At 64.9% G+C, this 56,880-nt stretch carries 52 protein-coding genes and 1 other RNA gene (1 of these 53 only partly in view); 29 read left to right on the forward strand and 24 right to left on the reverse strand.

Translation table 11 applies throughout. The features are described from left to right. The 7 genes from HV796_RS30015 to HV796_RS30045 all read left to right on the forward strand — a co-directional run. Positions 1–516: DUF934 domain-containing protein (locus HV796_RS30015; protein WP_175230935.1), on the forward strand; the 516-nt coding region annotated here is incomplete at its 5' end. After that, positions 513–1,253 (forward strand): phosphoadenylyl-sulfate reductase, encoded by a 741-nt coding sequence (locus tag HV796_RS30020; protein ID WP_175230938.1) that lies wholly within the window; start codon positions 513–515, stop codon positions 1,251–1,253. The genes HV796_RS30015 and HV796_RS30020, both read left to right, overlap by 4 nt. 101 nt (positions 1,254–1,354) lie before the next feature. Then, a complete protein-coding gene (cysD, locus tag HV796_RS30025; protein ID WP_175230941.1) occupies positions 1,355–2,317 on the forward strand; it encodes a sulfate adenylyltransferase subunit CysD in 963 nt (320 codons plus the stop codon). Between the two features lie 21 nt (positions 2,318–2,338). After that, a complete protein-coding gene (locus HV796_RS30030; protein WP_175230943.1) occupies positions 2,339–3,652 on the forward strand; it encodes a sulfate adenylyltransferase subunit 1 in 1,314 nt (437 codons plus the stop codon). A 61-nt stretch (positions 3,653–3,713) separates the two neighbouring features. Further along, positions 3,714–4,502 (forward strand): uroporphyrinogen-III C-methyltransferase, encoded by a 789-nt coding sequence (cobA, locus tag HV796_RS30035; RefSeq protein ID WP_175231087.1) that lies wholly within the window; start codon positions 3,714–3,716, stop codon positions 4,500–4,502. A 104-nt stretch (positions 4,503–4,606) separates the two neighbouring features. Further along, positions 4,607–6,373, forward strand: a complete 1,767-nt coding sequence (locus tag HV796_RS30040) for a flavin-containing monooxygenase (RefSeq protein WP_175230947.1) — start codon at positions 4,607–4,609, stop codon at positions 6,371–6,373. Positions 6,374–6,552: 179 nt separating this feature from the next. Then, complete coding sequence (locus HV796_RS30045; RefSeq protein ID WP_175230950.1) at positions 6,553–7,677, forward strand: aminotransferase class I/II-fold pyridoxal phosphate-dependent enzyme; 1,125 nt, start codon at positions 6,553–6,555, stop codon at positions 7,675–7,677. A 22-nt stretch (positions 7,678–7,699) separates the two neighbouring features. On the opposite strand, the gene HV796_RS30050 is transcribed toward HV796_RS30045, so the two are convergent. From HV796_RS30050 to lptF, 3 genes are read right to left on the reverse strand one after another with little or no spacing between them, the layout of a single operon-like run. Then, on the reverse strand, positions 7,700–8,092 hold the full coding sequence (locus HV796_RS30050; RefSeq protein WP_175230954.1) for a sirohydrochlorin chelatase: 393 nt from the start codon (positions 8,090–8,092) through the stop codon (positions 7,700–7,702). A 33-nt stretch (positions 8,093–8,125) separates the two neighbouring features. Further along, the gene (gene lptG / locus HV796_RS30055) at positions 8,126–9,274 is read right to left on the reverse strand and encodes an LPS export ABC transporter permease LptG (protein WP_175230957.1); all 1,149 of its coding nucleotides are present in this window, start codon (positions 9,272–9,274) and stop codon (positions 8,126–8,128) included. Positions 9,275–9,277: 3 nt separating this feature from the next. Beyond that, positions 9,278–10,402, reverse strand: coding sequence for an LPS export ABC transporter permease LptF (lptF, locus tag HV796_RS30060; protein ID WP_175230960.1), 1,125 nt, complete (start codon positions 10,400–10,402; stop codon positions 9,278–9,280). A 134-nt stretch (positions 10,403–10,536) separates the two neighbouring features. On the opposite strand from lptF, the gene HV796_RS30065 reads away from it, so the two are divergent. From HV796_RS30065 to HV796_RS30075, 3 genes are all read left to right on the forward strand, one after another. Further along, on the forward strand, positions 10,537–12,048 hold the full coding sequence (locus HV796_RS30065; protein ID WP_175230963.1) for a leucyl aminopeptidase: 1,512 nt from the start codon (positions 10,537–10,539) through the stop codon (positions 12,046–12,048). 82 nt (positions 12,049–12,130) lie between these two features. Next, complete coding sequence (locus HV796_RS30070; RefSeq protein WP_175230966.1) at positions 12,131–12,547, forward strand: DNA polymerase III subunit chi; 417 nt, start codon at positions 12,131–12,133, stop codon at positions 12,545–12,547. A gap of 120 nt (positions 12,548–12,667) precedes the next feature. Then, a complete protein-coding gene (locus HV796_RS30075) occupies positions 12,668–13,117 on the forward strand; it encodes a DUF2486 family protein (RefSeq protein WP_175230969.1) in 450 nt (149 codons plus the stop codon). 48 nt (positions 13,118–13,165) lie between these two features. On the opposite strand, the gene HV796_RS30080 is transcribed toward HV796_RS30075, so the two are convergent. Together HV796_RS30080 and ilvD are read right to left on the reverse strand one after the other, a co-directional pair. Continuing rightward, positions 13,166–13,501 (reverse strand): c-type cytochrome, encoded by a 336-nt coding sequence (locus tag HV796_RS30080; protein WP_175230972.1) that lies wholly within the window; start codon positions 13,499–13,501, stop codon positions 13,166–13,168. 241 nt (positions 13,502–13,742) lie between these two features. Beyond that, complete coding sequence (gene ilvD / locus HV796_RS30085) at positions 13,743–15,416, reverse strand: dihydroxy-acid dehydratase (RefSeq protein ID WP_175230975.1); 1,674 nt, start codon at positions 15,414–15,416, stop codon at positions 13,743–13,745. A gap of 183 nt (positions 15,417–15,599) precedes the next feature. On the opposite strand from ilvD, the gene HV796_RS30090 reads away from it, so the two are divergent. Then, positions 15,600–16,601, forward strand: coding sequence for a LysR family transcriptional regulator (locus HV796_RS30090; RefSeq protein ID WP_175231090.1), 1,002 nt, complete (start codon positions 15,600–15,602; stop codon positions 16,599–16,601). 105 nt (positions 16,602–16,706) lie between these two features. After that, on the forward strand, positions 16,707–17,621 hold the full coding sequence (gene lgt, locus HV796_RS30095; RefSeq protein WP_175230980.1) for a prolipoprotein diacylglyceryl transferase: 915 nt from the start codon (positions 16,707–16,709) through the stop codon (positions 17,619–17,621). A gap of 114 nt (positions 17,622–17,735) precedes the next feature. On the opposite strand, the gene HV796_RS30100 is transcribed toward lgt, so the two are convergent. The 5 genes from HV796_RS30100 to HV796_RS30120 form a co-directional block, all read right to left on the reverse strand. Continuing rightward, positions 17,736–18,470 carry an SIMPL domain-containing protein gene (locus HV796_RS30100; protein ID WP_175230983.1) on the reverse strand — a complete coding sequence of 245 codons (735 nt, stop codon included), beginning with the start codon at positions 18,468–18,470 and terminating at the stop codon, positions 17,736–17,738. Between the two features lie 213 nt (positions 18,471–18,683). Next, complete coding sequence (locus HV796_RS30105) at positions 18,684–19,154, reverse strand: EVE domain-containing protein (RefSeq protein WP_175230986.1); 471 nt, start codon at positions 19,152–19,154, stop codon at positions 18,684–18,686. Positions 19,155–19,290: 136 nt separating this feature from the next. Further along, a non-coding RNA gene (ssrS, locus tag HV796_RS30110) (6S RNA) lies at positions 19,291–19,472 on the reverse strand. A 94-nt stretch (positions 19,473–19,566) separates the two neighbouring features. After that, the gene (locus tag HV796_RS30115) at positions 19,567–19,881 is read right to left on the reverse strand and encodes a cell division protein ZapA (protein ID WP_175230989.1); all 315 of its coding nucleotides are present in this window, start codon (positions 19,879–19,881) and stop codon (positions 19,567–19,569) included. After that, the gene (locus tag HV796_RS30120) at positions 19,878–20,243 is read right to left on the reverse strand and encodes an ATPase (RefSeq protein ID WP_175230992.1); all 366 of its coding nucleotides are present in this window, start codon (positions 20,241–20,243) and stop codon (positions 19,878–19,880) included. The genes HV796_RS30115 and HV796_RS30120 overlap by 4 nt, the downstream gene beginning before the upstream one ends. An 864-nt stretch (positions 20,244–21,107) precedes the next feature. On the opposite strand from HV796_RS30120, the gene HV796_RS30125 reads away from it, so the two are divergent. From HV796_RS30125 to HV796_RS30145, 5 genes are all read left to right on the forward strand, one after another. Then, entirely contained in the window at positions 21,108–22,112 is a 1,005-nt protein-coding gene (locus tag HV796_RS30125; protein ID WP_175231092.1) for a FecCD family ABC transporter permease, read from the forward strand. Then, positions 22,112–22,987, forward strand: coding sequence for an ABC transporter ATP-binding protein (locus HV796_RS30130; RefSeq protein ID WP_175230995.1), 876 nt, complete (start codon positions 22,112–22,114; stop codon positions 22,985–22,987). Before HV796_RS30125 ends, HV796_RS30130 begins: the two co-directional genes overlap by 1 nt. A gap of 22 nt (positions 22,988–23,009) precedes the next feature. Next, on the forward strand, positions 23,010–24,062 hold the full coding sequence (gene cobT / locus HV796_RS30135) for a nicotinate-nucleotide--dimethylbenzimidazole phosphoribosyltransferase (protein ID WP_175230998.1): 1,053 nt from the start codon (positions 23,010–23,012) through the stop codon (positions 24,060–24,062). 69 nt (positions 24,063–24,131) lie between these two features. Beyond that, positions 24,132–24,902, forward strand: coding sequence for an adenosylcobinamide-GDP ribazoletransferase (locus HV796_RS30140; protein ID WP_175231000.1), 771 nt, complete (start codon positions 24,132–24,134; stop codon positions 24,900–24,902). Further along, a complete protein-coding gene (locus HV796_RS30145; protein ID WP_175231003.1) occupies positions 24,887–25,477 on the forward strand; it encodes a histidine phosphatase family protein in 591 nt (196 codons plus the stop codon). Before HV796_RS30140 ends, HV796_RS30145 begins: the two co-directional genes overlap by 16 nt. Positions 25,478–25,534: 57 nt before the next feature. Here HV796_RS30145 and HV796_RS30150 read toward each other — a convergent pair whose 3' ends face one another. From HV796_RS30150 to cobU, 4 genes are read right to left on the reverse strand one after another with little or no spacing between them, the layout of a single operon-like run. Next, positions 25,535–26,491 carry a cobalamin-binding protein gene (locus tag HV796_RS30150; protein WP_175231006.1) on the reverse strand — a complete coding sequence of 319 codons (957 nt, stop codon included), beginning with the start codon at positions 26,489–26,491 and terminating at the stop codon, positions 25,535–25,537. A gap of 4 nt (positions 26,492–26,495) precedes the next feature. Continuing rightward, positions 26,496–27,551: a threonine-phosphate decarboxylase CobD gene (cobD, locus tag HV796_RS30155; RefSeq protein ID WP_175231008.1), complete on the reverse strand. Its 1,056-nt coding sequence runs from the start codon at positions 27,549–27,551 to the stop codon at positions 26,496–26,498. Between the two features lie 47 nt (positions 27,552–27,598). After that, the gene (gene cbiB, locus HV796_RS30160) at positions 27,599–28,534 is read right to left on the reverse strand and encodes an adenosylcobinamide-phosphate synthase CbiB (RefSeq protein ID WP_175231011.1); all 936 of its coding nucleotides are present in this window, start codon (positions 28,532–28,534) and stop codon (positions 27,599–27,601) included. Between the two features lie 2 nt (positions 28,535–28,536). Then, positions 28,537–29,112 carry a bifunctional adenosylcobinamide kinase/adenosylcobinamide-phosphate guanylyltransferase gene (cobU, locus tag HV796_RS30165; RefSeq protein ID WP_175231014.1) on the reverse strand — a complete coding sequence of 192 codons (576 nt, stop codon included), beginning with the start codon at positions 29,110–29,112 and terminating at the stop codon, positions 28,537–28,539. 208 nt (positions 29,113–29,320) lie between these two features. Between cobU and HV796_RS30170 the strand changes: the two genes are divergently transcribed. Both HV796_RS30170 and HV796_RS30175 read left to right on the forward strand, forming a co-directional pair. Continuing rightward, entirely contained in the window at positions 29,321–30,802 is a 1,482-nt protein-coding gene (locus HV796_RS30170; protein WP_175231017.1) for a cobyric acid synthase, read from the forward strand. A gap of 182 nt (positions 30,803–30,984) precedes the next feature. Continuing rightward, on the forward strand, positions 30,985–31,419 hold the full coding sequence (locus HV796_RS30175) for a DoxX family protein (protein ID WP_175231020.1): 435 nt from the start codon (positions 30,985–30,987) through the stop codon (positions 31,417–31,419). Positions 31,420–31,437: 18 nt separating this feature from the next. On the opposite strand, the gene HV796_RS30180 is transcribed toward HV796_RS30175, so the two are convergent. Further along, on the reverse strand, positions 31,438–31,857 hold the full coding sequence (locus tag HV796_RS30180; RefSeq protein ID WP_175231023.1) for a PaaI family thioesterase: 420 nt from the start codon (positions 31,855–31,857) through the stop codon (positions 31,438–31,440). A 189-nt stretch (positions 31,858–32,046) separates the two neighbouring features. Between HV796_RS30180 and HV796_RS30185 the strand changes: the two genes are divergently transcribed. Further along, positions 32,047–32,676, forward strand: a complete 630-nt coding sequence (locus HV796_RS30185) for a ParA family protein (protein ID WP_175231027.1) — start codon at positions 32,047–32,049, stop codon at positions 32,674–32,676. An 80-nt stretch (positions 32,677–32,756) separates the two neighbouring features. Here the strand turns inward: HV796_RS30185 and panD are convergent, their stop codons facing one another. The 4 genes from panD to HV796_RS30205 form a co-directional block, all read right to left on the reverse strand. After that, complete coding sequence (gene panD, locus HV796_RS30190; protein ID WP_175231030.1) at positions 32,757–33,143, reverse strand: aspartate 1-decarboxylase; 387 nt, start codon at positions 33,141–33,143, stop codon at positions 32,757–32,759. 38 nt (positions 33,144–33,181) lie between these two features. Then, a complete protein-coding gene (gene panC / locus HV796_RS30195) occupies positions 33,182–34,015 on the reverse strand; it encodes a pantoate--beta-alanine ligase (protein WP_175231033.1) in 834 nt (277 codons plus the stop codon). A gap of 220 nt (positions 34,016–34,235) precedes the next feature. Then, on the reverse strand, positions 34,236–35,141 hold the full coding sequence (locus HV796_RS30200) for a segregation and condensation protein A (protein WP_175231095.1): 906 nt from the start codon (positions 35,139–35,141) through the stop codon (positions 34,236–34,238). 32 nt (positions 35,142–35,173) lie between these two features. Next, positions 35,174–35,359: a DUF3460 family protein gene (locus HV796_RS30205; RefSeq protein ID WP_175231036.1), complete on the reverse strand. Its 186-nt coding sequence runs from the start codon at positions 35,357–35,359 to the stop codon at positions 35,174–35,176. A gap of 246 nt (positions 35,360–35,605) precedes the next feature. On the opposite strand from HV796_RS30205, the gene HV796_RS30210 reads away from it, so the two are divergent. After that, the gene (locus HV796_RS30210; RefSeq protein WP_377692193.1) at positions 35,606–37,465 is read left to right on the forward strand and encodes an autotransporter assembly complex protein TamA; all 1,860 of its coding nucleotides are present in this window, start codon (positions 35,606–35,608) and stop codon (positions 37,463–37,465) included. A gap of 29 nt (positions 37,466–37,494) precedes the next feature. After that, positions 37,495–41,907, forward strand: a complete 4,413-nt coding sequence (locus tag HV796_RS30215) for a translocation/assembly module TamB domain-containing protein (RefSeq protein WP_175231039.1) — start codon at positions 37,495–37,497, stop codon at positions 41,905–41,907. 81 nt (positions 41,908–41,988) lie between these two features. Here the strand turns inward: HV796_RS30215 and metG are convergent, their stop codons facing one another. Then, positions 41,989–44,145: a methionine--tRNA ligase gene (gene metG, locus HV796_RS30220; protein ID WP_175231042.1), complete on the reverse strand. Its 2,157-nt coding sequence runs from the start codon at positions 44,143–44,145 to the stop codon at positions 41,989–41,991. Positions 44,146–44,607: 462 nt separating this feature from the next. Here metG and HV796_RS30225 point away from each other — a divergent pair, with 462 nt between their 5' ends. Next, complete coding sequence (locus HV796_RS30225) at positions 44,608–45,381, forward strand: hypothetical protein (protein ID WP_175231045.1); 774 nt, start codon at positions 44,608–44,610, stop codon at positions 45,379–45,381. A gap of 381 nt (positions 45,382–45,762) precedes the next feature. Here the strand turns inward: HV796_RS30225 and HV796_RS30230 are convergent, their stop codons facing one another. Beyond that, a complete protein-coding gene (locus HV796_RS30230; RefSeq protein ID WP_175231049.1) occupies positions 45,763–46,419 on the reverse strand; it encodes a YiaD family glycine zipper/OmpA-like lipoprotein in 657 nt (218 codons plus the stop codon). 304 nt (positions 46,420–46,723) lie between these two features. Between HV796_RS30230 and apbC the strand changes: the two genes are divergently transcribed. From apbC to HV796_RS30255, 5 genes are all read left to right on the forward strand, one after another. Next, positions 46,724–47,812 (forward strand): iron-sulfur cluster carrier protein ApbC, encoded by a 1,089-nt coding sequence (apbC, locus tag HV796_RS30235; RefSeq protein ID WP_175231052.1) that lies wholly within the window; start codon positions 46,724–46,726, stop codon positions 47,810–47,812. Between the two features lie 178 nt (positions 47,813–47,990). Continuing rightward, the gene (locus tag HV796_RS30240) at positions 47,991–48,536 is read left to right on the forward strand and encodes a superoxide dismutase family protein (RefSeq protein ID WP_175231055.1); all 546 of its coding nucleotides are present in this window, start codon (positions 47,991–47,993) and stop codon (positions 48,534–48,536) included. 258 nt (positions 48,537–48,794) lie between these two features. Beyond that, complete coding sequence (gene dcd, locus HV796_RS30245) at positions 48,795–49,364, forward strand: dCTP deaminase (RefSeq protein WP_175231058.1); 570 nt, start codon at positions 48,795–48,797, stop codon at positions 49,362–49,364. 78 nt (positions 49,365–49,442) lie between these two features. Then, the gene (locus HV796_RS30250) at positions 49,443–51,725 is read left to right on the forward strand and encodes an arginine/lysine/ornithine decarboxylase (RefSeq protein WP_175231061.1); all 2,283 of its coding nucleotides are present in this window, start codon (positions 49,443–49,445) and stop codon (positions 51,723–51,725) included. Positions 51,726–51,758: 33 nt separating this feature from the next. Next, complete coding sequence (locus HV796_RS30255) at positions 51,759–52,460, forward strand: lysozyme inhibitor LprI family protein (protein ID WP_377692198.1); 702 nt, start codon at positions 51,759–51,761, stop codon at positions 52,458–52,460. Positions 52,461–52,548: 88 nt separating this feature from the next. On the opposite strand, the gene argH is transcribed toward HV796_RS30255, so the two are convergent. After that, a complete protein-coding gene (gene argH, locus HV796_RS30260; RefSeq protein ID WP_175231066.1) occupies positions 52,549–53,955 on the reverse strand; it encodes an argininosuccinate lyase in 1,407 nt (468 codons plus the stop codon). Positions 53,956–54,104: 149 nt separating this feature from the next. Further along, positions 54,105–54,929 (reverse strand): helix-turn-helix transcriptional regulator, encoded by an 825-nt coding sequence (locus HV796_RS30265; RefSeq protein WP_175231070.1) that lies wholly within the window; start codon positions 54,927–54,929, stop codon positions 54,105–54,107. Between the two features lie 170 nt (positions 54,930–55,099). On the opposite strand from HV796_RS30265, the gene HV796_RS30270 reads away from it, so the two are divergent. Continuing rightward, entirely contained in the window at positions 55,100–55,852 is a 753-nt protein-coding gene (locus HV796_RS30270) for a class I SAM-dependent methyltransferase (RefSeq protein ID WP_175231073.1), read from the forward strand. Positions 55,853–55,985: 133 nt separating this feature from the next. Here the strand turns inward: HV796_RS30270 and ppc are convergent, their stop codons facing one another. Then, on the reverse strand, positions 55,986–56,880 hold the 3' end of the coding sequence (gene ppc / locus HV796_RS30275; RefSeq protein ID WP_175231075.1) for a phosphoenolpyruvate carboxylase. Its footprint extends 2,372 nt past the window's final position; 895 of the gene's 3,267 nt are visible here — the last part of the coding sequence; its start codon lies off the right edge, out of view; the stop codon is at positions 55,986–55,988.

Raw genomic sequence — 56,880 nt, forward strand, 5'->3', positions numbered from 1 at the left:
ATCGTCAACGATGACTGGACGGTCGTGCGCGCGGCGGAAGACGGCACGCTGCCGGCGGTGGACGCGTTGCCGGCCGGCAAGGTGCTGGTGCCGCTCGCGTTGTGGCAAAGCTCGCGCGACGCGCTGACGGTCGCGCGTGGCGCTGCCGGGATCGGCGTGTGGCTCGCGCCGGATAGCGAACCGGCCGAAATCGCCGGCGATTTCGACAAGCTCGCGCTAATCGCAGTCGATTTCCCGGTGTTCCGTGACGGCCGCGGCTACAGCATTGCGCGTCTGCTGCGTGAACGTTATGGCTACCAGGGCGAGATTCGCGCGATCGGCGATGTGCTGCGCGATCAGTTGCGCTTCTACGAGCGCTGCGGGTTCAACGCGTACGCGCTGCGCGCCGACAAGGACATTGACGACGCGCTGAAGGCGTTTACCGAGTTTACGGTGCAGTACCAGGGCGCGTTCGACGATCCGCGTCCGCTGTTCCGTCGCCGCGCAGCAGCGGCCGCGCAAAAGGTCTCGGCATGAGCGACCTGCAAAACGTGGCGCCGGAGCTGGCTGCGAAGATCGAGCGGCTCGATGCGCTGCTCGATTCGATCGCGGCACGTCATGCGGACGTCAAGTTTGCGAGCAGCCTTGCCGCGGAAGACATGCTGCTCACGCACGCGATTCTGTCGCGCGGCGTGAAGATCGGCGTCTTCACGCTGAATACGGGCCGCCTGCACGCGGAAACGCTCGGCATGCTCGATCGTGTGCGCGAACGCTACGGCTATGACATCGAACAGTTCCACCCGCAGCCGGCCGCGGTCGACGAATACGCCGCCGCGCACGGTCTGAACGCGTTCTACGAAAGCATCGACCTGCGCAAGCGCTGCTGCGAAATCCGCAAGGTCGAACCGCTGAACCGCGCACTCGCCGGCGTCAGTGCATGGGTGACGGGCCAGCGCCGCGAGCAGTCGGTGACGCGTGCGGAATTGCACGAGGAAGAGCACGACGCCGCGCGCGATATCGCCAAGTTCAATCCGCTCGCCGATTGGACGGAAGCCGACGTGTGGGCGTACCTCGACGCTTTCGACGTGCCGGTTAATCCACTGCACGCACGCGGCTACCCGAGCATCGGCTGCGAGCCCTGTACGCGCGCGATCCGGCCGGGCGAAGACAGCCGGGCTGGTCGCTGGTGGTGGGAGTCGCGCGATACGAAGGAATGTGGGCTGCACATCACCACCATTCCGATTGCGGTGAGTCCGGAAAGCGCATCTGCGTGATCACCCGCAAGCAGACCGCCCGTAAGCCCCAGCGCCAAGTCTTATCGATACCGCGAGCCGGTTGCACCGCTCGCCAGACGAATCAACGAAGGACCCGAACTATGAGCACGACGCTCGAACCGACTGTCACCGCCCCGCTCACGAATCCGGGCAACCGGATGGACCATCTCGACTGGCTCGAAGCCGAGTCGATCCACATCCTGCGTGAGCTCGTCGCCGAATGCAGCAAGCCCGCGCTGCTGTTCTCGGGCGGCAAGGACTCGGTGGTGGTGCTGCATCTCGCGCTGAAGGCGTTCGGCCTTGGCGCGAACCGCCGGACCTTGCTGCCGTTTCCGCTGGTGCATATCGACACAGGCCACAACTACGACGAAGTGATCGACTTCCGCGATCGCCGCGCGCAGGAAATCGGCGCGGAACTGGTGGTCGGCCATGTCGAAGATTCGATCAAACGCGGTACCGTGCGGCTGCGCCGCGAGACCGATTCGCGCAACGCGGCGCAGGCGGTCACGCTGCTCGAGACGATCGAGCAATACGGCTATACCGCGATGATCGGCGGCGCGCGCCGCGACGAAGAGAAGGCACGCGCGAAAGAGCGGATCTTCTCGTTTCGCGATGAGTTCGGCCAGTGGGACCCGAAGGCGCAGCGCCCTGAACTATGGAGCCTGTATAACGCGCGCCTGCATCAGGGTGAACACCTGCGTGTGTTCCCGATCTCGAACTGGACCGAACTCGACGTGTGGCAATACATCGCGCGCGAACAGCTCGAACTGCCGTCGATCTACTATGCGCACCGCCGCGAAATCGTGCGCCGCAACGGTCTGCTGGTGCCGGTTACGCCGCTTACGCCGATGCGCGAAGACGAAACCAGCGAACAGGCGCTGGTGCGTTTCCGCACGGTCGGCGACATCAGCTGCACGTGCCCGGTCGCGAGTGACGCGGATACCCTCGAGAAGATCATCGCCGAAACGGCGGTGACCGAGATCACCGAACGCGGCGCGACACGGATGGACGACCAGACGTCCGAGGCCGCGATGGAACAGCGCAAGAAGCAGGGTTATTTCTGAAGCACACGAGGTAAGACAGTCATGAGCATTCATCAACCGCAAGACCTCGGCGTGCTGCGTTTCATCACGGCGGGCAGTGTCGACGATGGCAAGAGCACGCTGATCGGCCGCCTGCTGTACGACAGCAAGGCGGTGCTGTCGGACCAGCTGTCCGCGCTGTCGCGTGCGAAGAACAAGCGCACGGTCGGCGATGAGATCGACCTGTCGCTGTTGACGGACGGTCTCGAAGCCGAACGCGAGCAGGGCATCACGATCGACGTCGCGTATCGTTACTTCGCGACGGCCAAGCGCAAGTTCATCATCGCCGATACGCCGGGACACGAGCAGTACACGCGCAATATGGTGACCGGCGCGTCGACCGCGCATGCGGCGATCATTCTGGTCGATGCGACGCGTGTCACGCTCGAAAACGGTATTGCGCAATTGCTGCCGCAAACGAAGCGCCATAGCGCGATCGTGAAGCTGCTCGGTCTGCAGCATGTGATCGTCGCGATCAACAAGATGGATTTGGTCGACTTTAGCGAAACCCGTTTCAACGAGATTCGTGACGCGTATGTCGAACTGGCGCGCCAGTTGGGTTTGACCCATGTGCGCTTTGTGCCGGTGTCGGCGCTCAAGGGCGACAACATCGTGACCGCCAGCGAGCGGATGCCGTGGTACGCCGGCGAGCCGCTGCTCGATGTGCTCGAAGCGTTGCCGGTTGCGACCGCGAGCCATGACACGCTGCGCTTCCCGGTGCAGTGGGTCGCGCGCCAGGACGGCAGCCAGGCCGACGACTTCCGCGGTTATATGGGCCGTGTCGAGTCCGGCGAGGTGAAGGTGGGCGACGCGATCGTCGTGCTGCCGGGCAATCGCGAAGCGAGCATCGCGGAAATCATTGCGCCGGTGCCGGGCGGCACCGCGCAAGTGGACCGCGCATTCGCCGGGCAGACCGTGACGATTCGCCTGGAGCAGGATGTCGATGTGTCGCGCGGCGACACATTCGTGCACGCCGGCGATACGCTGCAGCCGGCGAAAAAGCTCGAAGCGGACCTGTGCTGGTTCGACGAAACGCCGTTGTCGACGCAGCGCAAGTATCTGCTGAAGCAGACCACCAACACGGTGTTTGCGCGCGTCGGCGCGATCCAGCAGGTGCTCGACGTGCATACGCTGTCGCACGCGACCGACCGGCTGGACTTGACGATGAACGACATCGGCCGCGTGTCGCTGACCCTGCAAAAGCCGCTTGTCTGCGACGAGTATGATACGCATCCAGGCACTGGCGCATTCGTGCTGATCGACGAAGCGACGCATCACACGGTCGCCGCAGGCATGATTCGTGCGGTTTCCGCCTGACGGGCGCGAGCCGATGTCTATCGCGGTTTTCATGCAGGCCGGACCAACGGAGCGGGAGCAAATGGGTAAGGTGTATCTGATCGGTGCAGGGCCTGGTGCGGCGGACCTCATTACGGTGCGCGGCGCGCGTCTGCTGGGCATCGCCGATGTCGTGCTGCACGATGCGCTGATCGAGCCGGAGATGCTCGAGCACGCGCCGCGTGCGCGCAAGATCGCGGTCGGCAAGCGTTGTGGGCAGCGCTCGACCGCGCAGCACTTTATCAACAAGCAGATTGTCGATGCGGCACGCGAGCACGACGTCGTGGTGCGTCTGAAGGGCGGCGATCCGATGTTGTTCGGCCGCGCCGATGAAGAGATGCGCGCACTCGAGGCGGCCGGCATCGAATATGAAGTCGTGCCGGGTATCACCGCGGCGCTGGCGGGCGCGTCCGCCCTGCAGCGCTCGCTGACGCTGCGTGGCGTGGCGCGCAGCGTTGCGCTCGCGACGCATAGCCGCGCGGCCGACACCGAAGCGATTCGCGAGCAGGTCAATGCCGATTCGCTGGTGTTCTACATGGGACGCGACAGCGCACCTGAAATCGCGCAACAGCTGATCGATGCGGGGCGCGCGTCGTCCACGCCGGTGGCGATCGTCGAAGCTTGCAGCACGCCGCGCGAGCGGACGCTGACGCTGACGCTCGAAGAGCTTGCGGCCGGCGATGCGCAACCCTGGCTGGACCCGGCGCAGCCGAGCCTGCTGATGATCGGCGATGCGTTTGCAGAACGGCAGCGCGCGGAGCAGGTGGTCGACGAAGTTGACGCTACGGCTGAAGTGGCCCGGGACGAAAAAGGAATACGCAGAGTGGCGTAGGTTTCACTAATCGGATCGGCCGATTGCGGGACAATGAAGGCGCGAGCAATCGCGCCTTTTTTATTGCCGATGCTCGCGCACGATGCGCACGGAGATCCAATCGAATGACCCAACAGGCCCCCGAGGCCACGACGCTGGCTGCGTGGCTCGATGCATTCTCGCGCGCGATGAATGGCGCGAACACCGATGAAGTCGTCGCGCTGTTCGGCGCTACCTGTTTCTGGCGCGACCTGGTCGCGTTCACGTGGGACATCCGCACGATGGAAGGGCGCGATGCGATTCGCGCGATGCTCGATGCGACCCTTGCGTCGATCCGGCCACGCGGCTGGGCCGTTGCCGAACCTGTGCGGCAGGGCGCGACCGATGGGTTCATTTCATTCGAGACCGAACGCGGCCGCTGCGATGGCTATGTGCGTCTCGATGCGCACGGCCGGTGTCTGACGCTGCTGACGGCGCTGCGGGAGTTCAAGGGCTTTGAGGAACCGCTACGCAGCCGGCGTGCGACAGGTCATGAACCACGAGACCCGGGCCTTCGAATCCACGAGCAGCCGATGGCGCAAACGGCCGAAGCCGGTGCAGCGAAACAGCCCTACGTGCTGATCGTCGGTGGCGGACACTGCGGATTGAGTCTCGCCGCGCGGCTCAAATTGCTTGGCGTGCCGGCGCTGATCGTCGACCGCCATGCGCGTACGGGGGATAGCTGGCGTGCGCGATATGCGTCGCTGCATCTGCATGACCCGGTGTGGTCGAATCATCTGCCTTACCTGAATTTTCCGGACCATTGGCCCGTGTTCCCGGCGAAGGATCAGGTCGGCGACTGGCTGGCGTCGTATGCGCAGATCATGGAACTCGACATCTGGCATCACACCGCGTGCGTCGGCGCGCAATACGACGCGGCGAACGGCCGATGGCAGGCGCGTGTCGTGCAAGGCGGCCGTGAAACGACGCTGCGGGCGCAGCATCTCGTGTTGGCGACCGGCTTGAACGGCGAGCCTGATATTCCTGCGCTTCCCGGTGCGGAATCGTTCGCGGGTACGCAGCGTCACTCGAGTGCGCATCCGGGTGGCGCAGGGTTCAACGGTCGCAAGGTGGTCGTATTCGGTTCGAACAACTCCGCACACGATATTTGCGAAGACCTGTTTGATCATGGCGCCGATGTGACGATGGTCCAGCGCTCGTCGACGCACGTGATTCGCCAGGCGCGCGTGCTCGACATGATGCGCTCGCTGTATTCGGAAGAGGCGGTGGCCCGCGGACTCGATGTCGAACAGGCCGACCTGCAGCGCGCGGCATTGCCGATGCGTATGCTTCCGGTCGTGTTCCGGCCGATCATGGAAAAGATCGCCCGCGAGGACGACGCGTTCTATCAGCGGCTTGCGGCGGTGGGTTTCCGGCTGGACTTCGGCGACGATGGGGCGGGCATTGTCGGGAAATATTTGCGCAAAGGGTCGGGCTACTACATCGATACGGGTGCGTCGGAGCTGGTTGCAAATGGAAGCATCAAGCTGAAGTCCGGCGTTCAGCCGATACGTATCGAGCGTTCGTGCGTCGTGCTGAGCGACGGCTCGCGTGTCGATGCGGATGACATCATCTATGCGACCGGATATCGACCGATAAACGAGGTCATTGCAAAGCTCATTTCGCCTGACGTTGCGGCATCGGTCGGACGCGTATACGGGTACGGCTCGGGGCTCGATGGTGATCCGGGCCCGTGGAACGGCGAGCTGCGCAATATGTGGAAACCGACGCGGCAACCGGGGCTGTGGTTTCACGGCGGCAATTTCCAGATGGCGCGGTTTTATTCGAAGTTTCTCGCGCTGCAATTGAAGGCGCGGTACGAGGGATTGCAGGTTGAGGTATTTCAGCCGTAGGAGATCCGGCGCGGTTCAGGACGGGGTCGTCGATGCAGCCGTGAACTCTGCGTCAATATAAATTCCCGCATTAGCATCATTGAAGCGACGTTAGTAAAATTAGCTTCTCTTATCCGGCGAACGACATCAAACTGCACGATTTTAATCGTCCAGCTGATCCCCTTCGAAGCGAGGCCGCCATGACGCTTACTCCCTTTAAACTCGAACGTTACTTCGCGCAGCACGAGTTCACCGCTCAATATCTTTTGTGCAGTTCGGACCCCGAGTCGATGTCGGTGAGCGAATTGCTGGCCTATGAGCCGGGCTCGTCTGAAGGACTGGTACAAACATGGCTCGGCTACACCGAATACCCTGGCGCTCCGGCACTGCGCAACGAACTCGCGAAGCAGCTCTACACCGCGACGCACGCCGACCAGATCATTGTCCATACGGGCGCGCAGGAAGCGATCTACTCGTTCATGAACGCGATGTTCGCACCCGGCGACCATGTGATCGTGCATATGCCGGGCTATCAATCGCACTATTCGATCGCGCAAGATCGCGGGCTCGCGGTGACGCGATGGATGGCGCGCGAATCGTCGGGCTGGTCACTCGATGTCGACGAACTGGCCAATCTGATCCGCCCGGAAACCAAGGCGCTGGTGGTCTGCTTCCCGCACAACCCGACGGGCTATCTGCCAAGCGCCGACGAGTTCAACGCGATCGTCGAATTCGCGCGGCGCAACGGCTTGCTGCTTTTCAGCGACGAAGTGTATCGCGGCCTCGAACTCGATCCCGCACACCGGCTGCCTGCCGCATGTGACGTGTATGAACGGGCGGTGTCGCTGGGCGCGTTGGCGAAGTCGCACGGTCTCGCGGGATTGCGCATCGGCTGGATTGCGACGCGCGATCGCGAAGTGCTGCAGCGCATGAGTGTCTTCAAGGACTATCTGACAATCAGCAACAGCGCGCCGAGCGAATATCTCGCGACAATCGCGATCCGCCATACCGACGCATTGACCCGTCGGGCCACTGACATCACGCGCGCAAACCTGCAGTTACTGGATGCGTTTTTTGCACGGCATGACGGGACTTTCGAATGGCGCAGGCCGTCCGCTGGAACCATCGCGTTCCCGCGTTTGAAGAACCTGTCGGCGTATACATTCTGCGAAAGATTGATCGGGCAAACCGGCGTATTGCTACTGCCGAGCACGTTGCTCGACTACGGCGATGCGAACTTCCGGATCGGTTTTGGCCGCAAGAACATGTCGCAGATTCTGCCGATTTTTGAAGACTACCTCGTCAACCTGCGCGGCAACCGCTAAAAGAGCACGAAGCGAGTCGAAGCTAAATCTGTCGCAGACAATATCGCGCGATCGCTTCGATCACCGCGTCGTCTTCGCCGACGGGCGGCGCACAGCGAATCTCGACGTCGGGATGGGCAGCCCGGCAGCGGTCGACGATTACCGGCAGGTCCTGCCGGATGTGTCCGCCCTGGCCGAAGAACACCGGCACGATGGTGACGGCGCCACAGCCGTTCGCCACTTGCTGCGCGACGGCAGTGGGCAAATCCGGTTCCATCAGTTCGAGAAACGCGAGCGAAACGGGGTCACTGCGAAGACTGCGCAACATATTGGCGAGCCTTTCGAACGGCTCCGCCCAGCGCGCGTCGCGTGCGCCATGCGCAAACAGAACAATGCCTGCTGCCGCATGCGCCCATTTCACCGAATCAGTTGCCATCACACATTCCCCCGGCTGGCCGTTGCGCCGCCGCTAATGCCGGTCAACCCACTTCAGGCCAACCAGCCCCAGCACCAGGTACACCAGCCCCGGCGTCGCGGCGGTCAACGGCGCGGGCCAGGTGTTCAGGTTGCCGATGTGCGAGAACAGCGTGTTGAACAGCTGGAAGCTCATCCCGAGCATAATCCCGCCGAACACCTTCATGCCGACCACGCCCGCGCGCGTATGCAGATACGCGAACGGCAGCGATAGCACCAGCATCACGAACACCGCAAACGGATACAGCAGCTTACGCCACAGCGCGATCTCATAGCGCTGCGTGTCCTGATGGTTTTCGGTCAAGTGCTGGATATAGCGAAACAGATTGAACATCGACATTCTGTCTGGCGACACCAGCAGCACCGACAGAATCTGCGGTGTCAGTTCCGAACGCAGCGAGTACTCGGGCAGCGTGATCTGCTTCGCGCGATAGACCGGGTTCAGCGCATCCGTCGGCGTGACGCCGGGCGGCACCACATCGATCAGTTGCGTATCGGTGACGTCGGTCAACTTCCAGTGTCCCGGCGGCTGATACACGCCTGACTTCGCGATTCGCACATTCGACAGCCGGAACTTCGAGTCGAACTCGTAAATGCGCACATTGCTGATCGTCGCGTCGGGCCTCAGCTCGCCGACGTTGACAAAGCGCGTGACCTGCTCGCCGTCGGCGCGCGCGGTCAGCGTGTCTTTCACCCACACGCCCGATTCGAAGTTGCTCGACACCGCCGAGCCGAGCGCTTCGAGCCGCACGCGTTCGGACAACTGGTCCGTATACGGTCCGACCACTTCGCCGATCAGATAGGTCAACAGCACGAGCGGGATGCCGATCTTCAGCAGCGAACGCAGCGCCTGATTGGTCGCGAGACCGGATACGCGGAAAATCGTGTATTCGGAGTTCGCGGCCATCTGCGCGAAGACGTAGATCGCGCTGATCAGCGCCGCGACCGGAATGATTTCGTAGAAGCGCGACGGCGTTTGCAATGCAACGCGCAGCACCGCAAAGCTGAAGTTGTAGTGGCCGCGGCCAACGGAATTGAGTTCGTTGATCAGGTCGAAGAAGAAAAACAGGCCGGAAAACGCGAACAGAATGAAGATGAACGACAGATAGACCTGACGTGCGAAATACCGCTCATAGATCCGCATCGGTCAGACTCCTTGCGACTGCGATGATGAACCGCTCGCCGACCCGCGGCTAAACATCGCACGTGAGAATAGCGGACGGTTGCGTACGCGCAGCCAGAAAATAAACACGACGATGAGCGCAACCACGATATGCAATCCGACCAGTCCGACCGGGAACGACATTTTTCCTTGCTGGATCCATGACTGAACGACATTCAGCACGTTCGAATAGGTCAGATAGATCAGCACCGCCATCACGAGGTTGATCGTGCGGCTACGGCGCGGGTTCTGGTAGGCGAGCGGAATGGCGAGCAGCATCAGGTTGATCGCGATCAGCGGCAGCCCGACGCGCCATGCGAACTCGGCGAGGTTGTCGCGGGTCGGGTTGCGCAGCAGGTCGAGCGTCGGCGTGCCGGTGGTGGTGGGGGTGCTAACCACCGGCTGGCTCTGGATCTTGATGCCATAGCGCTCGAACTCCATGATGCGGAAATCCGGGTGGCCGGGTTCACCGTCATATCGCCGGCCGTTTTCGAGCACGACGAAGCGATCGCCATTCTTCTGCGTTTCGGTATGACCGAACTTCGAGACGACCACATTGACCTTGCCGTTCTCGGTGCTCGTCACGAACACGTTCTCGACGTGCGACTGGTCCGGCGACATCCTCTCGATGAAGAACACGCGATGGCTGACCGCCGATTCGCGGAACTGGCCCGGCGCGAGCAGCGACACCTCGTCGCGCTGCTGGAAGCGCGCGCGGATCAGCTTGTTCTGCGCATTCGACCACGGCCAGCCGACAAACACGAAGAACATGATCAGGATGATGATCGGCGTCGAGAACACGGCGATCGGCTTGATGAACTGCGTGAGGCTCACGCCCGACGACAGCCACACGACCATTTCGGAGTCGCGGTACCAGCGCGTGAGCACGAACAGGATCGACACGAACAGGGTCGCGACCAGCATGATCGCGAGGTAACCGATCACGGTCAGCCCGATCAGCACCAGCACATCGCGCGGATCGATCTCGCCGGACGCGGCGAAACCGACGATGCGGATCATCATCGTGGTCAGCACGAGCGTCAGCAGGACCATGAACACGGCACCAGCCGTGTATGCCAGTTCGCGCTGGAGGGAGCGTTCAAAGATCATTGTTGATGAAGGGAGGGCATGCTCTACGGGGCGCCGTATGCGTAGTACGCACCTCCGAAGCGACGGCCACGGGAAAAATAGCGGATAATTGCGGCTTTCATCCTAAGCCCAGATTTTATCCGAGGACAAGCGCGATGGACTTTAGCATAAAAGCCTGTGATTGGAGCAAAGGCTCGACCCAAGGGTTCCTGACCGGAAAATCCGATTGCATCGTGATCGGCGTCTTCGAGTCGCAAACGCTGTCCGGCGCCGCACTGGAAATCGACACGGCGACCAAGGGCCTGCTGACGCGCATCATCAAGGCGGGCGATATCGACGGCAAGAACGGCAGCACGCTGTTCCTGCACGAAGTGTCCGGCATCGGCGCATCGCGCGTGCTGCTGGTTGGCCTCGGCAAACAGGATGCGTTCACGCAGAAGGCCTACGGCGACGCGGTGCGCGCCGCCTGGCGCGCCATTCTCGGTACGAAGATCGTGCAGGTCACTTTCACGCTCGCGCAGGCGCCGATCAAGGAGCGCACGTCGGACTGGGCGGTGCGCGCGGCCATCCTCGCCTTGCGCGAGCTGACGTACCGGTTCACGCAGATGAAGAGCAAGCCGGATACGACCGCGCGTGCGCTCAAGCGCATCGTGCTGACGGTCGATCCTGCCGACGAGAAGCTCGCCAAGCTTGCCGCGAAGCAGGGCGCGGCGCTCGCGAACGGCATGGATCTCACGCGCGACCTGGGCAACCTGCCCGGTAACGTCTGCACGCCGACCTATCTGGCGAGCGCCGCGAAGAAGCTTGCGAAGGACTGGAAACTGAAAGTCGAAGTGCTTGGCCAGAAGCAACTGGAAGCGCTGAAGATGGGCTCTTTCCTGTCGGTCGCGAAAGGTTCGGTCGAGCCGCCGCAATTTATCGTGCTGCAGTACCACGGCGGCGCGGCGAAGGCGGCGCCGGTCGTGCTGGTCGGCAAGGGCATCACGTTCGACACCGGCGGCATTTCGCTGAAGCCGGGTGAAGCCATGGATGAAATGAAGTACGACATGTGCGGCGCGGGTTCCGTGCTCGGCACGCTGCGCGCAGTCGCTGAAATGGGGCTGAAGATCAACGTGGTCGGCATTATCCCGACCTGCGAGAACATGCCGTCGGGCAATGCGACCAAGCCGGGCGACATCGTCACCAGCATGTCGGGCACGACGATCGAAGTGCTGAATACGGATGCCGAAGGGCGGCTGATCCTTGCCGACGCGCTCACGTACGCGGAGCGTTTCAAGCCGGCCGCGGTGATCGATATCGCGACGCTGACGGGCGCCTGCATCATCGCGCTCGGCCATCACAATACCGGCCTGTTCGCGAAGGACGACGCGCTCGCCGGCGAACTGCTCGACGCTGCGAAGGAAGCGGCGGACCCCGCCTGGCGGCTGCCGCTCGACGACGAATACCAGGATCTGCTGAAGTCGAATTTCGCCGATGTCGCGAACATCGGCGGGCGTCCGGCCGGCAGCGTGACCGCCGCGTGCTTTCTGTCGCGCTTTACCGAAGCGTATCCGTGGGCGCACCTCGATATCGCCGGCACCGCATGGAAGAGCGGTGCGGCAAAGGGCGCGACCGGCCGGCCAGTGCCGCTGCTGTCGCAGTTCCTGATCGATCGCGCCGCACAATGACGCAGCGCGTGAGCGCGTCGAGCGTGCGACCTGCGTCGGCTCATGCGAGCGACGCGCGCCGGCCGAACCGGCGGGGGTAGGCATGACGCGCATCGACTTTCATTCGAACGTCGGCGACTCGCTGTTGTACGCGTGCCGCCTCGTGCGCAAGGCGTATCAGGCGGGCCAGCCGCTCGTCGTGCTGGCCGAGCCGCCGCGGCTGCGCGCGTTCGACGAGCAGTTGTGGACGTTCTCGCCGCTCGACTTCGTGCCGCACTGCATGGCGGGCAGCGCGCTTGCTGCCGACACGCCGGTGGTGCTGGCCGCGAATCTGGACGACGCGCCGCATCATCAGATCCTGCTGAACCTGGGCGTGACGGTTCCCGCGCAGTTTGCGCGCTTCGAGCGGCTGCTCGAAGTGGTCGGCAATGCGCCGGACGAACTCGCGGCGGGTCGCGATCGCTATCGCTTCTATCGCGATCGCGGCTATGCTCTGAATAACTACAAGCAGGGCGGCTAGCGCTCAGGTTCGCGAATTGCGGCTGCGAACTGCAGTCGCGCATTGCGGCGAATAACGAGCTTCCCCATCGGGCCTGGTTTTGGCTCATCGGTTCGTCCGACTTATTGACGGAGTGCACCCATGTCCCATCCGAACGATCCTTCTTCTCCCGAGGCTGCGATCCCCGTTCTGAGCGAGGTGATCGTGCAGGGCGATCCGGCGCAGGCGCGTGACTTGCCCGAACTCACTGACGTTTTGTCGGAGGAACCCGCGTTTGTCACGCCGCCGGCTTCGGCCCAGGCGCCGACACCCGCCGCGGCATCCGCACCTGCGCCCGCACCGGTCGCACCCGCGACGCCGGACTACGACGCCGATCTGATTGCCGAACGGCTGCGCGGCCGCTTCGCAAGCTACCTGACAGGAGAAGGGCGCACGCTGATCGAAGCGCGCTGTCGCGACGCGATCGAGGACCACACGACATGGCTTGTCAACCAGATCACGCGCGAAGTCGCACTCGCGCTGGAGACGGAGATGGCAGGCTGGATTCGCGAGGCGATTCGCGAAGAGTTGAAGCTGCGCGGCCAAGGCTGAACCGGGGCGCCCCACGCGCCGGGCCTGGCGCGTGCGCGGCGTCGAAGGTTACTTGAGCGTCAGAATCCAGCTGGCAAGCTGCTCGGCTTCGTCTGGCGTGACCTGCGTATTGGCCGGCATGGGCACGGCTCCCCAAACGCCCGTGCTGCCTTCGATAATCTTGTGCGCAAGGTACTGCGACGCATCGCTGCGCGCCGCATAGCGCGCGGCAATATCGTGCAGCGACGGCCCCATCACCCGCCGGGTGACTGAATGACAGCTCAGGCAGTTTTCCTGCTGCGCGAGCGTGAGGCCCGGAGACGTTTCGGCATGCGCGGCCGGTTCGATCAACGTCAGGGCCAACGCGCCTGCCAACCCCACTGCTGCATACCGCTTCGGTTTCATCGTGGTCTCCACCGGCAACGGTGCGGGGCGGATGGCGCCTGCGCAGGGTTGTGTTCGTTTTGCTCGTACCGGGTGCCCGCATTATAAAAGCAAAGGGGCACACGATTTGTCGTGTGCCCCTGTCGTGCGCTTCTGTGCCTTCAGGTCACGCATGGTTCGGCATTCGGACGGCGCGCATCGGTCCGTCGCACGTGCGGCGCGCCGGTCGCTTCAAAAGCCGGCACGCCCGTCGAAACTGCGCTTAACCGGTTACCGCGCCCTTGTTCGCCGGCAGCGCGAGCGCGGCGTACTTCGCGAGCACGCCGCGCGTATAACGCGGCTTCGGCTGCTTCCATGCGGCGCGGCGGCGCTGCAGTTCAGCATCGTCGATGTTCAGTTGCAGCAGCAGCTTGTGCGCGTCGATCGTGATCGAATCGCCTTCCTGCACCAGCGCAATCGCGCCGCCGACGAACGCTTCCGGCGCGACGTGGCCGACCACCATGCCCCACGTGCCGCCGGAGAAGCGGCCGTCGGTGATCAGGCCGACCGATTCACCCAGCCCCTTGCCGATGATCGCCGAGGTCGGCGCCAGCATTTCCGGCATACCGGGGCCGCCTTGCGGGCCGAGGTAGCGCAGCACCACCACGTCGCCCGCCTTGATGCGGTCGTTCAGAATCGCGTCCATCGCGCTTTGCTCGTCGTCGAACACGCGCGCCGGGCCGGTGATCACCGGGTTCTTCAGGCCGGTGATCTTCGCGACCGCGCCGTCTTCCGCGAGATTGCCCTTCAGGATCGCCAGGTGGCCTTGTTTGTACAGCGCCTGCTCGATCGGGAAAATCACATGCTGATCGGCACGCGGCTTGCCCGGTACGTCCTTCAGTTCTTCAGCGAGCGTGCGGCCGGTGATCGTCACGCAGTCGCCGTGCAGCAGGCCCGCGTCGAGCAGGATCCTCAGCACTTGCGGGATACCGCCCGCCTGGTGCAGGTCGGTCGCGACATACTTGCCCGACGGCTTCAGGTCGCAGATGACCGGCACACGCTGGCGGATGCGCTCGAAATCTTCGATTGTCCAGCCCACTTCCGCGGCGTGCGCGATCGCGAGATAGTGCAGCACCGCGTTGGTCGACCCGCCGGTTGCCATGATCAGCGAGACTGCGTTTTCGATCGACTGCTTCGTGATGATGTCGCGCGGCTTGATGTCCTTCTTCACCGCTTCGACCAGCACGCGCGCCGATTCGGCGGCCGAGTCGACCTTTTCCTGGTCCGGGTTCGCCATCGTCGACGAGTACATCAACGACATGCCGAGTGCCTCGAACGACGAGCTCATCGTGTTCGCCGTGTACATGCCGCCGCATGAACCGGTGGTCGGGCATGAGTTCTGTTCGATGCCCTTGAAGTCTTCTTCGGACATGCGGCCCGCGGTGAATTCGCCAACCGCCTCGAACGACGACACGATGGTCAGCGCCTTGCCCTTCCAGTTGCCCGGCTTGATCGTGCCGCCGTACACGTAAATACCCGGCACGTTCATCCGCGCGAGGCCGATCATGCCGCCCGGCATGTTCTTGTCGCAGCCGCCGATCACGACCACGCCGTCCATCCACTGGCCTTGCACGCAGGTCTCGATCGCGTCCGCGATCACTTCGCGCGACACGAGCGAGTATTTCATCCCTTCGGTGCCCATCGACATGCCGTCGGAAATCGTCGGCGTGCCGAAAATCTGCGGGTTCGCGTCGGCGCCCTTGACCGCGGCCACGGCCGCGTCGGCCAGACGCTGCAGGCCGGCGTTGCAAGGGGTGATGGTCGAATGGCCATTGGCGACGCCGATCATCGGCTTGTCGAAGTCATCCTTCTTGTAGCCGATGGCGTAATACATCGAACGATTCGGCGAACGGGCCACGCCTTGCGTGATGTTCTTCGAGCGGCGGTTGTACGACATGGGGCGCTCCATCCAGTTTGTTGTGATCGGTGCGCCGGCGCTTGCGCGTGCACGGGTCAGATGCAGTGTAGGCCGGTCGCGTCGCGGAAGAATGCAGTTTCCGCGAGAGAATGTCCAATATATTATTGAGGGTAGATTAGGTCGAGAAATGTATCAAAGGAGGGATTCGTGACCACCCCGACCATGCCCGATTTGCGCCAGCTGCGCTACTTCGTCGCGGTCGCTGAAGAGAAGCACTTCGGCCGCGCGGCGGTGCGCCTGTCGATGACGCAGCCGCCGCTGTCGCAGGCGATCCGCGCGCTCGAGGAAACGCTCGGTGTCGAGCTGTTCGCGCGCACGAAGCGCTCGGTCGAACTGACGCCGGTCGGCGTCGATCTGCTGCCCGAAGTGCGGCGTCTGCTGGCAAGCGCGGAGGCGCTGCGGCCGCTCGCGCAGAGTCTTGCACGTGGCGAATCGGGCGGCTTGTCGCTGTCGTTCGTGTCGACCGCCGATTACGGTGTGCTGCCGCCCTTGCTGCGCGATTTCGGCGTGCGACATCCGCGCGTGCGGCTGCAACTCACCGAGGCGACCAGCGACATCCAGCTCGAAGAGCTGGTCGCGGGCCATATCGATGCGGGTCTCGTGATCGGGCCGCTGCCGCCGCGGTACGCGGCGCAGCTATCATGGCTGCCGATTGCGCGCGAGCCGCTGGTGATTGCGATGTCCGCGCAGATGGCGGCGCGTGTCGAGGCCAATGAGGCGGCCACCAGCAAAGCCACTGGGCGAGCGGGCGTCGAACCAGGTGAAGCGCATCCCACGGCCGCTCCGGCCGAATGGCGCGATTCGCCGATCAGCCTGCGCGATGCCGCCGACGCACCGCTCGTCATCTTCCCGCGGCGTTTGGCGCCTGGCTTTTATGACATCATTATGGATTGCTACGGCGCCGCCGGTCTGACACCGCGCATCGGGCAGGAAGCGATCCAGATGCAGACGATCGTCAGCCTCGTGTCGGCGGGCATGGGCGTCGCGCTGGTGCCGCAATCGTTGCGTAATCTGCGGCGCACGGGCGTGGTGTACCGGCCGTTGAGCGAGGCGGTGCCGGCGATCGAAACGGGGCTCGTGTGGCGCACGCAGGCGGTCAGTCCGGTGCTTGCCGGCTTCATCGAGATTGCGCGCGCGCATGCGGTGGCTCCGCGTCGCGCCTGATTTGATCCGATTGAACGCCCGCGCGCGTCGCCGGCTCCAACCCCACATCCGACACCTTCGTCCTTCACCCGAGTCTCCCAGAACCGACCTCCAACAATCCACACGATGCTCATTCACCCGAATTTCGATCCCGTCGCCATCCATCTCGGGCCGCTCGCCGTGCGCTGGTACGGCCTGATGTATCTCGTTGCCTTTATCGCGGCGATCGTCGTCGGCCGGTTGCGGCTGCGGCTGCCGCACGTTGCCGCGCAGGGCTGGACCGCGAAGGATATCGACGACATGCTGTTCTACGGCGTGCTCGGCACGATACTCGGCGGCCGGCTCGGCTACGTGCTGTTCTACAAGGCGAGCTTTTATTTCGCGCATCCGCTCGAGATCTTCAAGGTGTGGGAAGGCGGCATGTCGTTTCACGGCGGCTTCCTCGGCGTGGTGATCGCGATGACCCTGTTCGCGTGGCAGCGCAATCGCACGTGGATGCAGGTCACCGACTTTGTCGCGCCGATGGTGCCGACCGGTCTGGCTGCCGGGCGGCTTGGCAACTTTATCAACGGCGAGTTGTGGGGGCGTGTGACCGATCCGTCAGCGCCATGGGCGATGCTGTTCCCGGGCGCCGCGAACGACGACGCCGCGTGGCTTGCCGCCCATCCGCAGCAGGCTGCGCAATGGCATCTGAACGAAGTGTTCGCGCAATATCATCTGCTGCCGCGCCATCCGTCCGAGCTCTATGAAATCGCGCTCGAAGGCGTCGTGCTGTTTTTCGTGCTGATCTTCTTCTCGCGCAAACCGCGGCCGGTCGGCGCGGTGTCGGCGGTGTTCCTGATCGGCTATGGCCTTGCGCGCTTCACGGTCGAGTTCGCGCGCGAGCCTGATGATTTTCTCGGATTGCTTGCGCTTGGGTTGTCGATGGGCCAGTGGCTGTCGCTGCCGATGATCATTGCGGGCATCGTGATGCTCGTATGGTCGTATCGGCGTGCGGGGCGACAGGTGCGGCAGCCGGTGAATGTGAGTGGCAGTCCCTGAGGCCGGACGGGGCGGTGGTGCGCGTGATTTGCCGCGAACGTGATGCGCCGCCACGATGAACAAACGCCACGGCATACCGTGGCGTTTTCGTTTCAACCTGCGGTGACGCGCGCGTCACTTCATCTGCACCGAGCCCGACACATTGACGGTCACCGTCGATGTGCCGCCTTCGAGCGATACCGGCGCGATGGACTTCGCATCCGCGGACATCGCGCGCGCGCCCATCATCATCATCGGACGCGGCTGGATCAGGCCGCTCTGGCCGACGTTGACTTCGCGAATCGTATAGCTGCTGTAGCCGAACGCCTGCGCGGACGACGCCGCCTGCTGCCGGAACGACGCGATGGCCTCGCCGGTCAGCTTCTTCTCGGCGGCGCGCTGCGCTTCCGGCGACAACGAGAATTGCACGTTGCCGATCTGCATTCCCGGCGCCAACTGTCCGGCCAGCTTTGACGCAGCGGCAAAGTCGTGCGATTCGAGCAGGACCTCGGTGCGGCCGCGCCATGCGGAGATGCGCCCGTCACGATCGGTGGACGGGAAGATCGAGAACGAACCCGTGCGCGCGGTCACGCCGGCGACCCCTCTTGCCTTCTGTAAAGCGGCGTCCGCATGCTGATTCAGCGTGTTCGTCAAGGCCGAAGGGTCGCTCGCTTCCTGCTCGAAGAACAGCGTGATGTTGACGACGTCCTGCGGCACTTCGGTGCTCGCTTGCGCATTGAGCGACAGCACGCCCGACGGCTGAGCAGGCACGATGGTTTGCGCGCTTGCCTCGACAGGTGTGAGCGAAAGCAGCAGCGGCACGAGACAGGTTCCGGCGAGCGTCCATGCAAGCCTGGTTTTTTTGATCATGGATTTGACTCCTTGGTTAGGCGAGGGGTGCTCGCGGTTCGGGCGACGCGATGTGATGCATGCGAATGCGAGCTTGCAGGTCCCTTGCGATCCCGTTAGGCGGTAACCTTGACGATCAGGTTCCCGATCGACACCTGAATCGTTCCTCGACACTGAGCTTTGCGATGAGGCCGGGACACAAGCGTGAGGAACGGGGCGGCGACGGCTGCGCAATCATGCAGCGGGCTTCGCAAGCCGCTTCGTAATGAACTTCCATTCCGCGTCCGTGACCGGCGTGATGGACAAGCGGTTGCCCTTTGCGAGCACGCGCATGTCCGCGAGTTCGTCGTGCTCGCGCAGCGCGGCGAGCGGAATCAGTTGCAGCTTCTTCCTGAACACGACATCGACGAGCATCCAGCGCGGCGTTTCCTGCGACGACTTCGGGTCGTAGTACGGACTCTTCGGATCGAATTGAGTGGGGTCGGGATACGGCGTCGACGTCACTTCGGCGAGCCCCGCGATACCCGGTTCGGGGCAGCTCGAATGATAGAACAGCACGCCGTCGCCGGGCTTCATCCCGTCGCGCATGAAGTTGCGCGCCTGATAGTTGCGCACGCCGGTCCACGGCAAGGTGCGGTGAGGCGCGGCCTCGAGATCGTCGATGCTTGCTTCGTCCGGTTCGGACTTCATCAGCCAGTAGCGCATAAGTCAAATGGAACGTGACGTTAAGGACCTTGACGGGCGTTAAGGATGCTGCGGAACGGAAGCGCACCGAATCGATCGTTGAATGCGACAGCCCAATGAAAAACGGCACCGGACGTTTGTCCGATGCCGTTTGATATAGGTCCCCGCCATAGCCGCTAGGCCGGCATCCTGAACCTGAGGTTCAGAATTGGTCGCAGTTAGCAGCACTTCGGGTACATCAGACAGAGTGACGCGCACGCCCGTGCTACAAATTTCCGCAACCGTGCACATGGCATTGGTTCAAGGAATATATGACCTTGGCGAACCAGGCAGGGAAGCTAAAACAAGGTGAAGCTCAAACCGCTTCAGCAGGACCGCAACTCGAACGACCGACTCAACGACCGCCTACGATACGAACCCGCCTAAAGATGCTTTACTGAGCGCTGTATTGCTCGATCACTGCGTCGAGCTGCTTGTTCATTTGCGCCATTGTACGCCGGATTTCCTCGGCGGGAAATGATTCCCCATGGCGAACACTCGACTGCAACTGAAGCAGTTCCGATGCCAGCGAAAGGGCCGCCATCACCGCGATGCGGTCCTGGCCGCGCACGTTGCTGTTCGAGCGGATCTTCGTCATTTCGGCGTCGACGCGTGCGACCGCTTCCAGCAGCGCAGCCTCGGTTTCCGGCGAGCAGGCAAGACGATATGACTGGCCGAGAATCGACACTTCGATCTGCTTTGTGGTCATGCGTTTTCTCCGTGACGGGTCACGTCGCGATGCGCGCCTTCGTGCTCTTCTTCGTGATGGTCAGGGGCCAGCAGGTCGAGCTGATTGTCCGGCTCGGCATGCCCACGCGCACGCGGCAGCTTTTCGAGGATGGCGTTCAGGCGCACCTGTGCGTCGTCGATCTTGGCGGACAGCGTATCGCGTTCGGCCTGAAACGCATTGCGCTCTTCGCGAAGCTGCTCGAGTTCCGTGCGCGTGGCGTCGCATTCGGCGCGCGCTTGCGCGAGCTGCGCCTCGAGTGCGGCGCGCGCTTCCTGGTGCCGCTGGCTGATCTGGATCAGGCGGCCGATGTTCTTTGACAGGGTTTCGAGTTCGGTGAGCATGAGCTGCGTCCTCTAAAGACCCCGCATTTTAGCGCGGAATGCCCGACGTACGGGCATTTGTCTCGTTTCGAGACGTAACAGCAGCGCTTTGTGCGGCGGGATCGCGCGCGAGGCGTGGACGATGCTGTACGCGCGATGCGCAAAACACTCAACGTATACGCGTTTTTTGCAGACGGCAATGTGTGATCGAACAGAGGATTGCCTTTCGCGACGACCGGTCGACGAGCGGTGCCTGCGGCGTTCATAACGCGGACCACGTGCAAGCGAACCGGCAAGCCGCGGAGTGCGCGACGCGCAGGGCGCGGCCGATCCGTTCGGCGTGCCGACCTATCCAAAGCGAACCGTCGCGAACCATCGGCAGGGTCGCGCGCCGTTGGTTTGGCCGCTGGTTTGCCGGTTGATTTTCCCGTTCGCGAACGGCCGGCGAACCTCGCTGGCGCGCGCGTGCGCGCCGCGCGGGTATTCCGATGGTCGCGGGGCAAACAGTTACTATCTCGGCTACGGGCATCGCGTCAGCCGCGCGTGGAAGGCGACTGCAAGCGGGTCCGATCGGTCGCGGCACAAAACATAGAACTTCTTCGACAACGACGATGAACCTGCCTTCACGTATCGCACACGCTCGCGCAGCGCGCATCCGCTCGTGGGCCGGCAGCAACCGGGGGCTCGACTGCGGCCTTGACCGTGGCCCTGACCGTGGCCCTGACTGCGGCCAAAGCGGTGGCCAAAGCGGTGGCCAAAGCGGTGGCCAAAGCGGTGGCCAAAGCGGTGGCCCGGCCGCTTGCTCAAGCACTAGCCTGCCAGGCGCACGGAACCGCCGTGACTGAACTCGCGCGGATAAGCCACCCAGCGAAAGTTGCGCACGCGATGACCGCTCGCCGCGCGGCCGCGATCTGGGCAGTGCTCGGCGCGCTCGCCTGCGCGGTCTTCGTCGCATCGCTGGCACTGGGCAGTGTGTCGGTGGCGCCCGCGCGCGTGCTCGCCGCGCTGGTGCCGTCGTCACATGGCGCGCCGGGCGATCTCGCCGGCGAAATCGTCCGCTCGCTGCGGCTGCCGCGCGCGCTCGCCGGCTTTGCGTGCGGCGCGTTGCTTGCGCTTGCCGGCGCGCTGTTGCAGGTGTTGCTGCGCAATCCGCTTGCTGAACCGTACGTGCTCGGTGTATCGGGCGGCGCCGCGACCTTCGCGCTGTTCGCGATGATGGCCGGCTGCGCGTGGTGGGTCGTCGATGCGAGCGCTTGCGCGGGTGCGTTCGCATCGATCCTCGTCGTGCTTGGCCTCGCGCGCGGCGAACTGTGGCGCGGTGAACCGCAGGACACGTCGCCGCGTCTGTTGCTGACGGGCGCGGTGATTGCCGCGGGCTGGGGCGCGGTGATCACGCTGCTATTGACCGTCGCGCCCGAAAGCCGCCTGCGCGGGATGCTGTTCTGGCTGACCGGCGACCTGAGCGGCGGCACGCTGCCGTGGGCCGCGCTCGCGGCCGCCTTGCTCGCGCTGGCGGTCATCGTGCCCGTCGCGCCGCAACTGAACGTGCTGCTGCGCGGCGACGCCGCTGCGCGCGCGCTCGGTGTGCCGGTCGTGCGCTTGCGTCTGCGCGTGTACCTCGTTGCATCGCTGGCGACCGCCGCGGCGGTGACGACCGGCGGCACGATCGGCTTTGTCGGTCTGGTCGTGCCGCATATGCTGCGGCTCGCGTTCGGCAACGACCAGCGGATGCTGCTGCCCGCGGCCGCGCTCGGCGGCGGCGCGGCGGTGATGGGCGCGGACCTCGTCGCGCGCACCGTGATCGCGCCTGCCCAATTGCCGGTTGGCGTGATTACCGCGCTCGCGGGCGTGCCGGTGTTCCTGTGGATGCTGTTGCACAGGCGGCGCTGATGAACGCTCAAGCGTCCGCCGCTGTCGCCACGCTCCACGCGCAACATCTGACATTGCGCGCCGGTATGCGCACGCTTGTCGAAGACTTCACGCACACGTTTTATCCGGGCGAGATGTGGTGCATCGCCGGGCCGAACGGCGCCGGCAAAACCACGTTGATTGCAACGCTCGCGGGGCTGTTGCATCCGGCTGCGGGGCACGTCGAGATCGACGGTGTGCGCGCATCCGGCTGGCCGCCCGCGCGGCTGGCGCAACGGCGCGCGCTGATGCCGCAAAGTGCGCACGACGCGTTCAGTGCAAGCGTGCTCGACGTGGTGCTGCTGAACCGCTTTCCGCATCTAACCGGTTGGGGCTGGGAGCGCGCGGGCGATCGCGCGGCCGCGCATGCGGCGCTCGCGCTGCTCGGTCTCGCGGACTTCGCGCGGCGCGACGTGCTGTCTCTATCGGGCGGCGAACGCCAGCGTGTCGCGCTCGCCGCGGTACTGTGCCAGGACGCGCCGCTTTTGCTGCTCGACGAGCCGCTCGCGCATCTCGATCTGCATCATCAGATCGGTTGCCTCGAAGCGCTGGACGGTTGGACGCGCGACGGCACACGTCAGGCCGCGCGCACAATACTGTTTTCATGCCACGACCTGAATCTCGCGCGTCGCTTCGCGACGCATGCGCTGCTGCTGGACGGCTGCGGCGCGACCTGGACCGGGCCGGCGCGCGACGTGCTGACGCCCGAACTCGCGAGCCGCGCGTTCGGCTATCCGCTTGCCCTGATTCGCGACGGTGACCATGAAGCGTTGATTCCCGCGCTGCGGCCTTACCCGGGAGCCCGTTCGAATACGCCGCCGCTTCGCGATGGCGACACACCTGCTTCATCCTGTTGACGATCCTCACTCGAATCCACCCATGACTCTCGCGTACTCCCTGCCCGCCGTCGAACCCATCGATCAGACGATGCGTGCCGAACTGCAGCACCTCATCGATACGAAGACGAAGCCGCCCGGCAGCCTTGGCCAGCTCGAGACGCTCGCCCTGCAGATGGGCCTGATCCAGCGCACGACGCAGCCGCGCATCGAACGTCCGGTGATCATCGTGTTCGCCGCCGATCACGGCATCGCCGCGCAAGGCGTAAGCCCGTATCCGCAGGCGGTGACCGCGCAGATGGTGCTGAATTTTCTCGCCGGCGGCGCGGCGATCAACGCGTTCTCCAGCGTCGCCGGTGTGACGCTTGAAGTCGTGAACGCAGGCGTCGCGACGCCGCTGCGCGCCGCGGCCCAACTCGTCGATATTCCGGTCGCCCTGGGCACGCGCAATTTCGCGCACGAGCCGGCGATGACGCGCGCTCAGGCGCAAAGCGCGTTGCAATCGGGCGCGGCGCGCGTGCGCCATCACGCGGCGCTCGGGACGAACGTGATCGGCTTCGGCGAGATGGGTATCGCGAACACCTCCGCCGCCGCGTGCCTGATGAGCCGGCTATGCGCACTGCCGATCGATGTCTGCGTCGGGCGCGGCACGGGTCTCGACGATACGGGCCTCGCGAAAAAGCGCGACGTGCTTGCGGCGGCGCTCGAACGTCATACGAACGTGACTGAACCGCTCGACGTGCTCGCCACCTTCGGCGGCTTCGAAATCGCGATGATGGCGGGCGCTTACGTCGCGGCAGCCGAAGCACGCATGACGATTCTCGTCGACGGCTTTATCGCGACCGCTGCACTGCTGGTGGCGTTGGCATTGGCGCCGGCGGTGCGCGATTACTGTGCATTCGCGCATGCATCGAACGAAACTGGGCATCGTCGGATGCTCGAACATCTGCGGGCCGAACCGCTGCTGGCGCTCGATCTGCGCCTGGGTGAGGGCACCGGCGCGGCGCTCGCGGTGCCCCTGCTGCGCGCGGCCGTCGCGTTCGTCAACGAGATGGCGAGTTTCGAATCCGCAGGCGTGGCGGATCGCGATGCGTGAACCGTCAGACGCCGCCGGACCATCGCGCCGCGCGCGGACTCACCCCATGTCAAGTGAAGGTGCGCGACGATGAATCCGCTCGCCCAGTTGCGTTCGGAGTTGCGTTACTTCTTCACGGCGCTCAGTTATTTCACGCGCGTACCGGCGCCGCGCTGGGTTGGCTACGCGCCTCACTATCTGAATGGTGCGGCCCGCTACTTCCCGCTGGTCGGCGTGCTGGTCGGTGCGCTCGGCGCGCTCGTCTACCTCGCGGCGTTGCGCTTCTTTCCTGCGGGCATTGCGGTACTGCTGTCGATGGCGGCAACGCTTTTCGTCACCGGTGCCTTTCATGAGGACGGCCTTGCGGATTGTGCTGATGCGTTCGGTGGTGCCTATTCGCGCGAAGATGTATTGCGCATCATGCAAGACTCGCGGATCGGCGCTTTCGGCGCGATCGCACTGGTGATCGCGCTCGCGCTCAAATGGCAGACGCTCGCGGTGTTGCCGCCACTGCGCGCCGCGTGGCTGATGATTGCCGCGCACGCGGCAAGCCGTGCATGCGCGATCAGCTATCTCGTCACACTCGATTACGTGCGCGCGGAGGGCAAAGCAAAACCGGTCGCGCAGCGGATGACGCGCGGCGCGTTCGCCTGGGCAATGCTGTTGGGGGTGCCGTGGCTTTTCTGGCCCGACTGGCGCGAAGGTTGCTTGATTACAGGCGTACTGTTCGCACTGCGTATTGCACTGGGTCGCTACTTCGTGCGTCGCGTCGGTGGTTATACCGGCGATTGCCTTGGCCTCGCGCAGCAGATATTCGAATTGGCTATTTACCTGACGGGGGTCGCATGGATGTGGTCCTGATTCGTCATCCGGCGGTGAGCGTCGATGCCGGGGTTTGTTACGGTGACAGTGACGTGCCGCTCGTAACAGGGCCTGACGTGTCGGCCGAAGCGCTCGCGGTACGTTTGGCGACCTTGCAGGTGCCTGCGCCGCGTGTCGTGCTGACGAGTCCGCTTACGCGCTGCGCGACCGTCGCCGCCGCGCTTGCCGCCAACTTCGGCTGTACCGCGAGCAGCGACGACAGCCTGAAAGAGATGAACTTCGGCACATGGGAATTGCAGCGCTGGGACGATATCGATCGTGTGCTGCTCGATGCGTGGGCTGAAGATTTCGAAGGCGCGCGCGTGCATGGCGGCGAAAGCGTCGCGCAGTTTGTCTCGCGTGTGCGCACCTGGTTCGACGTGTTCGAGCAGACGCGCGAATTGAGTCCCGCGTATGTGGTCACGCATGCGGGCGTGATGCGGGTGATCGCGGCGCTGACGCTCGGTCTTGCGGTTGACGCGTGTCTGCAGTGGGCGCTCGATGCGGGGGCGGTGGTGTGGTTGCGGCGTAACGATGTGTCGATGAAGTGGGCGATCGTGCGGTGGAATGCGTGATCGCTTGCCGAACGACACGTGCACGGGCGTGCGTATCGGCGCGCGTCAGTGATTGATCTAAGGCTGCCGTGGCGCCGGCCTGCGCGAACGCGCGATGTCGAGGTCCGCGCACAATTGCGCAGCGCCTTGCGCAACACGCGGCGTGGGACGGCTGATCAGATCGCCATCGATGGCAAACAGGTTGTTGCGCGCGACCGCGGTGATCGCAGGCCATCGGCGCCAGGTGTCGAGCTGCGGCAGCGCGGCGTTCGGTGCGGTGGCGCCCGGCGCCGCGGTCACGATGGCCTCCGGGTTCGCGGCAAGCACCGCTTCGATCGATACGGTTGGCACAAGCGGCTCGAGCTGGGCGAATACATTGCGCCCGCCGCATAGCGCGATCACGTCGCTGATCAGATGCGAGCCATTCAACGTCATCAACGGACGGTCCCATACTTCGTAAAACACACTGACCGGTGACTTTGCCGCATACCGCGCGCGCAATTGCGCGATGCTTTGCCGGTATGCGCTCGCCGCGTTGTCCGCGACCGGCGATGTGCCGAGCAGTTCGCCCAGCTTCGTGAGCGTGGCCGCGATATCGTCGAGATGACGCGGCTCGCTGAAAAACAACGGCACATGCAGAGCGCGCAGGGGTTCGATCTGCAGCTGCGCATTGCCATGTCGCCACACGACGATCAGATCCGGCCGCAACGCGGCGATGCGCTCGAGATCGAGCGCCTTGTTGTCGCCGACGCGCGGCAACTGCTTCGCTTCAGGCGGATAGTCGCTATAGCTGACCGCGCCGACGATCTTCGTCCCGCCGCCTGCCGCGTAGAGCAGTTCGGTCGTGTGCGGCGCGAGGCTGATGATGCGTTGTGCGGGAGCGTTGAGCGTGACGGCGACGCCGGTGTCGTCGGTGACGGTGATGGGTGCCGCTGTCACGATCGACGGATGTGCGCTCGTGACAGCGATACACGCGATGCAGGCAAGCCGCGCAATGCGGGTGAAGGGGAAGGCAAGACGGCGTCGCACGTACATGACTCTAGCGTGCGCGACGCGCATCGATCACATGCACGCTTTCTGCGACCGCGCGTTCGAGCCGCGTCCAGTCGTCTGCCGATGCGGGTAGGCCGACGCGCACGCTTGCCGGCTGCGAGTGGGCAAATAGCCGCGTCCAGATGCCGCGCTCCGCAAGCGCGCGATGCAGCGCATGCGCGTGTGGATCGGCAGTCCAGCAAAAAAGCGGCGTCGCCTGCACGGTAAACCGTTGCGCGCGCAACAACGTCGCAAGCCGTTCGCCGGCCGCAGTGACACGCTCGCGCATCTGCTGTTGCCAGTGCGTATCGGCAAACGCCGCCGATACCGCGTGCCGCGCGGGACCGCTGACCGTCCATGCACCGAGCGCGTCGAGCAACGCGTCGAGCAAGTCGGGCTGGGCCAGCACAAAACCCGCGCGCACGCCGGCCAGCCCAAAGAATTTGCCCGGCGAACGCAGCACGATGAGCCCCGGCCGCGCGACGCATGAGGCGAGCGATGCCGAAGGCGCCGGCATTGCATCGGCGAATGCTTCGTCGACCAGCAACGTGCCGCCGCGCGCGGACAATTGCGCGTGCCAATCGAGCAGCATGTCCGCACCGGCGTAGTCGGCGGTCGGATTGTTCGGATTGACGATCACTGCATGGGTGATCGCGTCGGGCAACGTGGCACGCGTCGCGTCGAGCGGCGCAACCTGATGCCCGGCGCGTGCGAATGCCGGTGCGTATTCGCTGTAGGTGAGCGGCGCGATCGCGACCGTCGCGTGCGGCAGCAGCGCGGGCAGCGCGCGAATCGCCGCCTGGCTGCCCGCGACGGGCAGCACGTGCGACGCGTCCGGCGCGCCGTAGTAGCGCGCGGCGAGCGCGGCGAACCCATCGCCGTCGTCGGGCAGGCGGCGCCATGCAGCGGCGGGAACGGGCGGCACCGGATAGCCGTGCGGGTTGACGCCCGTCGACAGATCGAGCCACTGGTCGTAAGGAATGCGATACAGGCGCGCGGCTTCGTGCAGATTTCCGCCATGCTGGACGGGGTGAGCGGGGAGGTGGGCGGGGGTGTGGGTCATGGGCGGAGGGAAGCCATCATCGCGGGCCAGATCGGATGCGTGGAATGTCACGCCTGAAACGGTACGCTCAACAGCGCGAGCACGATCAGCACGGCGAGCCACAGAATCCCGGTGCGCTCGACCAGCGCGAGCGCCGCGTTCACATGCGCGGCGGTTGCCGGCTGCCCTGCGCCGAGCGTCGGCCGGCGCTCGATCTCGCCGTTGTAGACCGCGGGCCCGCCGATCAATACGTTCAGGCTGCCAGCCCCCGCGGCCATCACCGGCCCGGCGTTCGGGCTGTCCCAGCGTGCCGCCTGCTCGCGCCAGCAGCGCCACGCGGTGCGCGTGTCGCCGAGCAGCGCGTAGCTCGTCGCGGTAAGGCGCGCCGGCACCCAGTTGAGCACATCGTCGATGCGCGCGGCGGCCCAGCCGAAGCGCAGAAAGCGCGGCGTCCGGTAGCCCCACATCGCATCGAGCGTGTTGGCGAGCCGGAACGCCAGCGCGCCCGGACCGCCGAGCAGCGCAAACCAGAACAGCGCGCCGAACACCGCATCGTTGCCGTTCTCGAGCGTTGACTCGACCGCTGCGCGTGACAGTGCCGCTTCGTCCGCATGTCCGGTTTCGCGCGACACAATCCGCGACGTCAGTTCGCGCGCTGCGTCGATATCGCGCCGCGCGAGCGCCTGCGCGATCGGCGCGATATGTTCGCGCAGGCTGCGCGCGCCGAGCGCGAACCACAGTAGCGCAACGTGCAGCACGCAGGCGAGCGTGACCGGCAGGATCTCGACCAGCACCCAGCTCGCCGCGACTGGCGGAACCACGGCCAGCAGCCACGCGAACAGGCCCGCTGGCCGGCCGCGGCGGCCGGTATTGAAGTGCGCTTCGAGCCGCATCGCGACGCGGCCGAACGCTTCGAGCGGGTGATGGCGGCGCGGCTCGCCGAACCAGCGGTCGACGATCATTCCGGCGGTCGCGCAAGCCGCGATCAGGGGCATCGACAGCATGATCAGCGGCCGCTCGCGTCAGGCGCCGGCGCATTGAGCACCGCAGCTTTCAAGACGAGCGGCAGGCCCGCGACCATCAACGTCACCGCCGCGGCGCGCGCGGCGATGCGTTGATTGAGCCGGCCGAGTTCATCGACATACAGGCGTGTCGCGGCGCCGAGCGGCACGACGCCCAGGCCGATCTCGTTGCTGACGACGATCACTTTCGATTGCGCGGCGGCCAGCGCCGCATCGAATGCGTCGAAGTGCGTTTGATAGTCGCCGGTAGGTGTTGCATTGTCGGGCGGGCACAGCAGGTTCGCGAGCCACAGCGTCAGGCAGTCGATCAGAATGCAATGACCGGGCGCGTCCGCGGCCGCCAGCGTACCGGCCAGATCGACCGGCGCCTCGACGACGCGCCAGTGCGCCGGCCGTCGCGCGCGGTGCTGCGCGACCCGGGCGGCGAATTCGTCATCGGCGACGCGCGCGGTCGCGATGTAAGTGACGGGGCGTGCGCTGTCGCTCGCAAGCTGCTCGGCGTGCGCGCTCTTGCCGGAGCGCGCGCCGCCGACGATCAGGGTGACGTCGGGAGAAATCATCGCGTGATTGTACCGGCGCGATGGGATAATGCGGCCTTCGCTTCGCCTATAGCGCGACGTTTGCCGTTGCGCCCGTCGCTTCGTGACCGCATCCACTTCTTCTTCTCCCGTTCCACCTCAGGCCCAGTCCGCGGATCGGCCCGCGGATCATTCCGCTGGTCGACCCGCCGTTCGACCCGGCCAGCCCGCGGTGCCGCGCGGCACGCTGATGATCCAGGGCACCACGTCCGATGCGGGCAAGAGCACGCTCGTCGCGGGCCTGTGCCGGCTCGCGCGCCGCGCCGGCGTGCGGGTCGCACCGTTCAAGCCGCAGAACATGGCGCTCAATAGCGCGGTGACGGTCGACGGCGGCGAGATTGGCCGCGCGCAGGCGTTGCAGGCGATCGCCGCGGGCATCGACGCGCACACGGACCTGAATCCGGTGCTGCTCAAGCCCACCAGCGATCGCGGCGCGCAGGTGATCATCCACGGCAAGGCGCGCATGAATCTCGACGCGCGGGCGTATCACGACTACAAGCCGGTCGCGTTCGAAGCGGTGCTCGAGTCGTATGCACGCCTGCAAACGACGTACGACACGATTTTCGTCGAAGGTGCGGGGAGCCCGGCCGAAGTGAACCTGCGTGAGCGCGACATCGCGAATATGGGGTTCGCGGAGGCGGTCGACTGTCCGGTCGTGCTGGTCGCCGATATCGACCGCGGCGGTGTGTTCGCGCATCTGACAGGCACGCTCGCGTGCCTGTCGGCGAGCGAGCAGGCACGGGTGCGCGGTTTCATCATCAACCGGTTTCGCGGCGATCCGGGCCTGCTGAAACCGGGGCTCGACTGGCTCGAAGCGCGCACCGGCAAACCGGTGCTCGGCGTCGTGCCCTACCTGCACGGTCTGACGCTCGACGCGGAAGATATGCTGCCCCGCGAACTGCGCGCCGCGGCTGATGCGGACCACGCCGCTGGCATGGCGCCGGGCAACGTGTTGCGCGTGGTGGTGCCGGCGCTGCCGCACATCAGCAATCACACGGATTTCGACGCGCTGCGCGCCCACCCGCAGGTCGATTTCCACTATGTCAAAGCCGGCGCGCGTCCGCCCGCCGCCGATCTGATCATCCTGCCCGGCTCGAAGAACGTGCGGGACGACCTCGCGTTCCTGCGCGCGCAGGGTTGGGACGCGGTGCTGCAGCGGCATCTGCGCTATGGCGGCCGCGTGATCGGCGTGTGCGGCGGAATGCAGATGCTCGGCCGCGAGGTCGCGGACCCGCACGGCGTCGAAGGCGCACCCGGCAGCATGGCGGGCCTTGGCTGGCTCGATTTTTCGACGACGCTGACGCGCGAGAAAACGTTGGAAATCGTGACCGGCCGACTCGCGCTGTCAGGCGCGCCCGCGCTAGCGGGCTACGAAATTCATATGGGCGAGACGGACGGTCCGGCGCTGGCGTCGCCGGCGGTGCAGCTCGACACGGCCGACGGTCGCGAGCGCCCGGACGGCGCCATGTCCGCGGATGGGCAGATTCTGGCGACCTACGTGCACGGTTTGTTCGACACGCCGGCGGCTTGTGCGGCGCTGCTGGAATGGGCGGGGCTGGCCGCCGCGCCGCCGCTCGACTATCCGGCGCTGCGTGAAGCGTCGCTTGACCGGCTGGCGGATACGCTCGCCGCGCATCTCGACCTGCGGCGGCTGTTCGGCGCGATCGGCTGAGCGAACGTCAATGCCGATGCTGGCCGCCCTCCGCTGCCGGCGGCGCGGGCTCGATTCATTCCTGATCGGAAATAATCTAAGCGTCTGACACGATTTTTCGCGCAAATCGGTTCGAATACAGTCGGTTCCCAGCGATGACGCAGCGTGCGTCGTCCGTCCTTCACTTCGGAAAAGGAACCGCCATGAACCGTCCATCCGTCGCCGCTCAGACGGCCAATGCCGATTTCGCCGCGTTGCTGCTGCGTATCGCACTAGGCGTGCTGTATCTCGCGCACAGCCTGCAGAAGATATTCGTTTTCACGCTTCCTGGCGCCGCGCAGTTCTTTGTGTCAGTCGGTTTTCCGGGTTGGCTCGCCTACGTGACGACGTTTGTCGAACTGTTCGGCGGCATCGCGCTGCTGCTGGGCGTTCAGGTGCGCTGGATTGTGCTGGTGCTGCTGCCGTTCATGCTGGGCGCGCTGTCGGTGCATTTCCACAATGGCTGGGGGTTCGCATCGCCGAACGGCGGGTGGGAGTATCCGGCGTTCTGGGCGGCCGCGCTGGCGGTGCAGTCGCTACTGGGCAACGGCGCATTCGCGCTCGGTCGCGCGCCCGCGCAGCGGCTGGTCAAGCTGTAACCGCGCTGGCGCTCGAGGTCAGTACAGCACCATCTGCGTACACCGGAACAGCGCGATCACCTTGCCGCCCGGCGCGTACACGGTCGCGTCCCACACCTGCGTGTTGCGGCCCAGATGCGCGCCCTGCGCGACCGCGCGGAGGGTCCCCTCGGTCGCGGTGCCGAGGAAATTGCTTTTCAGTTCGACTGTCGTAAAGCTTTGCGCGCTCGGCGGCAGATGGGCGAGGCATGCGTAGCCGCACGCGGTATCGGCAAGGCCGATGACCGTCGCCGCGTGCAGATAGCCGTTCGGTGCGAGCAGCTCGGGCCGCACCGTCAACTCTCCGGTAAGCGTGCCTTCGTCGAGCGCGGTCGCCCGGAAGCCGATCAGATCCGGCAGCGTGCCGGGTTGCAGCGCGCGCAGCCATTCGAGGTCGCGCTCAGTACGCAGTTTGCTCATCGTACGGCTCCCGAAAAAGGGAAGGGGTTTATCCAAATCGGTGCCGGGGGCTTTTGAGCCGGCGCGGATTTGCCGATATTATCAACGCCTGTGCCGCCAAGGGAGGCGCCCAGTAGGGCCATCACGCCCCGGCGGCGGGGCCATTTGAGATAATTCGACAACTAGCAGGCCTTCTTCCCGGGAGAATTCATGACGGTCATCGTGGTGGCGAATCCGAAGGGCGGCGTGGGCAAAAGCACGCTCTCCACCAACCTGGCGGGCTATTTCGCGGCCGAGGGCGAGTGGGTCGCACTCGCCGATCTCGACCGGCAGCAGTCCGCGCACGCGTGGCTCGATCTGCGTCCGAGCGGCCTGCCCGCGATCGAAACGTGGCACGTCGACCCGGATTCGCCCGTGAAACCGCCGAAGGGCCTTGAGCGCGCCGTGATCGATACGCCGGCCGGATTGCACGGCAACCGGCTGAACATCGCGTTGGGTCTGGCCGACAAGGTGATCGTGCCGCTTCAGCCGTCCATTTTCGATATTCTCGCGACCCAGGAATTTCTCGAGCGCCTTGCGAAGGAAAAGGCCGTCAGGAAAGGCTCGATCGAAGTCGGCGTGGTGGGGATGCGCGTCGACGCGCGGACGAAATCCGCCGATCAGCTGCATCGTTTCGTCGAGGGGTTGAATCTGCCGGTGCTCGGTTTTCTGCGCGATACGCAGAATTACGTGCAGCTCGCCGCGCACGGCCTGACGCTGTGGGACGTGGCGAAAAGCCGTGTCGAGAAGGATCTGGACCAATGGGAACCGATCCTCAAGTGGACCAACGGCCGGGCCTGAGCAGCGATGCGGGAAGACCCGCGCCGCGTCGCCGGGTCATAGCCGGCGGCCGTACCGTGACGGGGTATTCGTTCAGTCAGTCAGGTCCAGCTTTGCGTCGGCACATGGTCGCGGCTGCCCTTGATGCGGTTCTGCTCGTCGACGAACACCAGATTCGGCTTCCAGCCTGCCTGCAATTCCGCTTCATCGATCATCGCGAAGGCCGCGATGATCACCAGGTCGCCGAGCTGCGCGCGCCGTGCGGCTGAGCCGTTCAGCGAAATCATCCCGCTGCCGCGCGCGCCCTTGATCGCATAAGTCGAAAAGCGCTCGCCGTTGTTGATGTTCCAGATGTCGATCCGCTCGTTTTCGACGATATTCGCGGCTTCGAGCAGGTTCTCGTCGATCGCACACGATCCTTCGTAGTGCAATTCGCAGTGCGTGACCGCGGCGCGGTGGATCTTCGATTTCAGCATATGGCGTTGCATGGCAATTCCCTTGCGCGAGCCGAACTCGCCGGCGCGCGTCAGATTTCCAGATTGTCGATCAGGCGCGTCACGCCGAGCTTCGCGGCGGCTAGCACGACGAGCGGCGCCTCGGCTTCGTGTGCGGCGGGCGGCAGCAGGTTCGCGCGCTTGCGGATCGCGATGTAGTCCGGCTTCCAGCCGCGCGTGGCAAGTTGCGCCATCGCTTCGCGCTCGAGCGCCGCGAAATCGCGCCGGCCCGCGTGCACCGCATCGCGAACGCCATTGAGCGTGGCCGCGAGGTGCGGCGCCTCGGCGCGCTCGGCCGCTTCCAGATAGCGGTTGCGCGAACTGAGCGCGAGCCCGTCGGGGTCGCGCACGGTTTCCGCGGCGATGATATCGGTCGGCAGCGCGAACTGTTCGCACATCGCACGCACGATCATCAATTGCTGGTAGTCCTTCTTGCCGAACACCGCGACGCGTGGCTGCACGCACGACATCAGCTTCATCACGACCGTGCACACGCCGGTGAAAAAGCCGGGCCGGAACTCGCCTTCGAGAATGTCGCCGAGGTCATGCGGCGGATGGACGCGGTATTCCTGTGGCTGCGGGTACATATCGCGCTCGGTCGGCGCGAACAGCACGTACACGTTTTCCTTCTGCAGCTTGTCGATATCGGATTCGAGCGTGCGCGGGTATTGGTCGAAGTCTTCGTTCGGTCCGAACTGCAGACGGTTCACAAAAATGCTCGCGACCACCGGATCGCCGTGCTGGCGCGCAAGCCGCATCAGCGACAGGTGGCCTTCGTGCAGGTTGCCCATGGTCGGCACGAACGCGGTGCGGTTCTGGCCGCGCAACTGGTCGCGCAATTCCTGGATCGAACTGATGACTTTCATGATCGGATGGTTGTCCTCACGCGGGCCGGTGCCGCTGGGCCAGGCGACAAAAATAAGCGACGGCGGTAAGCGTCGTGCGTGCTACGGTCGCAGCCCGGAAGCGGTGCCTGACAGACTGCACAGCGGGGCTGCAAAGCCGCGAAGCGGGGTCCAAAGCGCGGGATTGTAGAGGATTTGCGAGCGCCGCGCACCATGTTGAGGCGCGCCCCGTGCTGTAAGACTACGCCGGCAGATAGGCAAGCCGCACGTAGATGGGGGCGAACGGTTCGGCCTGCGTGATTTCGATCAGCGACTCGCGCGATAGCTCGAGCATCGCGATGAAGTTCACGACCACCACCGGCACCCCGCGCGACACATCGAACAGTTCTGAAAACTCCATGAAGCGTGCATTTTGCAGCCGGCGCAGGATCACGCTCATATGTTCGCGTACCGACAGTTCCTCGCGGGAAATGCGGTGATGCTGCACCAGTTTTGCGCGCTTGATCACATCGGCCCATGCGGCGCGCAGATCGTCGGTATTGACGTCCGGAAAGCGCGGCGTGATGCTCTGCTCGATGTACACCTCGGCGCGCAGGAAGTCGCGGCCCAGTTGCGGCAGATGATCAAGCTGCTGCGCGGCGAGTTTCATCTGCTCGTACTCGAGCAGCCGCCGTACGAGTTCCGCGCGCGGGTCTTCCGCTTCTTCACCGGTGTCGGCTTTCTTCACCGGCAGCAGCATCCGCGATTTGATCTCGATCAGCATCGCCGCCATCAGCAGATATTCCGCCGCGAGTTCGAGGTTTGTTTTGCGCAGCTGTTCGACGTAGCCGAGGTACTGCGCGGTCACGTCGGCCATCGGAATGTCGAGCACATTGAAGTTCTGCTTGCGGATCAGGTACAACAGCAGATCCAGCGGGCCTTCGAAGGTCTCGAGAAAGACTTCAAGCGCGTCCGGCGGGATGTACAGGTCCTGCGGGAGCTTGAAGAGCGGTTCGCCGTACAGGCGCGCGAAAGCGATGCCGTCCACAGTGTCGGGCGTGGAGTCTTTCGTGGGCGCGGTGAGCGCGGCGTTCGCGGGCGCTTTATCAGGTCCGTGCGCGGGCCCATGCGCAGGGGTATGCGCGGAACCTTGCGCAGCCGGAACCAGCGCGGCGCGGGCCTCGTCGGCGGAAGACACGTTCAGAAGTTCTGGTAGTAGACGTACGGCGTTTGCTGGACGCGCGACGATTGTTGCTCCGCGCGTTCTTCGAGGTCGATGGGCTGCTTGTCCCACAACAGCGAGCGGCCGCGGCGCTGTTCTTCTTCGAGTTGCGGCTTTTGCGTTTTCAGCTGATTCAGGAACTGCGTGATGTCCGACTGATACATGGCTCGATGTCCGTGAAAGGAGAACGCGCCGCGAGGGCGGCCGTTCGGGTCGGACGTAATTTTAGCGCATGCGAGGGCACCGCAAGCGAATCTGTGGGGAAAGGACCGGTGCAAGGCCGTCAAGCGACGGCTGGCGCCGATTAATTCGGGATGCGTGGGCGCTCCGATGTGGTCAAATAACAGCCTTCAGTCCTGCCGCGGACTGGCCTAACCTGAGAAACAGTCAACAATCGCCGGAGGTCGCGTTTGGCGGGGTGGTCAATCGAACCGTCGCAATCGCGGCACGGGCGGCGCAACGCCGTTCCGAAGCCGCACCGCGCGTCGGGGCCGCTGCCCGCAGCGCGGCTTTGGCGCGCTTGGCTCGTATTGACAATGGTCGCCGTGCTGTTTCTGGCGGCGGCGGGCGCACCCTCGGCGTATGCGGCACGAAAGCGTGCGTCGTACGACGTCACCATCGATGCGACGCCGCGTTCGCTGCGCAAACTGCTCCAGGACCACCTCGATATCGCCCGCTTCGCCACGCGCGACGACATCAGCAGCGAACAATTCGACTTTCTTGTCACCGCGACACCGCAACAGGTGCGCGACCTTGCGGCGACGCAAGGTTACTTCACGCCGGTCGTGCGCACCGACGCGCGCACGATCGACGGCCGGCGCCTGGTCACCGTGCATGTCGACCCCGGTCCGCAAACCATCATCTCGTCGATCACACTGTCGTTTCGCGGTGCGGTCGAGACGGAGGACCCCGCGCAGGAAAACGCGACCCGTTTTGCGTTCTCGCTGCACGAGGGGGACCCGTTTACGCAGTCCGGCTGGGACGACGCGAAGAACGCATCGCTCAGGGCGCTGCAGGCGCGCCGCTACGTGGCCGCGAAGATTTCCCTCTCCGAGGCGCGCATCGATCCGCAAACGCATAGCGCGACGCTCTCGGTCACCTACGACAGCGGTCCGACCTTCACCTTCGGCAATCTCGACATATCTGGCACGCAGCGTTATCCGGAAAGCATCATCCATAACGTCAATCCGATTACGCCTGGCCAGATCTACGACGTGCAGCGCGTGACCGAACTGCAGCGCCAGCTACAGAACACGCCGTACTTCGCGAGCGTCGCGATCGACATCGACAACGATCCCACGAGGCCGCTCGAAACGCCGATGCACGTGAAAGTGAGCGAATTTCCGTTTAACAGCGTGCGCGGCGGCGTCGGCTATGCGACCGACACCGGCGCGCACGTACAAGGTTCGTACACGTATCTCAACACGTTCGGCGTCGCATGGCCGTTCACGGTGTCGGGCCGGATCGACCAGATCCAGCAGTTCGGGCAGATCCAGTTGTCGATGCAGCCCGGCAACCGCGGCTGGACCAACAGCGCGCTCGCGTCGTACACGACCACCGATGTGTCCGATACGCGCATCTACAGCCTGCGTGCGGGCGTGCAGCGCACACGCACGTCGCAGTATCTCGATTACTCGTATTCGCTGCTGTATTACCAGGACCGGTTGGACCAGAACAGCGCCCCGCCGACCACGGCCCGCGCGCTCGTGCCCGGATGGGCATGGACCCGCCGCAATACCGACGACCCGCTGTTTCCGCGCTCCGGCAACCTGATTCGCGCGGAAGCCAGCTTCGCGGTGAAAGGCGCGGCCGATCAGACGTTTATTCGCGGCTATGCGCGCGGGCAGCAATACGTGCCGGTCGGCCAGAGCGATCTCGTGCTGTTTCGCGCGGAGCTCGGCGCCGTGCTCACGAGCGGGCCGTCGAGCGGCGTGCCGGCGTCGCTGCTGTTCCGCGCGGGCGGCTCGAACTCGGTGCGCGGCTATAGCTTTGACGGCATCGGCAACAACGTCGGCGGCTCGGTACTGCCGACCAAGTACCTCGTGACGGGGAGTTCCGAATATCAGCACTGGTTCAGTCACGACTGGGGTGCGGCGGTGTTTTTCGATATCGGTACCGCGACCGATAACTGGCACGAGAAGGAGTTCTTCCCTGGCGTCGGCTTTGGTGCGCGCTGGCGCAGTCCGGTCGGGCCGGTGAACCTCGATCTCGCCTATGGGATTCGCGATCGTAGCGTGCGTCCGTACCTGACGCTCGGCATTGCCTTCTGATCAACCTTGTATCCGACTGCACGCGAAGCATGACCACAGACCGTATCGCCAACCTGTCATCGTCGGAACGCCCGGGTGAAGTGCCGCCCAGCGATGCCGATGGCGCGGGCGGCGCCGGTCGCGGGCCGGGCGGAGCCGATACGCCACCGCCGCCGCCGAAGCGCCGCCGGCGGCGTTTGTGGCGCGCGCTGGTCTGGGCGATCATCGCGCCCGTGCTGATCGTCGCGCTGCTGGCGGGTGCGCTGTATGGCGTCGTCGCGACCGAACGGGGCACCGCGTACGCGTGGCAGGCGGCGGTGAAGCTGCTGGGCGGCCGGCTGGGCGGCAGGTTCGAAGGCGGCACACTCGCGACTGGCGTGCGTCTGGCCAACGTGCAGTGGCGCAGCCTCGATGGCAGCGGCACCGAGATTCGCGTCGACCGTGCGTCGGGCAACTGGGCGCTATCTGGCCGGCCGTGGAAGTTCGTTGTCAATTATTTGCATGTCGGCACTATCGAAGCGCGGCTCGCGCCGTCGACCGAGCCGTCGAGCCCGCTCACGCTGCCACAGGATTTGCAATTGCCGATGCAGCTCGACGTGCGCGACTTGCGGGTCGACAAGCTGTTGCTGCACGAGGGCGGGTCGACCAGCGAATACGCGCGGCTGCTATTTCACGGCCGCAGCGACGGGCGGCACCACGAGGCATCGGTCGACCGGCTCGATACGCCGTTCGGCGCGGTCACCGCGTCGGCGAAGCTCGACGGTGTGCGGCCGTTTCCATTGACTGGCGAGGCCGGTTATGCGGGCAAGGTCAACGACGAGGCGGTGCAGGTGCGTGGGCACGTGTCCGGCACGCTCGAGACGCTGATCGCGGAACTCGACGCGAGTGGCATGAAGCTCGACGGCCATGCGCGCGTCGAGGCGACGCCGTTCGCCGATGTGCCGCTGCAGCGCGCGATGCTGACTTTCGATCACGTGAACCCGCAGGCGTTCGCGCCTGGCGCGCCGGCGGCGGACCTCACGGTGCGGGCGGATCTGCGGCCGGCGGGGGAGCGCGCGGCCGAGGCCGGACACAGCGCGAGCGGGACGGCGGCCAGTGGCGCGGCGACGGGTGCGGCCGGGGCCGGGTCTGCGGTTGCGTCCGCGGTTGGGTCCGCGTTTGGGTCAACCGCGACCGGCGCGTCAAACGCCGCTAGCGCATCGAGACCGGCAAGCGGAACCGGCGCGCAGCGCATGGCGGGGGCATCCACCGCCGCCAGCGCGATCAGCTCGGCCAGCCATGGCAGTACCGCCGGCGCGGCAGCCGCGGCCAGCGTCCCCGCTCCCGTCAACCCCGCGACGCGCCCGCGCGGCTTCACGGTGACCGGTTCGGTTTCGATCGTCAACGCCAAACCCGGCTCGATCGACCAGCACCTGCTGCCGCTGATCGACGCTCACGCCGATGTGCGACTCGACGCGCAAGCGCAGCATATTTCGAAGCTGGCCGTGCGCCTCGTCAGGAACGCGACGGTGACCGGCGACGGCGAACTTGCCGGCAAGCGCGGCCGCTTCGATCTGAAAGTGGCGCGGCTGGACCTGAACGCGCTTGAGGCAAGCATTCGGCCGACGCAGTTCGCCGGCCCGATCGCCACTCGCCTGAACGACGATATCCGCACCGTGACGCTCGATCTCGCCGACCCGCAGGCGGCGCTGCGTGTGCAGGGCAAGGTCACGCTCGACCCGGCGCGCACGAGCTTCAACGACGTGCGGCTGACTTCGGGCGGGGGACGCATCGATCTGTCCGGTGCGGTCAAGAACGACGCCAGTTCGACGTACAACCTGCGGGCGACGCTGACCGACTTCGATCCGCTGTCGCTGACCTCGATGATGACGCCCGCACCCACGTCGACCACGCCAGCGCGTTCCGCCGCGACAAGCGGCAGGCGCACACCCGTGCCGTCACGCACGTCTGCCGCCGCCGCACCCGCCAAACCGGCGCGCAAGATCGAAGCGCGCGTGAACGGCACGCTGAGCGCGTCCGGCCTGCTTGCCCCGACCTTCACGACCAAGGCGGAATTCAGGCTTGGCGAGAGCGTGTACGACAACCTGCCGATGACCGGCAGCGGCACGATCCAGCTGGCCGGCTCGCGCATTTTGCCGAGTCACGCGAACCTGTCGGTGGCGGGCAATCAGGTGGATCTGCAGGGCAGCTTCGGTGGCCGCGGCGATCGTCTGCGTTTTCGCGTCGATGCGCCGCAGCTCGATCGGCTCGGCTTCGGCGTCGCGGGCCTCGTCGAAGCGGACGGCGATCTCACCGGCACGTTCGCGCATCCGAACGTGACGCTCGACTACAAGGCGGACAGCGTCGTGTTCGGCGCGAACCGCCTCGGTCATGCGGCAGGCCACGCGGAGCTGCGCGACGGCGCGAATGGCGCGATGGTATTCACGACCGACGCGCGCAACCTGAGTACCGCGGGCGTCGAATTGAAGACGCTGACTGCGCGGCTGAACGGCACGCGCGCGAACCACACGATCGAGGCGGCCGCCACGGGCTCCCTGCGCGACCGGCCGCTCGATCTGTCGCTTGCCGCGAACGGGCGTCTGACCGATGCACGCGATGGCACGCATTGGGACGGCACGCTCACGCACCTGCAAAACCGCGGCACGCCCGCGCTGAACATGGAGAGCCCGCTTACGGTGAGCGCGGGCCCGCAGCGTCTCACGCTTGGCGCGACGCGCATCACGCTCGAAGGCGCGCTGCTCGATCTGAAGTCGCTGTCCTACGACCACGGGCGGGTCCATTCCGCGGGCACGCTGACCAGCGTCTCGGTGACGCGCCTGCAGCAGCTGCGCCAGGAGTTCACCGGCACCCCGCCGGCGACGAAGACCGACCTCGTGTTCGACGGCGACTGGGACTTCACGCTGGGCGACACATCGAGCGGCCATATTCAGCTCAAGCGCCGCAGCGGCGACGTGACGGTCGAAGTCGGGCGCGCCTTCGCGTCGCTCGGCGTCACCGATATCTCGGCGCGCGTGGACTTCGCCGCCGGTAATCATGCGAACGCGATCCTGCACGCGCAGGCAACCCGCGTCGGCGTGATCGATGCCAACGCGCACACCGCGCTCGCGATGCGCGACGGCGCGCTGACGCTCGACGAAGACGCGCCGCTCACCGGCACGATCAACGCGGATGTGCCGTCGCTGAAAACGACCGGCGGCCTGCTCGGCCCAAGCTATGTGCTCGACGGACATATGGCGCTGCGCCTCGCGTTAAGCGGCACCGTTGCGAAGCCGAAGCTGTCCGGGTCGCTGGTCGGCGACGGCCTGTCCGCGACGGCCGTCGACCTCGGCGTGCGCTTGACGGACGGCGTGGTGCGTATCGCGCTGTCGGAGAATCTCGTCGACTTCCAGCAGGTCGAGTTCCACGGCGGCGCGGGCACGCTGCGCGCGAGCGGCCGCGTGCGCCTCGACAATGCGGAGCCGGATCTGACCGCGAGCATCGTCGCGAATCAGCTCGAACTGTTCGCGTCGCCGGACCGGCAATTGACGCTGTCAGGCAGCGCGACTGTCGCGAACGCCGGCCAGCCGGGCGGGATCGCGATCAACGGCAAGTTCAATATCGAGCATGCGCGCTTCGACATGCCCGAGCAGGCGGCGCCACGCCTCGGAGACGACGTCGTGATCGTGCGGCCGGACGGCACGCTGTCGGGCGGCCGGCCGCGCGAGCCCGGCGACGCGAACAGGCCGGTCAGCCCATTTGCCCCGCGCGCGAATATCGAAATCGACCTCGGCAACGACTTCCGCTTCCGTGGCCAGGGCGCCGACGTCGGGCTGCGCGGCACGATTACCGCGCTGTCCACGCCGGACGTGCCGCTGCGCGCGGTCGGCAATGTCCGCGTGACGGAAGGGTCGAGCTATACCGCGTTCGGCCGCAAGCTCGCGATCGAGAATGGCTTCTTCACGTTTAATGGGCCCGTCGCGAATCCGGGCATCAATATCCTGGCGATGCGCCGCAATCAGGAAGTGGAGGCGGGCGTGCAGGTGACCGGCACAATCCAGGCGCCGGTCGCGAAGCTTGTCTCCGAGCCCAACGTGCCGGACAACGAAAAGCTGTCGTGGCTGCTGTTCGGTCACGGTACCGATCAGGGCAACAACCTTGGCCAGCAGAGCACGATGACGGCCGCGCTCGCGTTGCTTGGCAGCGCGGGCGGCAAGCGGATCGCGCAGACCTTCGGGTTCGATGAATTTTCGATCGGCCGCAGCGAGGTGGGTCTGACCGACCCGCAGGTGGTGATGGTGTCGAAGGCGATCAACGAGCGGCTCGTGATCGGCTATGAGCAGGGGCTGCAGTCGGCGAGCAATGCGGTCAAGGCGACGCTGAACCTGACGCGCTACTGGTCGGTTGCCGCATACGGCGGCACGTTCCAGGGGATGGATCTGCTCTATACGCGGCGCTTCGATCGCTGGCCGTGGTTTTCGCGCTAACCGCGCCGACGCGCGGCAGGCCGATCAAGAAAAAAGCACGCCGGCTGGCGTGCTTTTTCGTCGAGTGTGCGGTGCGGCGCGTCACTTCACCCGCATGCCCGGTTTCGCGCCGCTATTCGGCTCCAGCACGTAAATGCCCGGCTCCGCCTTTTCATCGGCCGCCGATGCCGCCAGCACCATCCCTTCGGACAGCCCGAACTTCATCTTGCGCGGCGCGAGGTTCGCGACCATCACCGTCAGCTTGCCGACCAGCTGCTCCGGCTGATACGCGGACTTGATGCCGGAAAACACATTGCGCGTCTTCTCTTCGCCGACATCGAGCGTGAGCTGCAGCAGCTTGTCCGATCCCTCGACGGCCTTGCAGTCGACGATCCTGGCGATGCGCAGATCGATCTTCGCGAAGTCGTCGATCGAGATGATCGGCGCTTCCTCTTCCTTGCCGTTCGCGCCGTTTTTCCCATTCGCGATGGCTTTGCCCGGCGCCTCGGTTGCTTTCGACGTTGCACCGGTTTGCGCCGCAGGCGTTGCCTGCAGCGACGAGCGATTCGCTTCGAGCAGCGCGTCGATCTGTTTCGGATCGACGCGCGTCATCAGATGCTTGTACGCGTTGACCGGACGACTCGACGAAAGGGGTCGCTCGGCATCGGCCCAGACGAGCGGCTCGATGCCGAGGAAGGCTTCAGCCGCTTGCGCAACCTGGGGCAGCACGGGCTTGAGCGCCAGCGACAGCAGCCGGAACGCCTCGAGGCTGACGCTGCACGTCTCGTGAAGCGCGACCGCGTTGGCCGGGTCTTTCGCCTGATCCCACGGCTTCGCGGTATCGACATAGCTGTTCACGGCGTCGGCGAGTTCCATCGTCTGGCGCAGCGCACGGCCGTAGTCGCGCGCTTCGTAGTGCGCGGCGATCTGCGGCAGCGCCGCGCGCAGCGTGCCGAGCAGCGGATGATGCAGCGCGCTGTCCTGCACGCGGCCGTCGAAACGTTTGATCAGAAAGCCCGCCGCGCGGCTCGCGATATTCACGTACTTGCCGACCAGATCGCTGTTGACGCGCGCCTGGAAGTCATCGAGGTTCAGGTCGATGTCTTCCATCGTGCCGTTGAGTTTCGCCGCGAAGTAGTAGCGCAGCCACTCGGGGTTCATGCCCGCTTCGATATAGCTGTTCGCGGTGATGAACGTGCCGCGCGACTTCGACATCTTCGCGCCGTCGACCGTCAGGAAGCCGTGCGCGAACACATTGGTCGGCGTGCGATGGCCGGAAAATTCGAGCATCGCGGGCCAGAACAGCGTATGGAAGTACAGGATGTCCTTGCCGATAAAGTGATACTGCTCGGCCGTCGAACCCTTGCGAATCCACGCGTCGAAGTCGATGCCGCGCTGCGCGCACAGGTTCCTGAAGCTCGCGTAGTAGCCGACCGGCGCGTCGAGCCACACGTAGAAATATTTGCCCGGCGCGTCCGGAATTTCGAAGCCGAAGTACGGCGCGTCGCGCGAGATATCCCAGTCGGCGAGTTTCGCATCGCCGCTCGCCCCCAGCCATTCGCGCATCTTGTTGGTCGCTTCCGGCTGCGCGAGACCGCCGACCCAGTCGCGCAGAAAGGCTTCGCAGCGCGGATCGGACAGGCGGAAGAAATAGTGCGTCGACTTCCTGCGCACCGGCGTCGCGCCTGACACGACCGAGTACGGGTTGATCAGGTCGGTCGGCGAGTAGGTCGAGCCGCACACCTCGCAACTGTCGCCATACTGGTCTTTCGCGCCGCACTTCGGGCACTCGCCCTTGATGAAGCGGTCCGGCAGGAACATTTCCTTGACGGGGTCGTACGCCTGCTCGATCTCGCGCGCGTCGATCAGCCCTGCATCGCGAAGCGCGACATAGATCGATTCGGACAGCACGCGGTTTTCTTCGGAATCGGTCGTGTAGTAGTTGTCGAACGAAATGCCGAAGTTTTTGAAGTCGCGCGTGTGCTCCTGCCACACACGATCGATCAGCTGTTTCGGCGTGACCCCTTCCTGCTCCGCTTTCAGCATGATCGGCGTGCCGTGCGTGTCGTCGGCGCCGACGTAGTAGACCTCGTGCCCATGCATGCGCAGCGCGCGGACCCAGATGTCCGTCTGGATGTATTCGACAAGGTGGCCGATATGAATCTGGCCGTTCGCGTACGGCAGCGCGGACGTGACGAGAATCTGGCGGCGGCCCGGCGGCGTGCCGGAGGCGTTGAGGTCGGAAGCGGATGCTGACATACGGATTTTTCTGGCCTGCGGGGAGGAGGGCGGCCGTCGCGCGTGGTATCGCGTCGCGCGGCAACTTGGCCCAGGAGCGCCGCGCGTGGGTGACCCGCGTGCGGCTCGCGTCTATGAACAAGGTTCTGTCGCGGACAGAACCGGCTTTGATTCAGTCGATTTTACCAGCGTGTCCCTCAACGCAGGACGGCTTGCCTGTCGCAATCGGACAAGCGCGGCGCGTAACGTGCGCAAGACCGCGTTATTCCATCCGCCGGATGGCTGTTCCGGCCAGTTCGTTAGCCAGCGCACAGAGCGGCGTGGACGCGCGACCTTACAGTCCTTACGCAATCAGCCGTAGTAGCCCCCCGCAGTCAATCGCAGCGCCTCGCTATCAGCCGCCGGAAGCCGCAGTCAGCCGGTCACCGCGCGTACCGCGTGCCGCGCGTGCGTGGCGTTGCTCCAATGAAGGAGTGAAGAATCATGGCCAACGAGGCGCTTGACCACGACATGCTGACGACCGTCGACATGACGGACGTGGACAACCTGTACGCGGCGATTAATCAGCAGGGCTTCGGTGTCCTGCACAATGTAGTGCCGGATGCGGTACTCACGCCGATGCGCGAATACATCACCGCCGAGCTCGACAAACGCGGCGGTCAGTATTTTGGCCTCGGCGGCCAGGACTGGATCGGACACAGCCCGCTCAATGCGATTTTCAGCGCGCACGGCTTCCGGATGGTGCTCGATGGCCTCTATCAGCGCGCGATGCGCGGCGAGCCGCCTAGCCCGCGGATCCTGCCGGTGCTGCGCGTGCTGGCCGGCACGCATGGCTTGCGCCACGCGAACCGCTTCCACTATGACTCGTACGTGGTCACCGCGCTTGTGCCGATCCTGATTCCGAACCGGCCGAACGAACCGCGCGGGAATCTGGTGATGTACCCGAACATGCGCAACGTGCGCGGCCCGGCGCTGCTGAATATTCTCGAGAAGGCGGTGGTCGAGAGCGGCACCGCCTGCCGGCTATGGCGTTCACCGACCGTGCAGCGCTGGCTCGGCGCGAAGCCGGTTCCACTCGAACCAGGCAACATCTATTTCTTCTGGGGCATGCGCTCGCTGCACGCAAACGAGGCGTGTTTGCCGACCAGCATACGCAGCACGGCGCTCTTTCACTACGGCGACCCGCACGAGAACAGCGTGCTCAAGCAGCTTAGCCAGGCGCGGGCGCGCGCAAGCCTCAGGCGGCTTGCGAAGTAATCGCGCAACGGGCTGTTGCCGTTCCATTGCTCACGCGCAACGTGCCAGAGCCGCTTTCATTCAGATTTCGTTTGCGTGGGGATTGTTGTCCCGATAATTGGACAAGCTCGCGTGGCGATGTGCCGCTGGTCCCGTGCCGCAGGGGGAATGCACCCAAAAACCGGGGCAAAAAAAACCGGGGCTATAGGCCCCGGAGCAACAACGACAAGAGGAGAATGGTGACGCGGCGGACGAACCGCACACGTACCGTAAATAAAGACAACGTACCCGCCAAAGAGTTCGAAATTTTTTTCGTTCGCCTTGGACGCAGCCTTCAGTCCCCATAGCGGGACACGCGCAAGGCCGGCGCGCGGCGCTTGCGTGGGTATCCCACGGCGCCGCTCAGTGCACCTGGCCAGGCTGCGCGGTCGCGCGCAGATAGATCTCGACCCTTCGATTTGCCGCGCGGCCCGCTTCCGTGTTGTTGTCGGCGACCGGCTGGCTCGCGCCCACGCCCGTTGCCGCGAGGCGCTGCGGTGCGACGCCTTGCGACGCGAGGTAGTTGGTGACGCTTTCTGCGCGGTTGACCGACAGCGTTTGATTAAACGCCGGCTGGCCGGTGCTATCGGTATGGCCGACCACCTGCGCGATCACTTCCGGGCTCTCGTTCAGCGTTTGCGCAACTTGTGCCAGCACAGGCTGGAACGACGGCTTGATCGCGTAGCTGTTCGTGTCGAACGTGACCGAACTCGGAATGTTCAGCTTGAGCGAGCCATCCGGTTGTTCGGTGATCTGCGTGCCGGTGCCTTTCGTCGCGCCGGACAGTTTGTTGTGGATCTTTTGCCAGTTGTAGCCGGTGATACCACCGACCGCTGCGCCGACGCCTGCGCCGATCGCCGCGCCCTTGCCGCCGCCGAAGATCGCGCCGAGCGCGGCGCCGGTGCCCGCGCCGACGCCGGTGCCGACCGCGGTGTTGGTGCCTTGCTGCGTCGCGCAGCCGGCGACGAGTGTGCCCGCGAGGGCGATTACCGAGAGGCGAGTCATGATTTTCGCGTTCATTTTCAGGTCCTATGTTTAAGTCAAACAAGCCGGCAACGAGAGACAGCTGGCAGGCGGCCGCGGTGGCGTGCTGAGCGCGCCGCCCGCAGCCGGAGCGACACTCAAAGAGGGTCTTCCGGCGTGGGCCGACACCAGCCACTACAATGACGATTGAAGCACCAGCGATTCGGCCCTATTGCTGGTCGCGCGGCAAGCGTGCCTGCGCGACCGGTTTTATGCAATCCTGGATAACAATTTCTTTCAAATTCCGGCCACTGGCGAAATTTCGATTCCGCCGCGCGCCATGTGTTCCCACGGAGTCTCAATGAGTATCGATCGGGCCCAGGTGGATGCCGCCCTCGCGGCCATTACCGATCCCAACACCGGCCGGCCGTTCGCCGCCGCGAAGAACCTCAGGAATGTCAACGTCGATGGTGCCACGATCAGCGTCGACGTGGTACTCGGCTATCCGGCCAAACGCCAGTTCGACGCGATCCGCGCGCTGGTCGCGGGCGCGCTTGCCGCGGTGCCGGGTGTCGCCGACGTGAAGGTGCAGGTGTCGCAGGACATCGCCGTGCACACGGTGCAGCGCGGTGTGAAGCTGCTGCCGAACGTGAAGAATATCGTCGCCGTTGCGTCGGGCAAAGGCGGGGTCGGCAAGAGCACGACCGCGGTGAATCTCGCGCTTGCGCTGGCAAGCGAAGGCGCTTCGGTCGGCATTCTCGATGCGGATATTTACGGGCCGTCGCTGCCGATGATGCTCGGCATCACCGGTCGCCCGGAGTCGCCCGACGGCCAGTCGATGCACCCGATGACCGGCTACGGGATGCAGGCGAATTCGATCGGTTTTCTGATCGAGCAGGATAACCCGATGGTGTGGCGCGGCCCGATGGCCACGTCGGCGCTCGAGCAACTGCTGCGGCAGACCAACTGGCGCGAGCTCGATTACCTGATCGTCGATATGCCGCCGGGCACCGGCGACATCCAGCTGACGCTATCGCAACGCGTGCCGGTGACGGGCGCGGTGATCGTGACGACGCCGCAGGACATCGCGCTGCTTGACGCGAAGAAGGGCCTCAAGATGTTCGAGAAAGTGGGCATTCCGATTCTCGGCATCGTGGAGAACATGGCGACACATATCTGCTCGAACTGCGGCCACGAAGAGCACATCTTCGGCTCCGGCGGCGGCGAGCGGATGGCGAAGGAGTACGGTGTCGACGTGCTGGGCAGCTTACCCCTCGATATCGCGATCCGCGAGCAGACCGACTCCGGCAAGCCGACCGTGGTTGCCGAACCGGACGGCCGCATCGCGGAGATTTATCGGACCATCGCGCGCAAGATGGCGGTTCATATCGCCGAGCGCGCGCGCGATATGTCGTCGAAGTTTCCGACGATCGTCGTGCAAAACACCTGAGCGGCCGGCGGTGCGCCGCGCGTGCGCCACTTCGGCGAGGGCTCGTGCAGTGCATGCCGGGCTCGCCGTGGTGGAGGCGTAGCACGGCATTGTGGCGGGCCGCTCGCGGTATCATGTCGACTTCATCAGGTCCGGCAAGGCGGCCGCAGGGGCGGCCGGCGCTCGACAAGAGGATCGCATGAGAAAACGAAACGACGGCCGTGCGATGCAAGCCTTCACAGCGCTTATCGTCACGGCTGCCCTTGGTGTGCCCGTCGCCGGCTGCACCTCCTTCCTGAGACCGCAGGAGAAGCGCGCGGTCGCGCAGATGGTGCCTTCGCTCGGTCATCAGGCACGCGGCACCGTCACATTCATCGAGCGCTCGGACGGGGTTCAGGTCACGTACAACCTCACCGGGCTGCCGCCGAGCAGCGACCACGCATTGCAGGTGCACGAGCGGGGCGACTGCAACGCGGCGGACGGCTCGAGCGCCGGCGCGGTATTCGCACCGGCCGCCGACCGTCTGAAGAACGGCGCGCGTGTCGAGGGCGATCTTGGCAATATCCACGCGGATAGCACCGGCGTCGCGGCGGGCTTTATCGTTGCGCCTGACGTGTCGCTCGACGGTGTGCGCTCGGTGCTGCAGCGCTCGGTATTGCTGCATCGCGATGCAACCGATCCTTACGCGTATCCGCAGCATGGTCCCGGTCCGGCGATCGCATGCGGGCTGATCCGCGCGCAGTGACGCTGCAAGCGGGCCGCACTGCGAAGTTGCCCGAAGTGCGCAACCTTAGTTCGCACCGAAGTGCGCGGGCAATCCATCGAAAGCCGGCTTGCCAAACCTGAGCGCCGTCACGCATGCTTTCCACGCTGTTGGAGCACCCCTGCGTCCTTCGCGTAAAATAAGCGCCTTTCGCCCGCCTACGACCGCCCGCAAGGGCGCCGGCGCAGCGTTCATTCCGAGTTTTCCCCGATTACACCGTCACGTCAGCAGCGTTCACCTATGAGCATCAAGTCCGACAAGTGGATCCGGCGCATGGCCGCCGAGACCAGGATGATCGAGCCGTTCGAGCCGGCGCAAGTCCGTGCGACCGAGGACGGCCGCAAGATCGTCAGTTACGGGACATCGAGCTACGGCTACGATATTCGCTGCGCAGACGAATTCAAGATTTTCACGAACATCAACTCGACGATCGTCGATCCGAAGAACTTCGACGAGAAGTCGTTTGTCGATTTCAAGGGTGACGTTTGCATCATCCCGCCGAATTCGTTCGCACTGGCGCGCACCGTCGAGTACTTCCGCATTCCGCGCAGCGTGCTGACCGTGTGCCTGGGCAAGTCCACTTATGCGCGCTGCGGGATCATCGTCAATGTGACGCCGTTCGAGCCGGAGTGGGAAGGGCATGTGACGCTCGAGTTCTCAAATACGACACCTTTGCCTGCCAAAATTTACGCGAACGAAGGCGTCGCGCAGGTGCTGTTCTTCGAAAGCGACGAAATTTGTGACGTGTCGTACGCGGATCGCGGCGGCAAATACCAGGGTCAGCATGGCGTGACGTTGCCGAAAACGTAACGCGCGTCGGACCTTGACTCACCGCAATACGGGGACCGCTACCGAGAGTAGCGGTCGTTCTTTTTGGAGAAGCGCCCCATGAAGTTTCGTTTTCCCGTCGTCATCATTGACGAAGATTTCCGCTCCGAGAACATTTCGGGTTCCGGCATCCGGGCGCTCGCTGAGGCGATCGAGAAAGAAGGCGCGGAAGTGCTCGGGCTGACGAGCTATGGCGATCTGACGTCGTTCGCGCAACAGTCGAGCCGTGCGTCGTGTTTCATCCTGTCGATCGACGACGACGAACTGCTGCCGTACGTCGAAAACACGACCGACAGCGGCGCGCCGGAGCTCGCGCGCGCGATTATCGACCTGCGCGCGTTCGTCGTCGCGGTGCGCAAGCGCAATGCGGATATCCCGATCTTCCTGTACGGCGAGACGCGCACGTCGCGCCACTTGCCGAACGATATCCTGCGCGAGCTGCATGGCTTTATCCACATGTTCGAGGACACGCCGGAATTCGTCGCGCGGCACATCATCCGCGAGGCGAAGGTGTATCTCGATTCGCTCGCGCCGCCGTTCTTCAAGGAACTCGTGCAGTATGCGGAAGAGGGGTCGTACTCGTGGCATTGCCCGGGGCATTCGGGCGGCGTCGCGTTCCTGAAGAACCCGCTTGGCCAGATGTTCCACCAGTTCTTCGGCGAGAACATGCTGCGTGCGGACGTCTGCAACGCGGTCGACGAGCTTGGCCAATTGCTCGATCACACCGGCCCGGTCGCTGCATCAGAGCGAAACGCGGCGCGCATCTTCAGCGCCGATCATCTGTTCTTCGTGACGAACGGCACGTCGACCTCGAACAAGATCGTCTGGCACGCGACGGTCGCGCCGGGCGACATCGTGCTGGTCGATCGCAACTGCCACAAGTCGATCCTGCACGCGATCACGATGACCGGTGCGATTCCGGTGTTTCTGACGCCGACGCGCAATCACTTCGGCATCATCGGCCCGATTCCACGCGACGAGTTCAAGCCGGAGAATATCCGCAAGAAGATCGAAGCGAACCCGTTCGCACGCGAGGCGCTCGCGAAGAACCCGAAGCTGAAGCCGCGCATTCTGACGATCACCCAAAGCACGTACGACGGCGTGATCTACAACGTCGAGATGATCAAGGACCTGCTTGGCGATCTGCTCGACACGCTGCATTTCGACGAAGCATGGCTGCCGCACGCGGAGTTCCACGAGTTCTACCAGGACATGCATGCGATTGGCGCGGGCCGGCCGCGCACCGGCGCGCTGGTGTTCGCGACACACTCGACGCACAAGCTGCTCGCCGGCATCTCGCAAGCGTCGCAAATTCTCGTGCAGGACTCGGAGAACAGCACGTTCGATCGTCATCGCTTCAACGAGGCGTATCTGATGCACACCTCGACGAGCCCGCAGTACGCGATCATCGCGTCGTGCGACGTCGCCGCCGCGATGATGGAACCGCCGGGCGGCACGGCGCTCGTCGAGGAGTCGATCGCGGAGGCGCTCGATTTCCGCCGCGCGATGCGCAAGGTCGATGACGAATTCGGCATCGACTGGTTCTTCAAGGTGTGGGGGCCCGTCGAACTGGCGGAAGAGGGTATCGGTTCGCGCGACGACTGGATGCTGCGTCCGAACGACCATTGGCATGGCTTCGGCGCGCTGGCCGAAGGCTTCAACATGCTCGATCCGATCAAGGCGACGATCATCACACCGGGGCTCGACGTCGACGGCGAGTTCGGCGAAACCGGCATTCCGGCCGCGATCGTCACGAAGTATCTGGCCGAGCACGGAATTATCGTCGAGAAGACCGGGCTGTACTCGTTCTTCATCATGTTCACGATCGGCATCACGAAGGGCCGCTGGAACTCGATGGTCACCGAGCTGCAGCAGTTCAAGGACGACTACGACAATAACCAGCCGCTGTGGCGCGTGCTGCCGGAATTCGTCGCACAGCATCCGGCGTATGAGCGGATCGGCTTGCGCGACTTGTGCGAGCAGATTCATAGCGTGTATCGCGCCAACGACATCGCACGGCTCACCACCGAGATGTACCTGTCGAACATGGAGCCCGCGATGAAGCCGTCCGACGCGTTCGCGCGGCTCGCCCACCGCGAGGTCGACCGTGTGCCGATCGACGAACTCGAAGGCCGCGTCACCTCGATCCTGCTGACGCCGTATCCGCCGGGTATTCCGTTGCTGATCCCGGGCGAGCGTTTCAACCGGACGATCGTTCGCTATCTGCAATTCGCGCGTGAGTTCAACGAGCGCTTCCCGGGCTTCCATACGGATATCCACGGGCTCGTGGGCGAAGTGATCAACGGCCGGATCGAGTACTTCGTCGATTGCGTGCGCGACTGACGATCGTAAGTGGATGGTGACGGGATGGTGAAGGTGTTGAAAGCAGCTGTGATTCGCCTGCTGGCGGGGGCATCGGTGGCGGCGGTATTGGCAGGCGCGTCGGCGGCGGTGCGCGCGGAAGTGGCCGCCGCGGATCCGATCGATACGGCGATGCGCACGTGTCTGGCGCGCGCCGATATGTCGTCGACGGCCGGGCAACTGCAATGCATGGACACCGCGCGGCTTGCGTGGGAAGCATCGAGCGACCAGTCATTTCAGCGGTTGCTTGCGAAAGTGCCGCCCGGCCGGCGCAGACGCTGGGAATTGAGCGAAACCCGCTGGAAGGCGTGGCGCGCGGTGGAGATGCAGATGCTGGCCGCGGTGACCGCAACCACGCATGGCACGCGCTACCAGCTGTCGGAAGGCGATTTGCGTCTGCAGCCGGTACGCGCTCGTGCACTCGCGCTGCGCAATGTCATCGCGACGCCGGACGGGATCGATACGCCACCACGGCTTCGCGCATGTTCCGCTGATCCGCAATGCGTGCACGCGACGGCGGATGTGAACCACTACTACCGGCAGCTCGTGAACAAGATGCCGCGGCATGCGCGGCCCGTGCTGTGGCGTGCGCAGCAAGCGTGGCGCGCGTATCTCGACGCGACCGTGCTGCTGGGCGATGAAGAGGCGCGCATCGATCTGATCGGCGCGCGCGTGGCGACGCTGAAGAAACTGTCGGAGATGGCGGGGAACAATTAGCGACGCGCGGGTGAGGGTGCCGCAAGCGCGGCGGTGAATCACCGGCTTGCGGCCTTTGCGCGATAGGCGTGCGTGGTTGCGTACGGTATTACTTCAATGCCGCGCGCGCGGCCTGCGCCGCGGCGCGCACCTGATCGGGCGCGGTGCCTCCCGGATGATTGCGGCTCGCCACCGAGCCTTCCAGCGTCAGATAATCGAATACGTCATCGCCGATCAGATGCGCGACGTTCGGCAGTTCGCCGCGCATTTCGTCGAGCGTGAGGTCCGCAAGATCGCAGTTGCGGTCCACGCAAATCCGCACCGCATGTGCGACCGCCTCATGCGCGTCGCGGAAGGGCAGTCCGCGCTTGACCAGATAGTCGGCGAGATCGGTCGCGGTCGAAAAGCCCTGTAGCGCCGCGGCGCGCATCGCCTGCGGTTTCACCGTGATGCCCGCGACCATTTCCGCGAAGATGCGCAGCGTGTCGGCTACCGTGTCGACCGTATCGAACAGCGGCTCCTTGTCTTCCTGATTGTCCTTGTTGTACGCGAGCGGCTGGCCTTTCATCAGCGTGAGCAAAGCCATCAGATGCCCGTTCACGCGGCCGGTCTTGCCGCGCGCGAGCTCCGGCACGTCGGGGTTCTTCTTCTGCGGCATGATCGATGAGCCGGTGCAGAAGCGGTCCGCCAGATCGATAAAGCCGACGCGCGGGCTCATCCACAGCACGAGCTCTTCGGAAAAGCGCGACACGTGCGTCATCACCAGCGCGGCGGCCGCGGTGAATTCGATCGCGAAATCGCGATCGGACACCGCGTCGAGCGAGTTCGCGCAGAGGCCGTCGAAGCCAAGCGTCTGCGCGACCGCATGGCGGTCGATCGGGTAGCTGGTGCCGGCGAGTGCTGCCGCACCGAGCGGCAGACGGTTCACGCGCGTGCGGCAGTCGCGCATGCGCTCGGCGTCGCGCGAAAACATCTCGACATACGCGAGCAGGTGATGCCCGAACGTGACCGGCTGCGCGACCTGCAGATGTGTGAAGCCCGGCATGATGGTTGCCGCGTTCTGCTCGGCAAGGTCGATCAGCGCGCCGCGCAAGTCCTTCAGCAAGCCGCCGATCCGGTCGATTTCCCCGCGCAGCCACAGGCGGATGTCCGTCGCGACCTGGTCGTTGCGCGAGCGGCCCGTATGCAGACGCTTGCCCGCATCGCCGATCAGCGCGGTCAGGCGCGCTTCGATGTTCAGGTGCACGTCTTCGAGATCGAGTTGCCATTCGAATTCGCCGCGCTCGATTTCACCTTTGATTTGCACCATCCCGCGCTGGATGGCGGCGAGATCGTCCGCGGCGATGATCTTCTGCGCGGCGAGCATCGATGCGTGCGCGAGCGAACCTTCGATGTCGACGAAGGCGAGACGCTTGTCGAAGAAGACCGACGACGTATAGCGCTTGACGAGCTCCGACATCGGTTCCGAGAAGCGAGCCGACCAGGCTTCGCCTTTTTTGTGCAGTTGGGACGTCATGGTGTAGGGACGCGAATGGTGATCAAAGCGGGTGAACGGAAAGCGGACGGCGGGGCCGCGGCGGGCGCTACACGCTGCGGCCAGGGCCAAGGCTCGCAAGCGAAGACGCCGATTTTAACACCCGGCGCAGGTGGCAACGGCCCGCCTGTCTAGCTTTCGCGCACCAGCACGACGAGCTTCAGGTCTTCGCGATGCGCGGGCTTGAACGTGATCTGGTCGTAAGCAATCCGCCCGTCGCGTGGATGCTCGAACTCCCGCCGCCCGCCTTCGCGCTCGCCGACATCCTGCGACGCCCAGAAGAGCGCGAACGCATTGCTTGCGGCAATCAGCGCGTCGATCAGCGCGCGCGTCGGCGCGTTGTTCAGATGCCGGATCGAATCCGCGCGGAATTCAGCCGCAAGACGCCGCGCGCGCGATTCCCAGTCGACGATCAGCGTGTGCCCGACGGGCGACAGAAACGTGTAGCGCAGCAGGTTGCGGTCGTGGTCGCCGTCGAGCCAGCCGACGAACAGGTCGGCGGCCTGCGCGTTCCACGCGATCGCGTTCCATTGGCGGTCGAGCACGTACGCGGGCGACTGCACCAGCTGCACGGTTTTCAGCAGCATCTCGGGCGTGTCGGCGCCGCCGGTGTCCGGCTCGGCCGGGTCGCGCTGTGCGGCGAGCTCGAACAGATACGCGCGCTCGGCGCGCGACAGCTGCAACGCGACCGCGATCCGCGCGAGCGCATCGGGCGACGCGGACACCGGGCGGCCTTGCTCGATCCACGTGTACCAGGTCGGGCTGACACCACACAACTGCGCGACTTCCTCGCGGCGCAGCCCGGGCGTACGGCGCCGCGGGCCGGGCGGCAAGCCCACCGCGAGCGGTGTGAGCCGCTCGCGATGCGCGCGGATAAATTCGCCCAGCGCACGGGCGGGTGTCGTATCGAGCGGGGGTGGCGTGTCAGGCGTGGCGTCGTGGGACGGCGAAGTCATGGTGGCAGACGGGTGTTGTTGATACCAGAATAGTTGCTTGCCTTGTACTGGTACAGGCAGCGCTCTATTGTAGCGATTCGGGCCACCGATGCGAATCGCCGCGCGGCGTCGCCCGCGCCATCGAATCTATTCAGACCACCTTACGAGGACCTCGGGCCAAGGAGCGAACCATGAGACATCAGGAACAGGTCACCGACGCATTCGGCCAGACCGCCGCTAACTATCTGACGAGCCACGTGCACGCAACCGGCAAGGACCTGCAGACGCTTGCGAAGTGCGTCGCCCGGACGCCGCACGCGGTCGTGCTCGATATGGGCTGCGGCGCGGGCCACGCGAGCTTCGCGGTCGCGCCGCACGCGGCGTCGGTGGTGGCGTACGATCTGGCGCGCCCGATGCTGGCGACCGTCGCGAGCGCGGCGATCGATCGCGGTTTCGGCAACATCGTGACGAAGCAGGGCGCCGCGGAAAGCCTGCCGTTCGACGATGGTTCGTTCGACTGGGTGATCAGCCGGCTGTCCGCGCATCACTGGCACGATGTGCCGCAGGCGCTCGCCGAAGCGCGCCGCGTGCTGAAGCCCGGCGGCCATGCACTCTTTATCGACATCGCGGGCGCCGATCACCCGCTGCTCGATACGCATTTGCAGGCGGTGGAGGTGTTGCGCGACGGGTCGCATATCCGCGACTATCGCGCCGACGAATGGCTTGCGTTGTTCGAGCGAGCGGGTTTCGCGGCGAAGGTGCGCGAGCGGTGGCGCATGCCGCTCGAATTCGACGCATGGGTGACGCGGATGCGTACGCCGGCGCTGCGCGTCAGCGCGATCCGCTCGCTGTGGGAAAACGCACCGGACGAGGTGCGGCAGTATTTCGCGGTGCAGCCGGATGGGTCGTTCGAGCTTGATGCGTTGATGATCGAAGCGCGCTGAGAGCGCCATTGCGCACGCCACCGGATACGCGAGACGACGCGTCAGAAGAAAAAGAAAAGGGCACGCGGTGCGATCCCGCCACCGCGTGCCCTTGCGGCACATTGAAGACGCAATTGCCGCGCCGACGCGGCCCTTAGCCGGTGTTGCGCAAGCCGGCCGCGATACCGTTGATCGTCAAATGAATCCCGCGGCGCAAGCGCGTATTCTTGTCGCCCGAACGATGCCGTTTCAGCAATTCGACCTGCAAATGGTTCAGCGGATCGAGATACGGGAAACGGTTCTTGATCGAACGCGCGAGCAGCGGGTTATCAGCGAGCCGTTCCTTCCTGCCGGTGATCTCCGACAGCACGTTCGACGTGCGCTCCCATTCCGCGACGATCCGCTCGAACACATGCTTGCGCACCTTCTTGTCTTCGACGAGCTGCGCGTAGCGCGATGCGACCGCGAGGTCGGTCTTCGCGAGCACCATGTCCATGTTCGATAGCAGGTTCGAAAAGAACGGCCACGTCTTGTGCATCTGGCGCAGCAGCTGGACGCGGCGCGTGCGCTCCGTGTCGTTCGCGGATGCATCGAGCCAGTTGCCGATCGCGCTGCCGAAGCCATACCAGCCGGTCAGCAGCAGACGGCATTGGCCCCACGAAAAGCCCCACGGAATCGCGCGCAGGTCTTCGATCTTGCGGTTCTTCGGGTCCTGCAGCTTGCGCGACGCGGGCCGGCTGCCGATATTGAGCTCCGCGATCTCGGTGATCGGCGTCGACGAAAAGAAGTATTCGACAAAGCCGGGCGTCTCGTAGACTAGCGCGCGGTACGCCTGCATCGCCGCATCCGACAGGTTCTGCATGGTCTCTTCGAACACGGGCAGTTGCGCGGGCAACGGGCCAGGCAACTGCACACGCCCATGACCGTGCGGCGCCAGCGACGCTTCGAGCGTCGCGGCGATCACCGTTTCCAGATTGCGCCGGCCGATCTCCGGATTGCCGAACTTGCTCGCGATCACTTCGCCTTGCTCGGTCAACCGGATCTGTCCG

The organism is Paraburkholderia humisilvae (genome assembly GCF_902859855.1).
Lineage (GTDB): Bacteria > Pseudomonadota > Gammaproteobacteria > Burkholderiales > Burkholderiaceae > Paraburkholderia > Paraburkholderia humisilvae.

Excerpts from the sequence above, each read along its gene's own strand:
- HV796_RS30020 (WP_175230938.1), top strand. The coding sequence starts at position 513 with ATGAGCGACCTGCAAAACGTGGCGCCGGAGCTGGCTGCGAAGATCGAG.
- cysD (WP_175230941.1), top strand. The coding sequence starts at position 1,355 with ATGAGCACGACGCTCGAACCGACTGTCACCGCCCCGCTCACGAATCCG.
- HV796_RS30030 (WP_175230943.1), top strand. The coding sequence starts at position 2,339 with ATGAGCATTCATCAACCGCAAGACCTCGGCGTGCTGCGTTTCATCACG.
- cobA (WP_175231087.1), top strand. The coding sequence starts at position 3,714 with ATGGGTAAGGTGTATCTGATCGGTGCAGGGCCTGGTGCGGCGGACCTC.
- HV796_RS30040 (WP_175230947.1), top strand. The coding sequence starts at position 4,607 with ATGACCCAACAGGCCCCCGAGGCCACGACGCTGGCTGCGTGGCTCGAT.
- HV796_RS30045 (WP_175230950.1), top strand. The coding sequence starts at position 6,553 with ATGACGCTTACTCCCTTTAAACTCGAACGTTACTTCGCGCAGCACGAG.
- HV796_RS30050 (WP_175230954.1), bottom strand. The coding sequence starts at position 8,092 with ATGGCAACTGATTCGGTGAAATGGGCGCATGCGGCAGCAGGCATTGTT.
- lptG (WP_175230957.1), bottom strand. The coding sequence starts at position 9,274 with ATGCGGATCTATGAGCGGTATTTCGCACGTCAGGTCTATCTGTCGTTC.
- lptF (WP_175230960.1), bottom strand. The coding sequence starts at position 10,402 with ATGATCTTTGAACGCTCCCTCCAGCGCGAACTGGCATACACGGCTGGT.
- HV796_RS30065 (WP_175230963.1), top strand. The coding sequence starts at position 10,537 with ATGGACTTTAGCATAAAAGCCTGTGATTGGAGCAAAGGCTCGACCCAA.
- HV796_RS30070 (WP_175230966.1), top strand. The coding sequence starts at position 12,131 with ATGACGCGCATCGACTTTCATTCGAACGTCGGCGACTCGCTGTTGTAC.
- HV796_RS30075 (WP_175230969.1), top strand. The coding sequence starts at position 12,668 with ATGTCCCATCCGAACGATCCTTCTTCTCCCGAGGCTGCGATCCCCGTT.
- HV796_RS30080 (WP_175230972.1), bottom strand. The coding sequence starts at position 13,501 with ATGAAACCGAAGCGGTATGCAGCAGTGGGGTTGGCAGGCGCGTTGGCC.
- ilvD (WP_175230975.1), bottom strand. The coding sequence starts at position 15,416 with ATGTCGTACAACCGCCGCTCGAAGAACATCACGCAAGGCGTGGCCCGT.
- HV796_RS30090 (WP_175231090.1), top strand. The coding sequence starts at position 15,600 with ATGCCCGATTTGCGCCAGCTGCGCTACTTCGTCGCGGTCGCTGAAGAG.
- lgt (WP_175230980.1), top strand. The coding sequence starts at position 16,707 with ATGCTCATTCACCCGAATTTCGATCCCGTCGCCATCCATCTCGGGCCG.
- HV796_RS30100 (WP_175230983.1), bottom strand. The coding sequence starts at position 18,470 with ATGATCAAAAAAACCAGGCTTGCATGGACGCTCGCCGGAACCTGTCTC.
- HV796_RS30105 (WP_175230986.1), bottom strand. The coding sequence starts at position 19,154 with ATGCGCTACTGGCTGATGAAGTCCGAACCGGACGAAGCAAGCATCGAC.
- HV796_RS30115 (WP_175230989.1), bottom strand. The coding sequence starts at position 19,881 with ATGACCACAAAGCAGATCGAAGTGTCGATTCTCGGCCAGTCATATCGT.
- HV796_RS30120 (WP_175230992.1), bottom strand. The coding sequence starts at position 20,243 with ATGCTCACCGAACTCGAAACCCTGTCAAAGAACATCGGCCGCCTGATC.
- HV796_RS30125 (WP_175231092.1), top strand. The coding sequence starts at position 21,108 with ATGACCGCTCGCCGCGCGGCCGCGATCTGGGCAGTGCTCGGCGCGCTC.
- HV796_RS30130 (WP_175230995.1), top strand. The coding sequence starts at position 22,112 with ATGAACGCTCAAGCGTCCGCCGCTGTCGCCACGCTCCACGCGCAACAT.
- cobT (WP_175230998.1), top strand. The coding sequence starts at position 23,010 with ATGACTCTCGCGTACTCCCTGCCCGCCGTCGAACCCATCGATCAGACG.
- HV796_RS30140 (WP_175231000.1), top strand. The coding sequence starts at position 24,132 with ATGAATCCGCTCGCCCAGTTGCGTTCGGAGTTGCGTTACTTCTTCACG.
- HV796_RS30145 (WP_175231003.1), top strand. The coding sequence starts at position 24,887 with ATGGATGTGGTCCTGATTCGTCATCCGGCGGTGAGCGTCGATGCCGGG.
- HV796_RS30150 (WP_175231006.1), bottom strand. The coding sequence starts at position 26,491 with ATGTACGTGCGACGCCGTCTTGCCTTCCCCTTCACCCGCATTGCGCGG.
- cobD (WP_175231008.1), bottom strand. The coding sequence starts at position 27,551 with ATGACCCACACCCCCGCCCACCTCCCCGCTCACCCCGTCCAGCATGGC.
- cbiB (WP_175231011.1), bottom strand. The coding sequence starts at position 28,534 with ATGCTGTCGATGCCCCTGATCGCGGCTTGCGCGACCGCCGGAATGATC.
- cobU (WP_175231014.1), bottom strand. The coding sequence starts at position 29,112 with ATGATTTCTCCCGACGTCACCCTGATCGTCGGCGGCGCGCGCTCCGGC.
- HV796_RS30170 (WP_175231017.1), top strand. The coding sequence starts at position 29,321 with ATGATCCAGGGCACCACGTCCGATGCGGGCAAGAGCACGCTCGTCGCG.
- HV796_RS30175 (WP_175231020.1), top strand. The coding sequence starts at position 30,985 with ATGAACCGTCCATCCGTCGCCGCTCAGACGGCCAATGCCGATTTCGCC.
- HV796_RS30180 (WP_175231023.1), bottom strand. The coding sequence starts at position 31,857 with ATGAGCAAACTGCGTACTGAGCGCGACCTCGAATGGCTGCGCGCGCTG.
- HV796_RS30185 (WP_175231027.1), top strand. The coding sequence starts at position 32,047 with ATGACGGTCATCGTGGTGGCGAATCCGAAGGGCGGCGTGGGCAAAAGC.
- panD (WP_175231030.1), bottom strand. The coding sequence starts at position 33,143 with ATGCAACGCCATATGCTGAAATCGAAGATCCACCGCGCCGCGGTCACG.
- panC (WP_175231033.1), bottom strand. The coding sequence starts at position 34,015 with ATGAAAGTCATCAGTTCGATCCAGGAATTGCGCGACCAGTTGCGCGGC.
- HV796_RS30205 (WP_175231036.1), bottom strand. The coding sequence starts at position 35,359 with ATGTATCAGTCGGACATCACGCAGTTCCTGAATCAGCTGAAAACGCAA.
- HV796_RS30215 (WP_175231039.1), top strand. The coding sequence starts at position 37,495 with ATGACCACAGACCGTATCGCCAACCTGTCATCGTCGGAACGCCCGGGT.
- metG (WP_175231042.1), bottom strand. The coding sequence starts at position 44,145 with ATGTCAGCATCCGCTTCCGACCTCAACGCCTCCGGCACGCCGCCGGGC.
- HV796_RS30225 (WP_175231045.1), top strand. The coding sequence starts at position 44,608 with ATGGCCAACGAGGCGCTTGACCACGACATGCTGACGACCGTCGACATG.
- HV796_RS30230 (WP_175231049.1), bottom strand. The coding sequence starts at position 46,419 with ATGAACGCGAAAATCATGACTCGCCTCTCGGTAATCGCCCTCGCGGGC.
- apbC (WP_175231052.1), top strand. The coding sequence starts at position 46,724 with ATGAGTATCGATCGGGCCCAGGTGGATGCCGCCCTCGCGGCCATTACC.
- HV796_RS30240 (WP_175231055.1), top strand. The coding sequence starts at position 47,991 with ATGAGAAAACGAAACGACGGCCGTGCGATGCAAGCCTTCACAGCGCTT.
- dcd (WP_175231058.1), top strand. The coding sequence starts at position 48,795 with ATGAGCATCAAGTCCGACAAGTGGATCCGGCGCATGGCCGCCGAGACC.
- HV796_RS30250 (WP_175231061.1), top strand. The coding sequence starts at position 49,443 with ATGAAGTTTCGTTTTCCCGTCGTCATCATTGACGAAGATTTCCGCTCC.
- argH (WP_175231066.1), bottom strand. The coding sequence starts at position 53,955 with ATGACGTCCCAACTGCACAAAAAAGGCGAAGCCTGGTCGGCTCGCTTC.
- HV796_RS30265 (WP_175231070.1), bottom strand. The coding sequence starts at position 54,929 with ATGACTTCGCCGTCCCACGACGCCACGCCTGACACGCCACCCCCGCTC.
- HV796_RS30270 (WP_175231073.1), top strand. The coding sequence starts at position 55,100 with ATGAGACATCAGGAACAGGTCACCGACGCATTCGGCCAGACCGCCGCT.